Raw genomic sequence first — 57,671 nt, 5'->3', positions numbered from 1 at the left:
ACAGCAAACCCGTGTGGAGCAAGGTTTGCCATATTATCAAAAGTTTATAAAACACTATCCTACTGTATCCCAGCTTGCTGATGCTTCGGAGGAGGAAGTTCTTAAAATGTGGCAAGGTTTGGGGTATTATTCCCGAGCGAGAAACCTTCATGCCACTGCAAAATATGTGGCTCGAGATTTAAATGGAAAATTTCCGGATACATATAAGGAATTAAAGAAATTAAAAGGGGTTGGTGATTATACGGCTAGTGCGATTGCTTCATTTTGCTTTGACAGACCTGAACCTGTAGTTGATGGTAATGTTTACAGGGTGCTATCTCGATACTTTGGTGTAGAAACTCCTATCAATAGTACGACTGGAATTAAGTATTTCAAGAGTCTTGCTGTCGAACTAATCGACAGATCCAGGCCTGCAGAATACAATCAGGGTGTTATGGAGTTTGGGGCCTTGCAGTGCAAACCGCAATCGCCAAGCTGCGGTGATTGTCCATTGAATGACGGGTGCGTAGCTCTGGAAAAAGACTTGATCAGTTCGCTCCCGGTTAAGCTAAAAAAAACAAAAGTTAAGGATCGGTTTTTTAATTATTTGATATTTCAATCAGGAGGAGAGACCCTAATTCAACAAAGAAAGGGGAAAGGTATTTGGCAAAATCTATATGAATTTCCTTTAATAGAGAGTGACGGAGAGCTTAGTATTGAAGAAATTGAAAATCATCCATTGTTTAAAGAGCGTTTGCAGGGGCGGGATTTTGAACTGAGCTTGTATAATAGAGAAACCATTACGCATAAATTATCGCATCAACATATATATACTAAATTTTGGGTTGTACATTTGCAGTCTTCAATTGAAAATGGAATTTCCTATCACGAATTAGAAGAATATCCAATGCCGGTTTTAATTGCCAACTTTGTGAAGGAATATAGTTTTTAGTTGTGGTAATTTTTTAATAATTTTGAGTTTAACACAAAAGTAACTATGAGCGGAACACTGAACAAAGTAATGTTGATTGGACATTTGGGAGATGAGGTTAAAATGACTTATTTCGATGGAGGAAATTGTATAGGTCGTTTTCCGTTAGCAACAAACGAATCATATACTAACAGGCAAACCGGTGAGCGTGTAACCTCTACCGAGTGGCATAATATAGTGGTAAGAAATAAGGCAGCTGAAATCTGCGAAAAATACCTTACCAAAGGGGATAAAATTTATGTTGAAGGAAGAATTAAGAACCGTCAATGGCAGGGTGAAGATGGACAAACCCGTTATACAACGGAGATACAAGTAACTGATTTCACATTTTTATCTGCCAAGAAAGAAGAAGGAGGAATGCAGCAATCATCTGCATCTCAACCGCAACAAAGGCAAGATCACAAACCTCAGTCTAATCCGGTTGCTCAAGAACCAGAACCAGACGACGACTTGCCATTTTAATTGTTTAACTAAACTGTACACATTTGGATCCTGAGCCCTCGAGTTTTTTATCAATTTTAATGGTTGTAGATACTGTAGCAACCACCAAGGTCATAGTTTTAGCTCTATTGTTAGCGTGTTCTGCACTTATATCGGGTGCAGAGGTAGCTTTTTTTACTATTAATGAGAACGATCTCGATGATGATAATGGTAAAAACAGTAAAGATAAATTGGTATTGAAGCTATTAGAAACTCCCAAAAAGCTTTTCAACACGATTCTGGTATTTAATAATCTGATCAATATTTCTTTTGTGCTCCTATTCAGTGCAACCGCAAATTATTTCTTTGGCACTTTATCTTCATATTCATTAGGATTTATTGAAGTGAAGTTTGTTGTTGAAGTAATTGTAGCGGCTTTCCTGATATTGATGTTTGGAGAAATTTTGCCTAAAATATATGTGACTAAAAATCAATTGCGGTTTGCGCGTTTCATGGCGCCTTCTCTGAATGTTTTAAGTAAGATACTTTCGCCTGTAAGTGTACCGATGCGTAATGCAAACAATTACTTTCAGGAGAAATGGGGTAAACAGAAATCTAATATTAGTGTAGATCAGCTATCCCAGGCATTAGAGTTGACCTCAGAAGGTGATACCACCTCAGAGGAGCAAAAAATCCTTCAAGGTATCGTTACTTTTGGAAATACAGAAACCAGGCAGGTTATGACACCCAGGATTGATGTGTTTGCGCTCAGTGAGGATACTAAATTTTCGGAAGTGTTTAAAGAGATCGTTAAAAATGGATATTCAAGAATTCCGGTATATAATGATCATATGGATAATATTACCGGTGTTCTGTATGTTAAAGATTTATTGCCTCATATAGATAAAAAATCTTTTAATTGGGTTTCTTTAAAGCGTGAAGCGTATTTTGTTCCGGAAAATAAAAAGCTGGATGATTTATTATTGGAATTTCAGGAGATGAAAAGTCATCTTGCAGTTGTAGTTGATGAATATGGAGGGACCTCCGGGCTAATTACTTTGGAAGATATTATTGAAGAAATTGTCGGAGATATTTCTGATGAGTTTGATGATGAGGATCTGATTTATTCGAAACTTGATGATAAGAATTTTGTTTTTGAAGGAAAGACGACCCTGAAAGATTTCTATCGGGTTATTCAGCTTGAAAATGAATCTATATTTGAAGAGAATAAGGGAGAGTCTGAAACGATAGCTGGGTTTATTTTGGAGATTGCCGGTAGTTTTCCTAAAAAAGGAGAGCGCATAAATTATGAGAACTATACGTTTGTTGTAGAGGCATTGGATAAGAAACGTATCAAGCAAATCAAACTAACTATTACCTGATGAGAGAGATCAGAGGTCTTTTAATTATATTTTTATTGTTGAATGTTATCGCTTGTAAAGAAGATACGCTTCCAAAGCCTCAGGCTGTATTAAGATTGGAGTATCCTCAACCTCATTATGTTGATTTTCATTCGGATGATTGTCCGTTTAGTATGCAGCTTAATGGCATAGCTTCGTTGGTTCCGAAGGGTCAATGTGTTTATGATGTTAACTATGATTCTATGAAGGCTACTGTGTTTCTTACTTACAAAAGCGTTAACAATGACATTGAGAAGTTATTGAAAGATGCTGAGAAGTTAACCTATGAACACGTAGTAAAAGCGGATGCAATAGCTCCTAAGACTTTTGTGAATGAAGAGGATGGCGTTTATGGGATGTTCTTTAAAATTAGTGGTAATGCGGCTTCGCAATCACAATTTTATATTACGGATAGTATCAATCATTTTATAACAGGTTCGCTTTATTTTCATGCGAAGCCTAATTATGATTCAGTTTTACCCGCAGCAGATTATTTAGAAAATGACATTCGGAAAATGATGGAATCCATCAAGTGGAAGAAATAAAAAAGGCTACTCTAGTGTAGCCTTTTTTTTATTGATTACCAAGAAGGTCTTCGGCGTTCTTTATGCTTGAATTAATTTTTTCTTTCAGATCATTAACTTTAATGTCTTCTTGTTCAAGTAATTGAATTTTTTTATCGAGACTATCTTTAGCAATAGTACCGCCAAACTGATCACCAAAATTTTTCATCCACGACATCATCATGTCATGAGATTCTTCAAGTTCTTGCTTTGCTTTCTCATAACTTTTTCCCATTTCGGTCGTGTCAATTTTACTGTCTAATTCTGTGATAAGGGTATTAATTTTACCCATTTTTGGCATCACTTCATCATGAACTTTAAGCACTTCTTTTTTGAGAGAATCAAAAACCTCTTGTTTTGAGTTGTCATTTCCACAAGAAATCATGAGGAGTAATGCAAATAAACTGAATGCCGTTTTAATTGTTTTCATAGTTGTGCTTTTTAATGAGTTGTTTATTAAATAATTAATTCCTTGAAAAAACGCTTATAAGTAAAACTTATTGAGCAATTACAAAAATAGTAATTAGGTGTATGGATAACTGTGATTTTAATGCGAATTTTGCGCCTTAACTTTTAAGTATGGGTGTACAAGGTAAAAAATGGATGTACCTTTTAGTGCTCACCTTAATTTGGGGAAGCTCTTTTATTCTTATTAAGAAAGGACTAGTGGGTTTGTCGGCTATTCAGGTAGGTGCTTTAAGAATTGTATTCACGGCTTTCTTTTTGTTTTCCGTTGGTTTCAAAAGAATGGGTGAAATTAAAAAGCAGCATTGGAAATGGATTGCTTTGTCTGGATTTTTGAGTTCTTTTTTTCCTCCTTTCTTCTTTGCAATGGCCCAGACTCAAGTGGATAGTGGTGTAGCTTCTGTGTTGAATTCACTTACCCCGTTAAACACCTTGTTGGCTGGAACACTCTTTTTTGGAATTACGACTTCACGAAAACAAGCCTATGGTGTTGTAATTGGTTTTGTCGGAACTTTGATATTAATTTTGAAAGGAGCAGAATTCAATCCGGATCAAAATTACTGGTACAGTATTTTAATTATATTATCTACATTAGGTTATGCATTAAATGTAAATATTATAAAAAAGCATCTTACTGATATCAGTGCTTTAGCGGTTACGACGGGTAACTTTGTTTTTATTGTTTTACCAGCATTCATCATTTTATGGGCGACAGGTTTTTTTGAAACTGTCATGGCATCAAAAGAGATGCAACTTTCTGTGTTGTACGTTACAATACTTTCTTTGTTTGGAACTGCATTTGCGAAAGTTCTTTTCAATAAATTGATACAAATAGCAAGTCCTGTATTTGCTTCTTCGGTTACTTATACAATGCCTTTATTGGCTATATTATGGGGCGTGCTGGATGGTGAGAGTTTTAGTTTTCTGCAGTTGATGGGGGGGTGTATTATTTTGGTTGGAGTGTATTTGGCAAATAATCGAAAGAAATGATATGACGGAGAATTATGTATGAAGAAGCCCTTTGCTGCGTTAACTTTTTCTGTAGCTATTTAGATAGGTAGATAGATTCTGATATTTTGAACGTATTAAAAAAGGGAGCTTATTGCGCTCCCTTTCGATTTGTTAATAAGAATAAATCATTAATTAAAATCGGCATCAGAAACGCCTTCGTTGATTTTTATTTCTTTTACTTCAAAGTCCATTTTTTGTGGTCCAAAAGTTTGGGACATTGTATAAGGGAATTTAATACCATCAACTTCTTTGTAGTTGTTGTAATAAATGGATGATGAAAAATCTTGTCCGTTTTGTTTGGTAGAAATTAGATCCTTAACCTTTAATCCGCTTTCAATACTGTAGAAGCTCGTTAGCTTATCAGAGACTTTTAATGCGTAAGCATCTTGCCCATCTACATTTTCAATACCGTTAAGTGATATATCACTATTGTTTATGTATTTTAATTCAGGGAAGGTGGTAGCGGTTAATTTAGATGATTTCAGATCTTCTTCTGACATTTCTTTTCTTTGTCCCTGAACTACCGTATATCCTTTATCTCCGTTTACAACTTGCTTATTTAGTGAATTCCCCATCATCTTGATGTCTACAGCCATTTGATTGTTTGGAGTTGTTTTAACTTCCATGTTTATTGACATACCCTGCATTTCAGCTTCGGCAGTTTTATATATGGATTTTACCATTTTGAGTTTATCAACGCCTCCGATAGCCTTAAGATATTTTTCTACGACATTGTTAGCGGTTAGTCCTTCCGGAACCGTTTTTTTAAATTCCGGCTTTTCTACCTCCTTAGCGAACTTGTCATAGTATTTGATCACTGTCGATTTGCCATTCAATTTTGTGTTTTCAAGTCCATCGATAACATCACTGCCTTTTCCTACGATAACAATTCTGGCATTGTCATACAAGAAGTATTTGTTGGCTGCGTTTTTAACGTCTGCCACGGTAACAGCATTAATTTTTTGAAGATATGTTTCGTAGAAATCTTCAGGAAGATTTTGAGTTTTAATATTTAATGCATAGCGGGCTACCGTACTTGGGTTTTCTAGCGCCATTACAAAATTTCCAAGGTATTTAGCTTTGGCGTTTTGAAGTGTTTCTTCTTTTACGTCTTCAGTTCTGATACGATTGATCTCTTTCATGAATTCGACCACAGAGCTGTCTGTCACCGCATTTCTTACCTTTGCTGAGGCCTGGAATAAACCGGCTCCATACTTATCCGTGTTAACCGATGATCTTGCTCCATAAGTGAAACCGTGTTCTTCTCTAAGGTTCATGTTAAGGTAGCTTCCAAAACTTCCCCCCAGGATATGATTGGCCATTAAGGTGTTAAAATAGTCAGGGTCCGACATTTTTAAATCTATATTATTAACCACTTTGATTTCTGATTGTACGGCATTAGGCATGTCGACAAAATTAATCTGCGTGTATTGTAGATTGTTAGGAGCGGAGTAGGACACTTGTGGTGCCTTGGCCTTATTCCATATTGAGAAGTTCTTTTTTACTAATTTTTTAGTTTGCTTACTATCAACATCTCCAACAATAACCAGGTAGGCTTTTTCGGGAGCAAAATACTGACTGTAAAAATTTTTAATATCATTAAGAGTGACATTATTTACGGTTTCTTCCGTAATGAATTCTCCATAAGGATGTTCTTTACCATAAGCCAGGGCATTTTTAACTCTGTTTGAAATGGCAGCAACATCTTTTTCCTGTGATTTTAACCCTGTAAGAAGTTGTTCTCTTTGTTTTTCGAACTCTTCTTGTGGGAATACAGGATTCAATGCTCCGTCAGCCATTAGTCCCAGAATCTCCTCGAAATATTTGGAAAGACAGCTTGCCGACGCTCCATTTGATCCATAATTAATACTGGCACCGAGATAATCGATTCGTTCGTTAAAGGCATCTTTGCTCATGTTTTTTGTTCCACTTCCTAAAACGGAGCCGGTTAGACTTGAAACACCTGCTTTGTTGCCTTCATAGATAGGTGCATTGTCGATACTTAGACTCACAGATACTCTAGGGAGTTTATGGTTTTCAACGATCATAACAGTTAAGCCATTGTTCAGTTGAAAAGTTTCCGGCTGTCCTAAATTAATTTTTGGGGTTGGCCCGGGTTCAGGTTGTTTCGATCTATCGATTTGCGCTTGTGTTAATAGAGCACAGAATAGAAAAGCTATAATGGATACTATTTTTATTTTCATTGTTTTTTGTTTGATGGTGTTATTTAGCAGATTCAGGTAAATACTCTAACTTCAGGCGTTGGTTCTTGTTAAGGTATTTTTTGGCGACATTTCTGATGTCTTCTCTGGTAATTGATCTGTAGATTTCGATTTCTGTATTGATCAGGTTCGTGTCGTCGTATAACATATAGTTTCGCGCTAAAGAATTTGCGATTCCCTGAATGCTCGAATTGGAGTTAACAAAATCATTTTCTAATTTATTTTGAAGCTTTTGATAATCCTTTTGTGAGATTAGTTCTGTTTGAAGTTTGGTGATTTCTTCATCAATTTCAGTTTCTAAAAGGCTCAATGGTTTGTCGCCTAATGGAAGTGCAAAGATGTTATACATGCTATAATCTTCTTGTGCTCTGTTGAAGGCGAATACCTGTAGGGCAGATTTATTTTCGTCTACCATTTTTTTATACAGCTTAGAGGTTTTACCATCGCTTAAATAGGTTGATATCATATTTAGAACGTATGCATCTTTTTCTGTCATGGCAGGAGTTCGATAGCATAGTGCTAAAGCGGGAATCTGGATATTCGAGTCGTATTCGGTGACTTTAATTTCTTGAGTAATAGGCTGCTCTTTAGGGAAATTCCTGATGATTGGCTCTCCTTTTGGGACCGCACCAAAATAATCTTTAATGAGTTGCTTGGTTTCATCGATATCAATGTCTCCGGCTACTACCAGAACAGCGTTGTTAGGCACATAGTATTTGTTGTTAAAGGCAATAAACTCATCAAGGCTGGCGGCATCTAAATGTTCCATAGAACCTATTACTGACCAACGATATGGGTGGTTTTTGAATAAGTGTGGTTGTACTGCGGTACCATAAATAAGTCCTCCGTAAGGGGAATTATCAACGCGTTGTCTTTTTTCCTCTTTTACGACTTCGTTTTGAGTGTCGACACCAATTTGGTTAATAACAGGGTGTAGCATTCGTTCAGATTCCATCCAAAGGCCTAATTTCAGGTTGTTTGAAGGGAAGGTTTCGTAATAATAGGTTCTGTCTGTAGTAGTGTTTGCATTATTGCTGCCTCCGTTTGAACTAACGATATTAAACCATTCGCCACGTTCAATGTTTTTGGTTCCTTCGAATAATAAATGTTCAAAGAAGTGCGCGAATCCTGTTCTTTCAGGGTTTTCGTCTTTTGAACCTACATGGTACATAACGGAAGTCGTGACTACCGGAGCGCTATTGTCCTGATGTAAAATTACATGTAGACCGTTTTCGAGGTCGTACTCTTCAAAAGCAACTTCCTGGGCTATACCGTTTGTTACAGTAAAAAATAAAGAAGTTACCGCTAAAATTGTTCTCTTCATTACTATAGATGATTTGATTAATGTGTATGTTAATTAGTGTTCTTAAGCACATTAATGTTACAAAAGTTTTTTCTTACAACAAATATAGTTTTTGTATAATGCAGGTAGAAATAAATCAGCTCTTATAACAAAAGTTTAAACTAATAGCTTAATAATTTTTCGTAAATTAATGGTGAAAATCAAAAAGTTATGAAAAAAATGGGATCATTTAAAATAAATTTCAGGTATGGTGCTATAATAGCGATTGTTTTGATAGCATATTTTTTAATTGTTCGTCTTTTTGGATTACATGAAAATCCATGGTTGAGAGTATTGAATGGTGTCATCGTGGCCTATGGAATATATGCAGCGATACGATTCAGACGTCTCACAGAAGGTGAAAAGTTTAATTATTATTCAGGATTTCGCACAGGAATATTCACCGGATTTATTGCCACACTTCTTTTTGTTGGCTTCATGGCTTTGTATATGTTTCATATTGACCCTGAGTTCCCAAAAGCTATTATGAAGGGTTGGATTGAGGAATACTATCAGGGTCCGGGTATTTTAGTTTTTGTTTTAATCGTTGAGGGTTTTGCCTCTACGGTTGTATTGACTCTGGCTTTCATGCAGAAATTCAAACCAAGTTGGAACACAAAAAAATCCCCTCAAAACACATAAAAACATTTGTTGTTTAGATATTTAGCGGTATATTTGCACTCATTTTGTGTAAAAAATAAATTTTAAACGAATCGCTATGTATGCAATTGTAGAGATAGCAGGGCAGCAATTTAAAGTTGCGAAAGACCAAAAAGTATTCGTTCACCGTTTAGGATCTGAGGAAGGTTCAAAAGTTTCTTTTGACAATGTACTTCTTTTAGATGACAACGGTAACGTTACAATTGGCGCCCCGGCTATAGACGGAGCCGCAGTAGAGGCAAAAGTCGTTAAGCACCTTAAAGGAGATAAGGTGATAGTTTTCAAAAAGAAAAGACGTAAAGGTTACAGAGTGAAAAATGGTCACAGACAAGCTCTTACTGAAATCGTAATTGAAAACATTGTGGCTTCTGGTTCAACGAAAAAAGCAGCAGCTAAAAAAGAAGCTCCAAAGAAAGAAGCTAAATCAGCTAACGAGTCTGAAGATTTAAGCAAAAAGACTGTAGTTGAATTAAAAGAAATGGCAAAAAGTAAAGGTATTGAAGGCTATTCTTCTATGAAGAAAGCTGAACTAATAGCTGCTTTAAGTTAATTTTAAAACCTTAAAATCTTAAAGAAATGGCACATAAAAAAGGTGTAGGTAGTTCTAAGAACGGTAGAGAGTCAGAATCGAAACGCTTAGGTGTTAAGATTTTTGGAGGGCAAGCTGCTATAGCTGGAAACATTATTGTTCGTCAGCGTGGTACTGCTCACAACCCAGGTAAGAATGTTTACATGGGGAAAGACCACACATTACATGCTGCTACAGACGGTATTGTAAAATTTGAAAAGAAAAGAAACAATAAGTCATACGTTTCAATTGAACCTTTCGAGGCATAAGAATTGATTTATTTTTCAAACTTACAGAGCCCTTACTGAATTTCAGTAAGGGTTTTTTGTTTGCTGTTTTATTACTTTTTTATAACCGCTGCTTAACACCTTGGATATAGTGTGGTACTATATTGATTGGTTTAATTGAATCAAGCTTGTTTGCAGATGATTAAGGAGCGTATAGTTTTTTTGATGCTTTTGATGTTTGGCCTTCAGATGCATTACAGTCAGGATCTACCTGAAAAAAATAAATTGAATCCAGTTGGCACTTCTTTTCTCGGGTTTAAAAATCGCCTGAAGGATGCGATTCGAAAACAAGACACTTCAAACATTATTTATAATCATATTTTACTGGCAGATTTTTATCGTGATCTGGGAGTGACAAATGAAGCGGTTCATCATTATAATGAAGCATTACTTTTTCATTCAAAAGTATCAGATTCCACTCATGTGATCATTCTCAATAATTTGGGGAGTATTAATTTGGAGGCAGATCAATATGCCATTGCCAAAAGTTATTTGCAAAAGAGTTTGCGTTTATCGAGAACTATTGACTTTCAAAAAGGGGAGGCTGTAGCATATGCATCTTTGGGAGCGGTTTATGAAAAGGAAGGTGAATATGACCAGGGCTTAAAATGTCAAAATAAAAGTTTACGATTGTTTAGTGCTTTGGGTGATTATGAAGGGCTTGCTGTGGTGTATGAGAATATAGGGAGTATATATGAAGATCTTCAGCAATACGATAAGGCTTATACCTATTTTAAAAGCGCGTATGAATATTTTTATCGCGTGAATGATGACAGAAAAATTAGTATTCTCAACAACCTGGGTGATGTAAACAGGAAGAAGGGTGATTTTGAAAAGGCGTTTTTCTACACCAATAAAGCCAAATATGAAGCTGAACGAACGAATAATGTTCATCAGTTATCTAGTGCTTTAAAGGACCTTTCTAAAACCTCTAAACTTACCGGAGATCATCTAAAGGCATTCGACTATTTAAATGCATCTATTTATAAATATAAGGAGGAGCAGAAGTTGAGGAGGATACAACAAATGAATACGCTGCAAATTGTGTATGGGGTGAAAGAAAGAGAGGCTAAGATTGCTTTGCTAACCAAGCAAAATGAGTTAAACAGAGCCAATCAGAGAACAGTGGTATTTGTGATCTTTTTAGTGATAATCATATTCGCAATTGTCTTTTTTAATTATCGGAAAAAGAAAGATCAACGGTTCAAAATAGAGCAATATAAGCAGCAATTATTGAAGGCTGATCTGGATAAGAAGATAGCCGAAGAGGAAAGTCTTCAGCGAGAGATACAAATAAAGACTTCTTCGCTTTCCAAATACAGTTTGCACCTTGCGCATAAGAATAAAGTTTTATCGGATGTTTCAAGCACCTTGATAAAGCTAAAAGACAGAGAACGAATGTTTATAAAGCCTAAACTTGAAGGATTAATAGCTGAGATAAAGGCTGATATTGAGGATGAACAGGGTTGGGTAGATTTTATTAAATATTTCGAACAAATTCACCCTGATTTTTTTAAGAAGATCCATAAAGTAACTTCGGGGAACTTAAGTACAGCGGAAATGAGGTTATGTATGTTGTTGAGACTTAGCCTTACGTCAAAAGAAATAGCATCTGTTTTAAGAATTACTCCTGATAGTATTCGAATTGCACGTTATCGCTTAAGGAAAAAACTTCTTTTGGAAAAAGGGAGTAATCTTCAAAATTTTATGCTGGATTTATAAGCATTCCCTGCCTTTTGTAAATCGAAAGTTAAGGAGATGTTTCGGAACCTTAAATGTTGCTTTTTAGTTAAGGGTATAATGTAGTGATCTTTACATTTTGTTATCCTGATATTTAAATCCAAAGGTGTTGTAAATCATAGTTTTGAAATGAAAACCAAACCATAAAAACAATGAAATTAATCAACGCTAAAAGACTGTTAATTGTTACGTTTATTTTAGGCCTCTTTACGAGTCATATTATTGCTCAGGAGGGTGCTGTACAAGGAGTTATTGTAGATAATTATGGAATTTATGTTCCGGGTGCCTCAATTGAAATTACTTCCTTAAAAAAGGGAACTGTATCTAATCAAAATGGTAAATTCACTATCGTCAACGTGCCAGAAGGTTCACACACTATACTTATTAAATATTTAGGATTTTCAGATAAGTCAGTTGAAGTGAAGGTGGATTCAAAGCAGACAACTTCTATAGTGGTTGAACTATCCCCATCGGATGTAGTATTAGATGATGTGGAAGTTGTGGGTAATTTTTTAGGAGGTCAGGCAAGGGCTTTAAATACGCAAAAAAACAATCCTAATATTACCAATGTGGTCTCTACGGAGCAAATCGGTAAATTCCCTGATGCGAATGTGGGTGATGCATTAAAGCGTATACCTGGGATCACCATGCAGGTGGATCAGGGGGAAGCAAGAAATATTATTATACGAGGATTGGCTCCCCAGTTGAATTCAGTTACGCTTAACGGAAGCAGAATTCCTTCTGCCGAGGGAGATAACAGAAATGTGCAAATGGACTTAATTCCATCGGATATGATTCAAACCATCGAGGTAAATAAGGCTGTAACACCAGATATGGATGCTGATGCTTTAGGGGGATCGGTCAATCTTGTTACACGTTCTACACCGCAGGATTTCAGACTTTCTGTTACTGCCGGTTCAGGAGTCAATACTATTTCGGATAAAGCCATTTACAACGGGTCTTTCATATTGGGGGATCGTTCAGCAAATAAAAAGTTTGGTTGGATGATTTCTGCCTCCATGAATGATAATGATTTTGGTTCGGATAATGTCGAGGCAGAATGGACTGATGAATTCGAGTATAATACCGGTAATCAGGATGCAGATGGAGAGGATATTCTAGCGGAGATGGAAGTGAATCCATATGCCAATGTTTTTGAAATCAGAAAATATTTGGTTCAACGTATCAGGCGAAGTTTTGCTGCTAATGTTGATTATGAGTTTGATGATAATAATTATGTGTTTCTTAAAACAATGTACAATTGGAGGGATGACCGTGAGAACAGATATCGCCAGGAAAGTGAGATTTTGGATGGAGATGATATATCGCAAGGGGACTTTATAATAAATAATGGGAATCTGGTTCGTTTTCCTGTGGAATCAAAACGACAAACGAAAGGAGGTATAGATAATAAGCGATCTAAAAACAGAAGGCTTGAAGATCAAAGAATGCAAAATTACAGTTTGGGAGGAGAGCATTTGTTTGGAAGTCTTCAGGTAGATTGGCTTACCTCCTACGCAAAAGCGTCAGAAGAGCGTCCTGACGAGCGTTATCTGGAATACGAAGGTGAGTATAGTATTAATAATGAAATCAACAGCAGAGAGCCTTATTACAGTCCTGTTGATGATGCCGACCTTGCATTAAATAATTTTGAATTTGGCGAGCTGACGGAAGAACATCAATATACTGATGAAAAGGACTTTAATTTTTTTGCAAATTTTACCCTTCCGGCCGATTTGTTTAATAATGGGGATGGGAATATCAAATTTGGAGTGAAAAGCCGTTACAAGAAAAAAGAGCGAGACAATAATTTTTATGAGTATGAACCTTTAAGCGGGCTTCAAACTTTGGCCGACGTACGTACTCAGGATTACTCAGATACTGATTTTACTGCAGGGGATAAATACCAGGTAGGAATATTTGCTTCTTCGGAGTATTTGGGGAATTTAAATTTAAATAACTCAAGTAGTTTTGAAAGGGAGGATGTGCCTGATGAGTATTTGACCGCGAATTATAATGTTGATGAGACAGTTTATGCCGGGTATATAATGGTGGATCAGAAACTAACGAATAAATTAAGTTTACTTGCCGGAGTAAGGTTAGAAAATACTAAGGTTGAAAGTGTTGGTAACGAATTGACATTGAATGACGATGGGGATTTTGAAGGTTCTATGGAAGTAAAAGGGGAGAGTTCATATCAAAACATAATGCCCGGACTTCATTTTAAATATAATTTAAACGAGAAAACCATATTGCGTTTAGCCTGGACAAATACACTTGCAAGACCGAACTATGAAGACTTGGTACCTTCAAGTGAGATTAACCAGGAAGATGAGGAGATTATAGTTGGAAATGCAGATTTAGATCCAACAACCTCCATGAATTTTGATTTTATGGCTGAGTATTATTTTCAGAATGTTGGTATTTTATCCGGAGGGGTGTTTTATAAGGATATAGATCAGTTTATCTATACTTTCACCTATGAGGATGCAGCAACCGGGTTTGATGTTTTTACCCCATTGAATGGTGATAATGCTTATGTATATGGAGCGGAAGTCTCTTTACAGCGCCAGTTGGATTTCTTGCCGGGTTTTGCTAAGAATTTTGGAGTTTATTTAAATTATACCTATTTGAACTCTAATGCTAATGGTATAAGAAATGAGGATGGAGATGAACGTGGAGATTTGGAATTGCCGGGAGCTACTCCAAACATGTTTAACGGATCTTTGTCATATTCAGGGAAACGCTTTACGGCACGACTTTCTGCTAACTACTCGGATGCATATCTGGATGAATTAGGGGGGAATGGTTTTGAGGATCGTTATTACGACGATCAGTTTTTCCTTGATTTTAATGCTGCTTATGCTATTAATAAGAATTTAAGAGTGTATGCGGATATTACGAATATAACCAATCAACCGTTAAGATATTACCAAGGCGTTCGAAATAGAACAATGCAAATGGAATATTACAGAAGTAGAATTAACTTAGGGTTGAAATACGACTTATTTTAAATACGACTTACAATAATGATTAAAAGAATAACAAGCATAATTGGTCTGTTGGGTATTTTAGTGGTAGTTGGATGTGAGGAAAAATTACCACCTGTAGCCCCGGACGTTATAACGGAAAAAGTAAATTATGATACGGATGATCCTGCTATATGGATTAATCCGGCGAACCCTTCAGAAAGTGTTGTCTTTGGTACCGATAAAGACACGGATGGAGCCATTTATGCTTTTGATTTGGAGGGGAAGGTGATTGAGGATATGGTAATCAGGGGTATTCGATATCCAAATAATGTTGATGTTGCTTATAACTTTAGAGTTAATGACTCATCAATGGTTGACATCATTGCTTTTACAGAGCGGGAGCGAGGTATGTTAAGATTGTTTTCTGTTCCCAATATGAAACCTTTAGACCGAGGCGGCTATCCGGTTTTTGAAGATGAGGAAAATCCTGAATTTCGACGACCAATGGGGATTAGCCTGTATAAAAATCCTGAAAATGGATTAACATATGCTATCGTAAGCAGGAAGAATGGGCCTAAGGAGAATTATCTATATCAATATCTTCTTTATGCGGATAGTTTGGGTGTTCATGCTAAGTTGGAGCGAAAATTTGGAGATTTTAGCGGGGTTAAGGAGATAGAAGCTATAGCGGTAGATGATGAAAACGGCTATGTGTATTATTCTGATGAGGGGGTTGCTATTCGCAAGTACCATGCTGATCCGGAAATGGGTACTACAGAATTGGCTTCATTTGGCGGGGAATATTTCAAAGATGATATTGAGGGCATTGCCATAGCTAAGCATGAGGATGGGGGCGGATATATAATCGTTTCTGATCAACAGAAGGGGCAATTCAATATTTTTTCAAGAAAGGAGAACAGGTTCGTTAAAGCTATTAATTTGAGCACTACAGAGACCGATGGTTGTGACGTGGTGACATATCCTTTGAATAAGGTTTTTTCCAAAGGCTTGTTTGTTGCCATGAATGATGATGGTACTTTTTACTTTTATAATTACGATAAATTACAATTGGAATAGGTGGCGGACCTCCGGTATAATCTTTCGAAAAGCATCTCTCTGTCCTGGGAGATGCTTTATTTTCTTAATCTTCTAATTTCTAGACAGTAAAAAAAGTTGGTTACTTTTTTTAAAGCACAATAGTCTGTAATAGTATGTAAAATTTTTCATATATTTAATACCGTATAACCATTATTTAAATCATCAGATATGAAAAAATTAGCTTTATGTTCAGTGCTATCACTGTCGTTACTTTGTACAAGTTGTTTAGGTTCTTTTAGTGCTTTTAATAATTTAAAGGACTGGAACCAGGGGGTGAGTGAGAATAAGTTTCTTAATAACCTTATTTTTTGGGGATTAAACATAATACCTGTATATGGATTGTTTTTCCTTGGTGATGCCATCATCTTTAACGTGATTGAATTTTGGTCAGGATCTAATCCAATCGCGATGAATGATGGTGAGGTTGAAACTCAGATTGTAGAAAAGGATGGGAATACCATTGAAATGACAGCAATGAAAAACAGAATGTTTATCAAGGTTGTAGATGGTCCGAAAAAAGGAGAAAAGTTAGAGTTGTTCTACAAGCCGGATGAAAAGTCTTGGAACGCTATTAAGCCTAGTGGTGAAATGATCAAGTTGTCTTCTTTTGAGCAAGGGTTCTATTACGTGTATTTACCGAACGGAGAAAAAGTACAATTAGACGCTAACACATCTCAGGAAGAGGGGTTAGTAATGATTAACAAAGCAGTTTCTCAGCATTATGGAGAAGGTATGGTGGCTGAGTATTAAGAGAAGTATATTATTCCAAGTAAAAAACTCCTGTGTGATAACATACAGGAGTTTTTTATTTTACGGTATTACGCAATAGATATTTTTGGTGATTTTTTCTTTAATTTTTTTCCTTGAGAAGCCTTTATAGTCAAATTGGCTTTTTCCCTTTTAATAGCTATGAAAGAGTCAAAATCATTAACTTCCATGAGTCCGAGATCGTCTTTTTTCATAAAATCAAACTGAAGGAAGTAGCCTACCAGGTCAAACTTACTTATCTTATCTTTTTTGCCCTTATTTATATGTAATGTAATGTAATCGGGTTTTCCAATGCGTACATTTTCTTTTAAATCAAATAAAGAAGGATCTTCACCTAGATATTCAGGTACGTAATCTTCTTCAGTTAGAATAAGGATACTTGTCCCGGAAGCTTTCATTCTGGCGGTTCTTCCGTTTCTGTGAATAAAAGAGTCTTCTTTATAAGGGATTTGATAGTGAATTACATAATCTAAATCAGGAATATCAATACCTCGAGCGGCGATATCAGTTGCGACAAGTATTTGAACGCTACCGTTTCTAAATTTGGTTAATTCAAATTCGCGTTGTTTTTGTTCGAGACCACCATGAAACAGTGCATAGATAATACCTCTATTGTCCAGTTGTTCGCTAATTCGATCACAAGCATCTCTATGGTTTGAGAATACGATAGCATTTTGTCCTTTTTTTAAATTGTTCAAAACTGCGATAAGTCCCTCTAGTTTTTCATCTTTCGGAACTATAATTTTTTGAATGGAAAGAGAGGCTTTTTCCTTCTCTTCAAATTCAATGGTATAAGGGTTGTCAAAATCCAGATAGTCTGGTAATTCAATAGTCTTGGTTGCCGAAACAAGGATTTTATGCTGAACGTTATCTAATTGCTTTGTGATGAATTTCAATTCGTTAGTAAAGCCAAATTCTAACGATTTATCAAATTCATCAAAAACTAATTGGGTAATACTGCTTGTATCAAAAGTAGCTCGTTCAATATGGTCTTTTATTCTTCCCGGTGTTCCCACAAGTATGGAAGGAGGAACAGAGAAGTTCTTTCTTTCAATACTAAAAGGATGACCGCCATAACAAGAATTTACCTTTAAATCGAGTTTCATTTGCTTGAGAACACTCTCAATTTGTAAAACCAATTCTCTTGTAGGGGCAATGATAAGGGCTTGAACCTCATTTTTTTGCTTTAACTTAGAGAGTGCGCTTAGTAAATAAGCTAAAGTTTTACCACTTCCGGTAGGAGCAAGAAGTATGACATTATTATTTTTGTGAGTTGCAACCTGGGTTGCTTTTTGCATCTTATTAAGAGACTCAAATCCTAAGGTTTTAAGTATCGAGGATTGATTTATTTTAATGGATTTCATTTTACAAAGGTAATTGAACTATATTTAGTTAATAAAAAATACGAATTAAGAAATTGAAAGAAACGCAGACTAACAATCCACTACACGGAAAGACTTTAGAAATGATTCTTAATGAGTTGGTAGATTACTACGGTTGGGAGCATTTAGGCACAAAGGTTACTATAAATTGTTTTACTAATGATCCCAGTATTAAATCGAGTTTAAAGTTCCTTAGAAGAACACCGTGGGCAAGGAGCAAAGTAGAAAAAGTGTATTTGGAAATGCAGGATAAAAAATCTGGTTTTTAGAATTTAATAGTACAATATTAATAAAATAAGGCTGCCTTAATTTAAAGACAGCCTTTTGTATTTATAAGATAAATTTAATACCTGTAGTATTCAGGTTTAAAGGGTCCTTCAACCTCTACACCAATATATTTAGCTTGTTCTTCGTTTAAGGTCTCTAGTTCTACCCCAATTTTTTCTAAATGAAGTCTTGCTACTTTTTCATCTAAATGTTTTGGTAGCATATAAACTTCATTACCATATTTATCACTATTCTTCCAAAGTTCGATTTGAGCCAAAGTCTGGTTTGTAAATGAATTACTCATCACAAAGCTTGGATGTCCGGTTGCACAACCTAAGTTTACCAATCGACCTTCTGCTAAAAGAATGATATCATTACCATTGATAGTGTACTTATCTACTTGTGGCTTGATATTAACGAATGATTCTCCGTGGTTTTCCTTTAACCAGGCAACATCAATTTCATTATCAAAATGCCCAATATTACAAACGATGGTTTTGTCTTTCATTTTTTCAAAATGACGTCCAACCACAATATCCTTATTACCTGTAGTGGTAATAACAATGTCGGCTTTATTTATGACATTGTCCAGACGTTTAACTTCGAAACCATCCATGGCAGCTTGTAAGGCACATATCGGGTCAATTTCTGTAACGGTTACGATGGCTCCAGTTCCTTTGAAGGAAGCAGCAGTTCCTTTTCCTACATCACCATATCCGCAAACCACCACTCTTTTACCTGCCAGCATGATGTCGGTTGCACGACGAATCGCATCAACTGCACTTTCTCTACATCCGTATTTGTTGTCAAATTTAGATTTGGTAACAGAGTCATTTATGTTAATTGCAGGCATTGGCAAGGTGCCATTTTTCATACGTTCATATAAGCGATGAACTCCAGTAGTAGTTTCTTCTGACAATCCTTTAACGGCATTCGCTAATTCCGGATATTGGTCTAAAACCATATTGGTTAAATCACCACCATCATCAAGGATCATATTTAGCGGTTTTCTCTCTTCACCGAAGAAAAGAGTTTGTTCTATACACCAGTCAAATTCTTCTTCGTTCATACCTTTCCATGCATAAACAGGAATACCAGCAGCGGCAATTGCAGCAGCAGCATGATCTTGTGTAGAGAATATATTACATGAACTCCAGGTTACTTCAGCACCAAGAGCTACCAATGTTTCAATTAAAACAGCAGTTTGAACGGTCATGTGCAAACAACCTGCAATTCGAGCACCTTTAAGGGGTTGCTCGTCTTTATATTCTTCACGGAGTGACATCAATCCTGGCATTTCAGCCTCTGCTAATTCAATCTCTTTTCTACCCCAATCCGCCAAAGAAATGTCTTTTACTTTGTATGGTACGTATGGAATTGTTTTAGTACTCATATTACTTTTATATTTTTACGTCTTTAAATGTGTTTAAATACATTAATTTGTGCCTGCAAAGGTACATAATAACTTTTAGATTTAATGCCTCTTTACAAAACTATAACAACCCCGGAGAACTCTAAAGTGCTGATTTGGAAGATAGAAGAGTCTTACAGTGAACTGCAAGAGGGAATTGAGCTTACATCGAATTGTAAAGCCAGAGTTGCTTCGATGAAATCTGAGATTCATCAACGAGGATTTTTAAGTGTAAGGCAATTGTTAAAAGCGGCTGGTTATAAGGCGTCAGACTTGTATTATAATAGTAGTGGAAAACCACATTTAAAGGATGGTAAAGAAATATCAATTACCCATTCATTTATATTTTCCGCAATCATAATCAGTGATAAGATTATTGGTATTGATATTGAAAAACAGCGAGATAAAATTGGCATTATCGCGCACAAGTTCGTTGATTATGAGTTTGGTTTTCTAAACAGGGAAGACATTAAAAGGCTTACGGTAGTTTGGTGTGTGAAAGAAAGCTTATATAAAGCATTCGCTACGGATGGTATGAGTTTTAAACAGCACACTAAAGTCATTCCGTTTAACTTAAATGAAGCGCAGACGGTGGGATGGATATTTTATCATGGACAGATAGAGCGCTACAAAATAAAATTTTTAGAATTTGAGGGGTTTACCTGCGCCTATGCAATTAAATCTTAGAAATAAATACTTAAGCTATGCAGATATCGGTTGAACTAACTTTAACTCCATTACAGGATGACTTTGAACCAGCAATTATTGAATTTATAAAAAAGTTAAGAGCTTCGGGTCTTAAGGTTTTGGAAAATCCTTTAAGCACCCAAATTTATGGTGATTATGATCAAGTGATGGGGGTGCTTACCAATGAAATCAAGGAAGTTTTTGAGCTCATTGAAAAGGGCTTGTTGTATATGAAAATTGTAAAATCAGACCGAAGTGATTATGAACCATTTTTTTGATTGGTTTTTTGCTCAATATGATGGGGTTCCCCTGCATATAGTGTTTCTGGAGATCATTGCGGTAGTGTTTGGCTTTTTGAGTGTATGGTATTCTAAAAGAGAAAATATATTAGTTTACCCAACAGGAATAATCAGTACGGCAATATTCGTTTATATTTTGTGGGTATATAGTCTTTTGGGAGATATGATGATAAATGCTTATTACTTTTGTATGAGTATTTATGGATGGTATTTTTGGACGAGGAAGGTTGATGCGACCCATTTTGTACCTGTAACCAAAACTACTTCAAGGGAGAAGAGATGGAGTTTATTGCTATTTGTAGGGACTATTGTTTTTGTTTTCCTGGTTTATTGGTATTTTGATAAATGGAATAGTTGGACAGCCTACGTGGATACGGTAACCACCGCCATATTTTTTGTTGGGATGTGGTTAATGGCAAAAAAGAAATTAGAAAACTGGGTGTACTGGATTATTGGAGATGTGATATCCGTTCCATTGTATTTGTATAAGGGATTGGTCTTTACTTCTTTTCAATATCTTCTATTCACCATAATAGCCATATACGGTTATAAAGCATGGAAGAAAAACTTAAACAAAAGTCCGGAAACCTTATTAAGGTAGTATTGTTAGGGCCCGAATCTACGGGTAAAACAACTTTGGCCAGAAGCCTTGCGACGTATTATAATACTGAGTGTGTTCCTGAATACATGCGTGAATATCTTCAAAGAAAGTGGGATTTGGAAATGAAGGTATGTGAACCTGAAGATATGCCACCAATTGCCGTCGGGCAAATGGAGCAGGAAAATAGTTTAGCAGAAAAGGCAAATGAACTTTTAATATGCGATACGAACTTACTTGAACTTAAGGTGTATTCTGAGGCATACTACAACGAGTATTGTGACGAACAGATAGAAAAGTATGCTATTCAAAATTTTTACGATTTATATTTGCTAACTTACGTGGACGTGCCCTGGGTTCAGGACGATCTGAGGGATAAACCTCTGGAGCGAGACCCTATGTTTTTGAGATTTAAGAACGCACTTGATAAATTTAATAAACCCTATCGCATAATAAAAGGCAGTAGGGATCAAAGGTTTAAAAGCGCCATTCAACACATTGATAAACTCATAAAGTAATATGAAATTATTTAGTACATCAGACGAAAAACAAATAGCTGATCATGGAATTTCTTTAGAAAAAATAGAAAATCAATTGGAGACCTTTAAAGAGGGGATTCCTTTTGTCAATATGATCTCAAGTGCTGTAATTGGAAACGGAATCAGAAGATGTACAAATCAGGAAAAGGAAGATTATATTTCAACATTTGAGGCGAGAAAAGAGGGGTTCAAATTGCTTAAATTTGTGCCGGCTTCAGGAGCAGCAACACGCATGTTTAAGGAGTTATTCAAGTTTCTCAAGGAATTTCATCCGCACGAGGAATCGATAAATGCTTATGTAAACAGAACAAATGCTTCTATGGTGAGTACGTTCTTTATCGGGATGGAAAAGTTTCCTTTTTACGATGAAGTTATGCATAGCTTAAAGATGAAACATGCTGATTACAATTTGCTGTCGGATGATATTCAAAAATATTATTTCGTTAAGGAAATGCTTTTGGAGAACGGCTTAAACTATGGAGGGTATCCAAAAGGACTTTTGCCATTTCATAAGTATACAGCCGAAACCATGACGGCTTTTGAAGAACATTTATATGAAGCAGCTTTATATGCAACATCGAATGGTGAGGCCTACCTGCATTTTACCATTTCTGAAGATCATGCCAATAAGTTTGATAAGGAGTTCGATCGAATCGAAAAAAAGGTGGAGAAAGAAACGGGAGTTTCTTTTATAATATCCTTTTCGTATCAAAAGAAATCCACTGATACTATTGCTGTTGATATGCAGGACAAGCCATTCAGGGAATCTGATAATACACTGTTGTTCAGGCCAGCCGGGCATGGAGCATTAATTGAAAATTTGAACGAACAGGAGGGTGATGTCCTTTTTGTTAAAAACATTGACAATGTTGTTGTAGCTCGCTTACGCAGTGAAATTGCCGCGTATAAAAAAATGCTGGCAGGGATGCTCTTTGATATACAGGAGACGGCATTTTCATACAGAAGAGCTTTAGATAAAGAAAGTGTCGATGAAGTGTTGATTAATGAGATCAAGGATTTTATTGCGAAAGAACTAAATGTAGTTGTAAAACCAGATTTCTATAAATACAAAGAGGTTTATCAGGTGGCATATTTAAAAGAAAAACTGGATAGGCCTATTAGAATTTGTGGAATGGTAAAAAATGAAGGCGAACCTGGAGGAGGGCCTTTTTGGATTAAAGATGAGGATGGAAATGTTTCTTTACAAATTATTGAATCTGCCCAAATGGATATGTCGAACAGTAAGCAAAGAGGTATTTTAAAAACGGCGACACACTTTAATCCTGTTGATTTAGTTTGTGGAGTGAAGAACTATGTTGGGGAAAAATATGATCTTTCTAAATTTACGAACCCCAGACAAGGCTTTATTACAGAAAAGACTAAAAATGGAAAGGCTTTAAAGGCAATGGAACTGCCCGGTTTATGGAATGGAGGAATGGCAAATTGGAATACTGTGTTTGTTGAGGTCCCTTTAATCACCTTCAATCCGGTTAAAACGGTAAACGATCTTTTAAAGCCCCCACATCAGGTAAGTAAATAAGTGTGTAAAACTTATACAGTGTTACAGTTTAATTACACATAATTACACAATTTAATTCATTAGTATAAAACCCATAAAAACCTGTAGATCAGGTTTTTATGGGTTTTTTCTTGGGGTTTGATTATTTGGAACAACTTTTTCATTATAGTTATCAAATTCAAAAAATTCAATAATTATAAAAATTAAAAAATCATGAAAAAAGTCGTTCTAACAATCGCAATAATCTTAGGTGGTCTAACTGCACAAGCATTTACTCCGGCAGCTAATCAAAGCAAAATTATTAAGATTGCGCAGGAAGAGTATAAAGAAATCGAAGTTTCTAAATTACCGACTGCGGTAACTGATGCTGTTCAAAAAGATTTTGCAGGTGCCAAGATTTCAAAAGCTTATGTAAATGAAAAAGGGGAGTATAAATTAGAGATTAGCAAGGATGGTGCTGAAAAAACTTTGTACGCTGACAAAGATGGAAACTGGATTAAAAAACAGTAATGATCTCTAAATTCCCCCAATCTTACATTTATTAAATAATTTAAACAGAAAGATCAATGATGAAAAAGTTAGCAGTCGTTACAGCAATTACCGTTGGAAGCTTTTCAACTTTTGCGGCCACTCCAGTAATATTTCACGATGGAGTAATGGAGGATGTTATAAGAGCACAGGAAGAGTTTACTGAAATTGAGGTTTCAAAACTACCTGCTGCAATCACTAAGGCATTGGGTAAAGATTACCCTGGCGCTAGCATTGATAAAGCATACGTAAATGAAAACGAAGAGTACAAGTTAGACGTGAGTCATAATGATGACGACCTCATTTTGTATGCCAATAAAACCGGTAATTGGATTGAAAAGGATTAATTTTAGGTTTATCTATCCATTTTTAGGACAGGGGGTGCTTTTAAAGCATCCCCTGTTCTTTTTTTAAATTTATTAACATCTTTTTTGATCCGCCTGGACGTAAGTATATTGAAATCGGATGTAGGACAGCGCAAAAAAGGCCATTAATTTATGGCTGAAAAATCTTATGATATCAATACTATTAGTTGAAGATGACGTTAGCTTTTCAGTGATGCTTGAACGTTTTTTGAAAAAGAAAAATTATCAGGTTCAAATTGCTCATTCACTGGAGAAGGCTTATGGTATGTTGAAAAGTGCAAAATTTGATTTGATATTTACGGATCTGAGGTTGCCAGATGGAAATGGGTTAGAGCTACTGGAAAAGGTCAGAGAGGACATTCCTTCTTTACCAATTATCATGATGACAGGATATGCTGAGGTACCTTCTGCAGTTAAAGCAATGAAACTAGGTGCCTTTGATTATATATCAAAACCCTTTAACCAGGAAGAGGTGCTTAATGTTATTAATAATGCCGTTAATAGTGGAGGGCAGTCTTTTGCACACCCTAAGGTGAAAAACAAACCGGATGAGGAAATTGTAGAAAAGTCTTCATTTGTTGAAGGTGTTAGTGCTGCCTCAAAAAAGTTGAATGAATTTGTAAGCCTGGTAGCACCTACAGATATGTCGGTGTTAATTACCGGAGAAAGCGGTACCGGTAAAGAGGTAGTAGCCAAATCGATTCATAATTATAGTCATCGAAAGAATGAGCCGTTTATAGCAGTTGATTGTGGTGCAATTCCAAAAGAAATCGCTGCCAGTGAATTTTTCGGACATGTAAAGGGTTCTTTTACAGGAGCGGTAACTGATAAATCTGGTCATTTTGAAGCGGCTAATGGAGGAACACTTTTTTTAGATGAGGTGGGCAATCTCTCGTATGAAAATCAAGTACAGCTTCTAAGGGCCTTACAAGAACGAAAAATAAAGCCGATAGGAAGTAATAAAGAAATAGAGGTTGATATTCGCTTAATAACTGCAACCAATGAAGATCTACAGGAAGCCGTTGACCGCGGTGATTTTAGGGAGGATTTATATCATCGATTGAATGAATTTTCAATTAGTGTACCCAGGTTATCTGATCGTACCGAAGATTTACCAATATTTGCCGACTTCTTTCTTGAGCGTTCGAATGAACAACTGAATAAAAAGATTATTGGTTTTACCGATGAAACCATAGAAATGTTTCAAGATTACCGATGGCCGGGTAATTTAAGGGAGTTTTCGAATGTAATAAAGAGAGCCGTTTTGTTAACACAAAATGACTTTATTACTCCTGAAGTATTACCGTCGGTATTTACTCAAATAGAACCAAAGGAAGTTAGATTTTCTACCAAGGAACACGAAAAAGAATTGATTATTAGAGCCTTAAAGGAAGCCTCGAACAATAAAACTCAGGCCGCAAAATTATTAAAAATCACTCGAAAGACTTTATACAATAAACTCAAGGAGTATGATATCCATTAATGAATTTGTTTAATTCTTTGGTTACCTTATGAATATGATCTTTTAAGGATTTCAATGTTTCCTGTATCGTATTCGAATTAAAACTATCCATGTTTTCTATTAATTCTAACTCATGAACGACCCCGTTTGCATCGAGTTGTTTAAACATTGTAAGCATTTTGTGGCTTGTAGCTTTAAGTCCTTGAATATTGCGGTTCAGATAATCTGTATTTAATTCCTCTAAATTCTTTTTGGTGTCTTTTAAAAAAATCTTCAAGACTTCTTTTAGAGCCAGGTCGTCATTTACAAATGACCTTAAGCTTTTAAGGTTTACTATTTTCGTATTGTAGTTAGGTTCGTCCTTGTATATATAAGTGTGATTATCCTTCAAGTCTCTGCTGAATAGAGTGGTTATTTGTTGTAGGAGTTTTTCGGGTGTAAATGGTTTAAAAATCACTTCTGAAAAGCCATTTGAAGTGTAGAAGGATTGGTCTATATCTTTACGACCTGTAATGGCAATAATAGGTTGACCCTTGTATGCTTTTACGTCATTTTTTAAAATCTCAACAAATCTGAATCCATTCATTTTTGGGAGTTGAATATCGGTAATAATCAAGTCGAACTCTTGATGATTAATAATATTAATGGCCTCGTCACCATCTTTACAGGTGTAGACTTCGCATTGATTTGACACAAGGGTTTCGGTGATAAGCTTACGTAATGTTTCATCATCATCAATCACTACAGCCTTCAGTTTAATATTTGGAAATGGAGTAGTTTGGTCGAATTCTTTTTTAGGTTCGGTAACCTGCTGTTTTTTAGTAAATTTGACAGGGACACTTAATTTAAAACAGCTTCCTTTACCCGTTTCGCTCGTAAACACTAAATCTCCATTCAATAAATGAGCTAACTTTTTTGAAATAGTTAAGCCTAGGCCATACCCATCCTTCTTTTTATTAATATCATCATCAACCTGGGTAAATTCACTAAAGATTAAATGTTGCTTTTCTTTTTTAATACCTACCCCGGTATCTTGTACTTCTATGGTGAGTCTTGAATCTCCATCAGCAAGATCTTTTGAGGTGTATGCTTTTATGGTTATTGAGCCTTCGTCAGTAAATTTATAAGCATTTCCAATGAGGTTGTTAAGGATTTGCTTAATACGATAGGGGTCGCTAATGATATTTCTTTTGAGTGATTGGTCAATATCCAAAATGAGGGATATATCTTTTTTTGGGTATTGTTGTTGAATATTTTGGGAGCTTTCTACAATAGTTGATTTCAAATTAAAGGAAACCAGGTCTAAGGTTATTTTTCCGGTTTCCAGTTTCGAGTAATCAAGTAAATCTTCTACCAAATGATTCATATAGGTAGATGCATTTTTGATTTTATTAATATAGTGCAATCCTTTTTCTTTATTTCCCAGGGACTTTTGTAATAATTCCCCATATCCAACAATCGTACTTAAAGGGGATCTGAGATCGTGACTAACCATATTGACTAATTGTTCCCTGGTGTTTGCAAGCAATTGTGCCTTTCTGGTAGTCTTTTCAAGTTGTTTTCTATAGCGTTGACTTTTCCAGAAGTCATTAAGTATTAAAACGGAGAATATTATAATGAGGGCAATGCCTATGACTGCTGCAAAAGTTATGATTTTTTTACTTCGATTGAGTGCCACTTTTCTTTGTTGACTAATTTCACTGGCATATAGAAGGACCTCATTTTCTATGGTGGATAATATTTTTCTAATTTGTTGAGAGATCAATAAGTCGTTGGCTATTAGTTCATTCTCTTTTCGGATTATAGATGCTTGTTGTTTGGATGAACTAGTTTGCAGTTCTTGAAGTGCTTGGGTCGAGGCTCTGAATATGGAGTCAAGTGTTTTTTCATTGATCTCATTATTCGAATCTCGAGGCGTATTTTCATTTAGGTAAGTAATGTAATTAATGAGCGCACTTCTGGTTCTGGAATCCAGACTTTCTGGTTCACTTACAAAGTCTTTTAAGGTTAATCTTCCAAGTGAAGACTCCATTGTTCTCAGCTTATCGATGGTTCTTAAAATAATTGTTTCGGTGGTATCCTGAAGTTTTAATGTTTTTAAGCTTTGGATATTGCTTTCTTTTTTTTCAATGAGCAGGGAAATACTATCGAGCAGGTGGTATTGTTCTTCGGTACTCAATAATCCTTTCAAGGTGTCGATTTCAATCAATAAACTATCGTTCATGGATTTGTATTCGTCAAAAGGAACCCAGGACTTTGATTGAATAGCTGCTCTGGCCAAGCCTTCATTTTCATACATTAAGCTTAGTACCTTTCCAACATGCAAAATTTTATTTTGATCAGAAATATTGTCTTTTTGTAATTGGGTATAAGATTCAATTTCAGCAAAAACGAAATGACCAACTACAATAGAGAGTATTCCGAGTACTATGTAGCTAATGAGTACCTTAAGCGTAATTTTACCTTTAGAAAAATCCATTTTCAAAATTAATCAACTGCTAAGTAAATATGAATAAATATGTTTCTAAAAAGGTTCGGGGAGTTATATAAATTAACTTGGAAATAAGTTAAAAAGTATGTTGGAATAGAAAATTGGCTGTTTTAAGCAATTTTAAGTTTAAGATCCTCCACGATTTCCTCGATGTGTTTATTTAAGATGAAGACAATGTTTTTCAAAATAGTTTCTTCATATGTTTTTGTGGTTTCGAGTTGTGAGAGTATAGGAATTACCTGATAAGCCTCTATTTGTTTAAACATACCCAGCATTTTGTGACTGATCTCGTTAATGCCTTCAATATTCTTCTCTTTGACATACTTCGCTAAAAGTTCGGCATTTTTATGCGAATCTTCAATGAAGAGGGATAATATATTCTTTAAAGAATCATCATTGGAGATATAGCGTTCTAATGTTTGGATGCTATAGGTTTCACTGGTGGAGTTTAAAGATACAGGTTTAATAGCGGCCGTTCTTTTAACCTTATGAACCGGAAATAATCCTTTTACGGTTTTTAGTAATGCTTCCGGGGTAAAGGGTTTAAAAATAACTTCTGAAAATCCTTTTGAAAGATAATGTTCCTTGTCGAAATCTTTTCTTCCTGTTAATGCAATTACCGGTTCTCCATTATAGCCATCAATTCTGTTTAAGGTTTCCATAATATCAAAACCGCTCATATGAGGTATTTGGATGTCAGTTGTAATAAAGTCAAACGATGAATTGTTTATGGCCTTTAAGGCTTCGTCTCCACTCTTAAAACTCTTAACTTTTATTCCTGCAGTATTAAAAATTTCTTCAATCAGGATTCTTAGAGGATTGTCGTCTTCAATAACAATGGCTTTAAGGTTACTTTTTTGAGTTTTGGAGATTGGTTTATTTGCCTCGTTATTTATAAAAATGGATTCAGGCACCTTCTTTTCCGATAGGCTTACAGGAATTTTAACGGTAAAGATGCTTCCAAAATTTTCCTGACTTTCAAAAGAAAGTTCCCCTTGTAGAATTTCTACTAGTTTTTTGGTGATTGTAAGTCCGAGACCAAACCCATTTTGAGTTACTTCATCTTGTTCTTCAATTTGCGTAAACTCATTGAATATTAAATCATGCTTTTCTTTTTTAATACCAACTCCTGAGTCTTTAACTGTTATTATTATTTCATTTAAATCGTTTATATGGGCATTGATTTTCACAAAACCTTCTTCGGTATATTTAAAAGCATTGCTGATAAGATTATTTAGTATTTGACGAATCCGATGTGAATCGCTGATGATATTTTGGTTTAAGGCATTATCTATGTTAATACCAAGTTGAATGGGTTTGTGAGAATGCTGTTGCTTAACGCTTTGACTAACTTCATTTATTAAAAGCGAAAGGTTAAAATCATTGTTTTTGGGTTTTATTTTCCCCGCTTCAAGTTTAGAGTAGTCTAACAGGTCTTCAACGAGCCTTATCATATAGCTTGAGGCATTTTTTATTTTATCAATATAAGAATCGCGTTTGGTTTTGGTTGTGCTGGTCTGTAAGAGATCACTGTACCCTAAAATGTTGCTTAGAGGGGATCTTAAATCGTGACTTACCATCTTAATGAGGTGTTCTCTACTTTTAAGCAATGTATTAGTATAACTGCTTGATAATTCAAGTTCTTTTTTAAACTTCTGGATTTTCAGAAAATCATTTAGGATGATTATTATAAACAGTATAATCATAATAACGCCTATTATGGAAGCAGACACAAGCCTGTTCTGACTTTTTTTAATAGCGGTTTTTCTGGAAGAGCTTACATTGGTATATTCCTGAATGGTGTCTCTCTCTATTTTTGATAAGATTTCTTGAATTTGTCGGGAGATCAATAGATCTTTTGCCAGTAATTTATTTTTTTCGATTGATGCCGAAGATAGCTGATCACCTGAATTTAGTTTGAGCTTTTTTAAAATGTTGGTTGAAGCATTTAAAATTGCATTAATCGATTGCTTGTTGAGGTTTTCGCTTTGTGATGTTAGTTGATTCAAAGTAGCGATGTATTCTTCCAGGGCTTTGCGTGTTTCGGGGTGTAAAGCATTTGGGTTCGAAACAAAATCCTTTAAGGAGTAATCTTCCAGAGAGGATTTCATTTGGCTCAATTGTAGAATGGCATCATCAACAGATTCGTATGTTTCATTGTTGGTTTTTAATGTCTTAATAGCTGAGATGTTTTCTTCTTTCTGTGCGATTAAATGTTTTACACTATCCAAAAGTTTAATTTGTTGTTCGGAGGAGTATACAACTTTTAAGGAATCGATTTCAGTAAACAGTTCGTCGTTATTAAGGAGGTATTGTTTATAGGAGCTTTGAGCGTTCGACTGAATGGTATATTTCGAAACACTTTCGTTTTTATACATTAAGCTTATAATGTTTCCTATTTTAAAAATTTTATTTTGATCTGCAGTATTGTTTTCTGTGAGCTTCAGATACTTTTGAAATTCTGCATAAAAAATCACCCCAACAGTGAATGAAAGAAGGCACAGTAAAATATAACTTATGAATGCTTTTTGAGGAATTTTACTTATTAGTAGATTCATCGTGCCATACGTGATAGGTTAACTTCAATAAATCTGAAAAACAGGGCGGTCTTTCAACTTAAGTTTTTAACTTTGCAACATCTCGTAAGGGGGTGCTTATATCTTCTATACAATTAAAAGAAGACAAGCTGAGATCATACCCATTGAACCTAGAACAGGTAATGCTGTTTAGGAACAAGATGCTACAATAAGGCTCATTAGTGATGTATTAGTTTCTTAAAAGTAGCATAGAAATTTATTTTTTGCAAGAAAAATGTAATCAAATCGTTTTTAAACCTCAGAATAATCCCCTTTTATTCGTAAAATACTATGAATGAAACAGTTATTTAGTTGTGTTGTATTGCTTTTTTTATGTGCCTTATCAACATTTGCTCAAACCAATAAAGTAAAGGATTCGACTTTACAAGAAGATGAAACCATTTCATTGGATGAAGTTTTGGTTTCAGCTATTCGAGTAACATCAAAGACTCCGGTTACTTTTTCCAATATGAGTAAAAAAGACATAAAGAAACGAAACCTTGGACAGGATATTCCTGTTTTAATGAATTACCTGCCTTCTGTGGTTACGACGACAGACGCTGGTGCAGGGGTGGGTTATACTGGTATTCGCGTGCGAGGAAGTGATGCTACCAGAGTTAATGTTACTATTAACGGGATTCCTTATAATGATGCCGAATCTCAGGGAACTTTTTGGGTTAATATGCCTGATTTTGCTTCATCTGTTGAAAATCTTCAGTTGCAAAGGGGAGTTGGAACTTCAACCAATGGTGCTGGAGCTTTCGGAGCTAGTTTAAATCTTTTGACAGATGCTATTTCTGAGGAGAGTTATGGAGAAATTTCAAGCTCTGTTGGGAGTTTTAACACACAAAAACATAATATTAAGTTTAGTACAGGGAAGTTGAATGATCATGTTGAGATTTCCGGGCGATTGTCTTTAATTGAGTCTGATGGCTACATTGACAGAGCTTCATCTGATCTTAAATCTTATTTTCTGCAGGGAGCTTATGTTGACGAGAGCACCCTTATTAAAGCTTTGGTTTTTGGAGGGCATGAGATCACTTATCAGGCGTGGAATGGAATTGATAGTGAAATGTTGGAATCGGACCGACGTTTCAATACTGCCGGGATGTATACAGATGAAGATGGGAATGTTCAGTTCTACGATAATGAGGTGGATGATTATAAGCAGGATCATGCGCAATTGCATTGGAACGAAAAGTGGAATAGTAATTGGAATACTAATTTCGCATTACATTATACATATGGTAGAGGATATTTTGAGCAGTATAGGGAAGATGAATCTTTTGAGGATTATAATCTGGAGCCAATCACCACGGCTGATGGAGAAATAAGTTCTACAGACCTGATAAGACGAAGATGGTTAGATAATGATTTCTATGGAACTACATTCTCTGCAAATTATCAGGATGATAATTTCGATCTTATCTTAGGAGGGGCATGGAATAAATATGAAGGTGATCATTTTGGAGAGGTTATATGGGCAAGATATGCTTCCAATAGTGAAATCCGCGATCGCTATTATGACGATAATTCTGTAAAAACGGATTTTAATATTTATGGGAAAGCCAGTTTTATGTTGACTAATAAGTTGAGTCTGTTTGGTGACTTGCAATATAGGAGGGTTACGTATAAAGCGAATGGCGAGGATACCGGGTTGGTAGATGATGAATTTGACTTTTTCAACCCTAAAGCGGGGATCACTTATAATGTGAATAATCAAAATAGTATATATTTTTCATACGCTAGAGCTAACAGAGAGCCCAATAGAAATGACTATGAGAATGGAAGTCCGAAACCGGAAAAACTGAATGATTTTGAACTGGGATGGAGGTATGGATCCAAAGCTGTTAAGTGGAATCTGAACGCTTATTATATGCGTTACAAAGATCAATTGGTGTTAACCGGGGAGCTAAATGATGTGGGTGCTCCACTAAGAGAAAATATTGGTGATAGTTACCGATTAGGGGTTGAGGCTGATGCAACCATTGTTTTTAACAGTAAGTTTATTGTACGCCCAAATGTATCCTTGAGCACAAATAAAAATATAGATTTTTATTTTGAAAGAGATGGAAGTTTAAGAGATTTAGGTAATACTACCATAGCCTACTCTCCAAGCTTTGTAGGGTCTAATATTTTTACATATCTTCCGGTTAATAACCTCCAGTTTTCATTGTTGTCTAAATATGTATCTGAGCAATATATGGGGAATATTGATTCAGATGGCTCAAAGCTTTCAAGTTATTTTGTGAATGATTTTAATGTTCAATATGAAATTCAGACAAACACCTTCATTGATTCCATAATTCTTACAGGTTTGGTGAATAATATTTTTGATAAAAAATACGTTTCAAACGGATATTTCTATACATATGATGATAACTGGACAGACCCTAATCAGGTAACTACCATTGAAGGGGCAGGTTATTATCCTCAAGCCGGTATAAACTTTCTGATAGGAGCTACGTTTATGTTTTAGGGTTAGAAATATGAACGTAGTAGAAAGTTTCAAAAGACCCTGTGTACAATTACATGGGGTCTTTTTCTTTTAACTCATTCTCATGTATGGTTTTTATCATGGTATGGAATGAAGCGGCCTGACTTTGCTCTTTGGAGCGATTTTTTTCATTTTTATATTCATCCATGAACTTTTTTGCTGGTGACCAAACAGTTTGAAGCATTCCCTGGTAATGTTCCTTCATTTTTTCAGTTGCATTTTTCCTGAAGAAATAAGTCATTTCTACCTGGGTTTTGGTGATTTCCGGTTTTCGCCAAGGACATGTTAGTACATCAAATCCTTTCATGGCGAAGAGGGTAGCGGTCGGTAAGGCATTTTCGTAATGCCAGTCACATATTACAACGGACTTGTTGATTAAATCAATTGCCCTGGCTGTATTGTTCATGCTGGCTTCCCACATCCCGATTCCTGTTGTCTTACCATCGATAAGGCGGTCTCCCCATATCCATAACCTAATGTTCTTTTGCGAAAGATGGTTTGAAATCTTATTAACCTCATTTGCAAATAACTCGGCTGGGTCTCTTCCATTACAGCGTTCACAGTTTTGATGAGCGAGATAAAATACTTCATCCATTCCAGCATGAAATGAAGTTGCCTCAAACACATCAACGATTTCATCAACTAAATCGAACACAACCTCATGTACTTTCGGGTGCAGGGGACAATAACTTTTACAATAAAGTCCGTCATCGTTGGGCCATTCATATTTTTTTGGAATAACAACATCAGGGGTTTCATCAAATTCCGGATAAACCTCTAAAAGTTTATTTGTTTTTTCCGCCCATGATTGATGACCTAACAAGTTAATCTGCGGGATGAGATCAATATTGTGTTTTTTGCAAACACCAAGAATATCTTTTATTTCTTTTTTGGTTAAGGGACTGTTCCCTCTTAGTTCGGGCCTCGAGACATAGGTATAATTAAAATCGATACGCAGTACCAGTGTGTTAATTCCGTCAGGCCCTAACTCGTCGTCTATAAATTGAACAAATTCATTCACGTATTCTTTGCTCGGAGCCGCAATACATAGCCCTTTTACGGGTAATTTCTCCTGTGCTACCAACAGGAGGGAATTAAAGAAGGTCAGGATGCAAATGGTAATAATCTTTGTTGATTTCAAAATAAGAAGTAATTGGTTATCACTTAAAAGTAATAACAATCAGTTAGATAACAAAGTTTATTGGGTATATTGGTATTAGTTAAAAATTGTTACAACGTTGTCATTTGCAGTGGTTCTGTAGATCAAGAGTTCATGGATTTTTTTATCGGCGGGAATTTCTGAGAGCATGGTTCCGTTAACCAGGCTATACTCATAATCTTCGCACGAGCACTTGCACATGTTTCCATTAATAATAGTCATTGTAGAACAACTGCTGGGAGTATGGTTGGGGCAACTTGCCTCCCATGCCAGAAATTGACCAAAACCTGCATTGTATACGAAAACCCCTTTTAAGCCAACACCTTCATTACCTATGTAAATTGCACTTCCAGGGTTTGCTAAACTTCCATATAATGGAAGGTTGAGGTTGATTTCAAAAGAGAAATTGGTTTCCGGCAGGTATGGATTTCGGGTGCTTGAATCATTGCTGCACGCAAGAAATATAAAGGAGCATATGTACGTAATAATTTTTTTCATTTTCAAAATTTTTAGCAAAATACAACAAAAACAAACTTCAATAAAATTTTGTATATTTGTCTAAATCCTCTTTGGAATGAAGGGGATTTTTTCTATTTATAAACGATGAAGTTATGAGTAACGTATCTTATTATACAGCAGAAGGATTAAAAAAATTAAAAGAAGAGTTGGATCACTTGAAGAGTGTCGAACGTCCAAAAGCATCTCAGGCGATTGCAGAAGCCAGGGATAAAGGAGATTTGTCCGAAAATGCAGAATATGATGCCGCGAAGGAAGCACAGGGTCTTTTAGAAATGCGTATCTCAAAATTAGAAGAAACGGTTGCCAACGCCAGGCTTATTGATGAAAGTCAGCTTGACACTTCAAAAGTACTGGTGCTCTCGACCGTAAAAATAAAAAATCAGGCAAATGGCATGGAAGTTAAGTATACTTTGGTGGCAGAAAGTGAAGCTGATTTAAAGAGTGGTAAAATATCGGTTAATTCACCAATTGGGAAGGGACTGTTAGGTAAAAAAGTAGGAGATGTAGCTGAAGTTAATGTGCCAAACGGAACTCTCAAATTTGAAATTTTAGAAATCACCAGATAAATAGTAGGATATCTGAATTAAAGGAATCCTTTCTGTTCAGGAAAGGATTTTTTATTTTTATAGGATCACAAAAGCAGAAAAAATGGCAAGTATATTTACAAAAATAATCAATGGAGAAATTCCTTGTTATAAGGTAGCTGAAAATGAAAATTTTCTGGCGTTTCTGGATATAAATCCCAATGCCAAGGGCCATACCCTATGTATTCCAAAAAAGGAAGTGGATAAGATCTTTGATTTGGATGAAGAGACCTATATGGAGCTTATGGCTTTTTCAAGAAAAGTAGCAAAAGCTATAGAGAAGACTGTTGTATGTAAACGTGTCGGAATCTCCGTTATAGGTTTAGAGGTGCCGCATGTTCATGTGCACTTAATTCCTCTCAATGAAATGAAGGACGCTACCTTTCAACATAAAGTTAGTTTAGATCAGGAAGAATTCGTACAAATTGCTGAAAAGATAAACGCAGCCTTAACAGAATAAAGTAAATTCAATACCACAAAAGCAGTGCTGCTATAACTGATAGTAATAGTGTTGCTATTAGTATAATACCTAATTTTGTTAGCTTAAAAGCTGATTTGGGCGATAAGGTTTTATAATAGAAATCGTATACTCGTTCAATATCCTCGGTCCATTTAACCGGGTATATCTGTTGTTTACATTTTTGGCAGAAAATTGAATGATTTATTTTTTTAGTTAGCTTTTCAAAAAAACCATTTTTAATCTGTTCCTGATAAAAGGTTAGTACCATTGCTTCCTGGGCATAACACTCAGGACAGTTATTCGCTAAAGTAAAATCTTCAATTTTAAGTTTATTGGGCTTCATGAGTTAATTTATTAATCTTCTTTCTTTAAAATAATTTGAATAGTTGTTCCTTTATCGATTTCAGAGTTAAGAACTTTTACTTTCCCTTTGTGATAATCTTCAATGATTCTTTTAACCAGGGAAAGGCCTAATCCCCAGCCTCTTTTTTTGGTAGTAAATCCAGGTTCGAAAATCTTATTATATAGTTGTTTTGGTATGCCTTTCCCTGAATCGGATATAAGAATACTGACATAGTTTTTATCGTCAGTTACCTCTATGATTAGCAATCCTCGTCCTTTCATTGCATCTATCGCATTTTTAACCAGGTTTTCAATTGTCCAGCTAAAGAGTTGTAAGTTGATTAAGGCATAAATTTTTTGGTCAGGCGCTTTAAATTTAAATTCGATTAGGTCAGAACTTCTCGCTTTAAGATATTCGTAGCTTTTTCTTGTTGCATCAACAATATCATGTCTTTCTAAGTCCGGGATAGATCCTATTTTAGAAAACCTCTCAGTAATGGTATGTAATCTGCTTATGTCTTTTTCAATTTCACTAATAATGGTATTGTCTACATTTTCGGATTTTAAGAACTCTGTCCATCCAAGCAAGGAAGATAAAGGAGTTCCGATCTGGTGAGCTGTTTCTTTAGCCATGCCGGCCCATAGTTTGTTTTGTTCCGACATTTTATTGGTTTTGTAATAAAAATAAACAACGGTACCGAATAGTAAAAAGATGAGTAAAAGAGCAATTGGATAATATTTTAATTTTCTTAAGAGGTCAGAGTTCCCATAATAGAGGGTTCCCATAAACTTATCTTTATAGGAAATTCTAATCGAAATGTTTTCTTGTTCAAATTCTCGGATTTTTCGTTTCAGGTATAAGGTGTCTTTTGATTTTTCAGAGTCGAGATTTCTCGGTTCCATTTTACCATCTGCCCTTAGGTAAATCATGGGAGTGGAATTGTTATTTTTAAGCACCTCCAGTGTAAGATTCCCAAGGTCTTTATTGAGATCGACCGTTTGAATAAATTCAGCGTATGCTGCAGCCCACACTCTCATTTTGGCCTCTTCTTCTTCCTTAAATCGCTGAAAGAATATGTATGTATTCCATAGAATCAACGATGTAATGATAAACGAAGCTGCAATCAATATCCATCGCGTTGTGCTTTTCTGATCGCTATAATCCATATACGTAAAAAAATCTTTACAACATAAATATAAAGGAAAACCATTAAATTTATTGTTTTGACATATTAAACATTTTTCAGGCTCTTGCAGATTGGTTATTTTTGCTCAAAACTATACACATGCTAACAATTAATCCTAAAGAAATTCCTACGGCTCAATTACATGGTTACATGTTGGGGGCTGTTGCGCCCAGGCCAATAGCCTTCGCCAGCACTATTGATGAGGAGGGAAGGCCAAATTTGTCTCCATTTAGTTTCTTTAACGTATTTAGTTCTAACCCTCCGGTTATGATTGTTTCTCCCAATAGACGTGTACGAAACAATACGACAAAACATACTTATGAAAATGCAAAGGCGACCAAAGAGATGGTAATCAATGTGGTTAATTACGACATTGTTCAACAAATGTCTCTGGCAAGTACGGAATATCCCGAAGGTGTAAATGAGTTTGAGAAAGCCGGGTTAACAATGCTTAAATCTGAAGAGGTAAAACCATTCAGGGTTGCGGAATCTCCAGTACAGTTTGAGTGTAAAGTTCGTGAAATCATCGAATTGGGGGATGAGGGCGGCTCTGGAAATCTTATTTTGTGTGAGGTTGTTAAGGTTCATGTGAATGAAGATATCTTGACCTCAGATGGCAAGATTGACCAGTATAAAATTGATCTTGTTAGCCGATTGGGAGGAAATTGGTATGGCAGAAGTCGGGAAGGGCTTTTTGAAGTACCAAAACCATTATCTACTATGGGAATTGGGGTAGATCAGTTGCCTGATCATATTCGCCTGAGCAAGGTCTTGACTGGAAATGACCTGGGGAAATTAGGAAATATAGAAGCATTGCCAACAGCAAATGAAATTGAAGATTTTATTAATTCAGAGATTAAATTAAATGGTACTTTAGAGGAAATAACCGAGGATGAGCTTCATAGGTTGTCTCAGAAATTTTTAAATAATAATGATGTGCTTTCTGCCTGGAAAGTTTTACTTGCAAAAAAATAGAAATAATGGAAATACAAGGAAGAATTAAAATGATTGAAGAAACTAAGACCTATGGAAGTAATGGTTTTAGAAAAAGAGAGTTGGTGGTAACAACGGAAGAGCAATATCCACAACATATTTTAGTGGAGTTTGTTCAGGATAAAACCGATTTGTTAAACAACTTTAATGAAGGACAATTGGTGAAAGTGAGTATTAACCTAAGGGGTAGAGAATGGGTAAACCCACAAGGTGAAACTAAATATTTTAATTCTATTCAGGGTTGGAGAATAGAAAACTTACAACAAGAACAGCAGGCGCCCGATCTTCCACCTGTTCCTCCAGCAGATGCTTTTGAGCCGACAAACGATTTTAAAGAAGAGAATTTTGATGACCTGCCATTTTAGTAGGTCGCATAATAAAATTTAAAGAGGGGCGGTTGTCCCTCTTTTTTGTTTATATGGTTTTCAGTAATTTGATCAAAATATTTTTCACCATATGAACTTCACCGCTTTTATCGAAAACATATTTAGAAAATATGTGCCCTCTCCATTTACGATTGCTGTATTGCTGACCTTGTTAACTATATTGTTAGCTTTTATCTCTATACCGGAGCATGATGCTGATGGATTTATACAGGTTTTGAGATTCTGGGAAGCAGGTGTTTGGAATAATAGTTTGCTGGTTTTTGGGTATCAAATGATGCTTATTCTGGTTCTCGGGCATATTTTGGTTTTAAGTAAACCCATGAGTAGGCTTATTTCTCTGTTGGTGGAGCGTGTTAAGGATACTGGCAGTGCTGTTGTTTTGGTGAGTATTAGTACCATGCTGGTGTCATTTTTTAATTGGGGACTTGGTCTTATTTTTGGAGCTATCATAGCCAGAAAGGTCGGGGAATATGCTCAGAAAGAAAACATTCCAATTAATTACCCTTTGGTTGGGGCTGCGGGATATGTAGGTCTGATGATATGGCATGGAGGTTTAAGTGGATCTGCACCCTTAAAAGTCGCCGAAGAAGGGCATCTAAAAGATATAATGAGCGGTGCTGAACCTGAATTACTAAATCAGTTACCTACTCAGATAGGCACCTACGAAACGATTTTCAGTTGGTGGAACTTAATGCTCTTTGGAGTGTTACTTATGGTAATCCCCATTGTATTAAAATACCTGGCTATAAAAACAAAACCTAAAAAGACTTATTTAAAAACATATAAATTAGGAACAACAGAAAAGTTAAAGGGAAATGGAGCAGACCAACTTGAATTCTCCCCTTGGGTTGCATTATTGTTTGGGATTATCATATTGCTGGCATTTATTGCACGGTATTGGCAATCATTATCTCAATTTAACATTACCCCTAACATGCTTAATTTTTTTATGTTGGGATTAGGGATTTTGCTTCATGGTAATTTTCATAGTTTTCTAAAAGCTTTGAATGAAGCCATTAAAGATACCTCGGGAATATTAATTCAGTTTCCCTTGTATTTTGGAATCATGGGACTAATGAGTGAAAGTGGGATGATAACTCAAATTTCAGATTTCTTTGTGTCTGTAGCGAATGACTTAACTTTACCTGTTTTAACATTCGTTAGTGGCGGACTGGTTAATATTTTTGTGCCAAGTGGAGGCGGTCAATGGGCCGTTCAGGGGCCTGTTGTTTTAGAATCAGCATTAAAATTGGGGGTGCCACTTCCGAAAGCTATAATGGCCCTTGCCTATGGGGATCAGATAACAAATATGTTACAGCCTTTTTGGGCTTTGCCTTTATTGGCTATTACAAAATTAAAGGCTAAGGAAATTTTGCCTTATACTCTTATTTTGATGTTGGTAGGATCTGTAGTTTATTTGACAGGACTTTTATTGCTATAAAAAATCCCGTTAAAGAATAACGGGATTAAATGTTGTGGTTTTAGGTTTACCTTTACATCAAACTCAAAAAGCAATGATGAAAATAATATTAACAGAATGTAAAGGTATGAACAAAAGTGAGTAATTTTTTCTATAAAAGCAATACAAAAATCATTTTTTTCCTGTTTTTCAATCAACTACTAAATTTATTTATTTGAAGGATGTTTTTTTTAAGTGATAAAATAGAATTTCCGGCCCTGGAGTTAGCTTCTTCAGATGGGCTTTTGGCAGTTGGTGGAGATCTTTCTCCTGAAAGGTTGATTTATGCTTATCAGCATGGTATTTTTCCGTGGTTTGATGAAGGCTCAATGATATTATGGTGGAGTCCGGATCCGAGAATGGTGTTATATCCTGATCGATTGAGACTGTCTAAAAGTATGAGACAAATCTTGAGAAGCGGAAAGTTTAGAGTTACTTACAACCAGAATTTTGAAGAAGTGGTGCGTAATTGTTCAACAATTAAGCGTAAAGGAGAGGACGGTACCTGGATTACTAATGAGATGATTACTGCCTATAAGAAGTTGCATGATTTGGGTTATGCCAAATCTGTGGAGGTTTGGAATGGTAATCACCTTGTTGGAGGTTTGTATGGTGTGGATTTGGGTCATGTGTTTTGTGGCGAGAGTATGTTCTCTAAGGAAAGTAATGCATCTAAAGTTGCGTTTATTTCTTTAGTTAAAGATCTTATGCATAAAAATTATCAATTGATAGATTGTCAGGTGTATACCGATCATCTTGCCAGCCTGGGTGCCGAAGAGATACCCAGAGATGAATTTTTAAAAGTTTTAAATAAAAGGGTTAAGGGATAACTTCCTTATATCTGAAGCAACTAATCTCGTGATCATTTACCATCCCGGTCGCCTGCATGTGGGCATAAATTACTGTAGAACCTACAAATTTTAAACCACGTTTTTTCAGGTCTTTACTGATTTGATCTGATAGTTCTGTATTGGCTGGGGCTTTTTTGTAATTTGTTAATTGGTTTTGAATCGGTTTTCCATTAACATATCTCCATATATAATTACTAAAGCTTCCAAACTCATTTTGAATTTGTATAAATGCCTGAGCATTGGTTACCGTAGCTCTTACTTTTAGTTTGTTTCTTATAATTCCTTCGTTTTCCAGTAGTTCTTGTATTTTCGTTTCGGAGTAGCTGGCTATTTTTTTATAATCAAATTCGTCGAATGCTTTTCTGAAATTTTCTCGTTTTCTTAAAACTGTAATCCAGCTAAGTCCTGCCTGAAAAGTTTCAAGAGTAAGGAATTCAAAAAGTGTTTCGTCGTCATAAACAGGAACTCCCCATTCTTCATCGTGATATGCTTCATATAATTGATCTCCTTCGCACCATCCACAACGTTTTTTTTCTTTCATGTTTTCTTTTTTAAGAACCCTTAAAAGTACTATTTTTTTATGACCAAGGCAGGTGTAAGTTTTCAAATAATGAAACGTCCAAGGTACTTCATGGCTTAAAAATAAAAGCTGATAATTGTTAGCTTTTTTTAGTCAGGGATGTGTTTATTTTGCAGATGTATGGAAGTATTGGTTAATAAAACAATTGAGCGTAGCTTGGAGCAAGCTATCTCATACGGGAAATATAGGGAGTTGGTTGAGTTCCTTGCTTTGGAAGGAAAGTCAAGTGCTCCGGAACAAAGTGAATCGATGACTGAATTTACGGTGTTGAATGACCGGCGAATGAAAAGATGGGATAAAACCATGAGTCTTACTAAAGAGGTATTGGCAACGGTTAAGGAGTTGAACAGGTCGGTTCGGTGGTTGGTTCTTACTGAGAGTTGGTGTGGTGATGCAGCACATGCCTTACCGGTAATGAATAAGATTGCAGAACAATCTGATAAAATACAATTGGAAATTGTTTTCAGGGATCAGCATGAGGATCTTATGAATATGTTTTTAACCAATGGAGGTAAATCGATTCCGAAACTTATTGCGATTGACATAGATAGTCAAGAAATTATTGGCACCTGGGGGCCTCGACCTGCGACAGCCACCCAAATGGTCGAGGATTATAAAGAAAAATACGGTAAGCTAACTCCTGAATTAAAGCAGAACCTTCAGGTATGGTATAATAAAGATAAGGGACAATCAATAGCAAATGAGTTATTGGAGTTACTCCCCCTGGAATTGGTAGGTGATGGTTCCTAACTGATCTGGTTTTTGCAAGTCTTTATTAAATTTTGCCTGAAGTGCATAGTTAATGGCATTGTCAATAAGGCAGCCATTTGAGGTGGTTGAGCTGGATTTGTTATATGTAGCTTCAACCACATTACCATAAGAATCCACTTTGATATTTATAACTACCTTACCAAAGGAGTCACATGTATAAACGGGATTAGGGATGATTCTTTTTGATCGACCGATCAAAGAGTATGAAATGGTAGTTTTACGCTTAATATTAACATCCTTGTCTTCGGAAGATTTTTTGTTGAGTTCAGCCATTTTTTGGCGTTGCTCTTTTAGTTTTTCTTTATACTTGGCAGTAGCACTGTTTAAAGATAAATCATTGAGTTCATCAGGGCTGTCTTCTCCTTTTGCTTCTTGTTGTTCTTGTTGAAGTTCTTCTAGCGTTTTGAACTCTTCAAGTTCATCGTTGAAACGACTTTTTACTTCTTTTTCAGCTTCATTATAGGCTTCGTGGGTTTCCAGTTCAGCAAGATCAGGTTTAAGTTCTTCTTTGAATTCCTCAGGAATCTCTTCCTCGTACACCATTTCATAGCGTATCTCGTCCTCCTGTTTCCCTTGTAATCGAATATTGAAAAGGGTCAATACGAATAGGGCCAAAATGAAGAACGAAATCATTAATGATAATTGTTTGTTGTTGGGGCTCATGATTACAATTTCTTCTCCCTAAATATAAAAGAAAAATAGAAATATCCTCTATAAACTTTCTGCAAATGCTTCGGGCGTTATTGCTTTATCTACGTTGAAATCCCCTATTTTGGTTCTTCTCAATTCAGATAAATGAGCACCGCTGTTGAGAGCTTTGCCAAAATCATGCGCTAACGATCGGATGTAGGTACCTTTACTACAAACCACTCTAAAATGTATTTCAGGCATTTCTATCTTTGTGATTTCAAATTCTGAAATTTTGATAACACGAGGATTAACTTTTACTTCTTTGCCTTCCCTCGCAAATTCGTAAAGTCGTTTGCCATCTTTTTTTAAGGCTGAAAAGACAGGTGGAATCTGTTCGATTTCTCCAATAAATTTATTGGTTGTATCAAGGATAAGTTCCGAAGTAATATGTTCTGTAGGGTAGGTTTGGTCTATAGTTGTTTCCAGGTCGTACGAAGGTGTCGTTGCGCCGACTGTAAATGTTCCGGTGTATTCTTTTATTTGTCCCTGGAGTTCAGGGATTTTTTTAGTGTATTTACCAACACATATAACCAGCAATCCTGTGGCCAACGGATCAAGAGTTCCGGCATGACCAATCTTAATTTTTTTGATCTTGAATTTTTTGAGGATTGCCCATTTCATTTTATTTACCGCTTGAAAAGAGCTCCAATTCAATGGTTTGTCAATCAACAGTATTTTTCCTTCCTTCAATTCTTCTAATGCGTACATGTTAACTGTAATAAAAAGAATAAACAATAGCAATTGTGCCAACGATCAGGCAATAAATAGCAAAGTAAGTCAGTTTGCTGCTTTTTACCAATTTTATCATCCAGGTACAGGCTAATAGCCCGGATATAAATGCTGCTATGAAACCTATAGCCAACGGGGTGAATTGCTGTGATTCAAAGGTGATGTTGCCTGAGGCAACTTCTTTACAGATGCTTCCAAAAATTAAAGGAACCACCATTAGAAATGAGAAACGCGCGGCTTTAGTTTTATCAATTCCCAGTAAGACTGAGCTTGAAATTGTTGCCCCGCTCCGTGAAATTCCCGGAAGCATCGCAACCGCTTGAGATATTCCAATAATAAAGGCGTTTCCATAAGTTACATTTTTGGAAGTGTCTTTAGCACGATCTGCCAGAAATAGTAAAAGGGCAGTTATCATAAGCATAAAACCAACTAACTGAATGTTTTCACCAAATAACTGTTCTAGCTGTTCCTCGAAGAAAAGACCTATAAAAACAGCCGGAATCATAGAGACTATAATCTTTAGAGAGAAAATGGTTTCTTTATTCCATTTAAACTGAAACAGGCCTTTAAGAATGTAACGCACATCTTTTCTAAAAACTACTATGGTACTCAACGCAGTTGCAAAATGTAAGACGACTGTAAAAATTAAACTTTCCTGGGGAATGGAATCATCCCCTAAAATAAACTTCCCAAGTTCTAAATGTCCGCTGGAAGAAACGGGTAAAAATTCGGTTAATCCCTGGATTATTCCAAGAATTATGGCATCAATTATATCCATTTAATCTGGTGTGGCTATTTGGTGTTTTTGTTTTCCTTGTTCGGGTTTAACAGAATTCCATAAGCTTCAATGGCAAAACCAATTAATACCAGAGTTGGTGCAAGCCTGATTCTTCGGAAACTAAAAATTTCAGGATTAAAAACATTTGGATCCTCACTGCCACCTCCGCTCATCAGGATAAACCCAAGGGCAATAACAGCCAGACCGATAAACATTACGATGTAATTCTTCTTTTGAAAAACGAAATCGTGATTAAATTTATGATGTTCTTTTTGTTGATTCTTTTTCATAATGTGATTTTAATAGTACAGATCGTCTGTTCTAAGGTTCAGGAACCGTTGAGTTGCAATAAAGGTACTTATTGTGGTAATTACAATACTGATGATAAAAATACCTATAAATAATACTACCAGCCAAACCGGATCATCCAGGATATCGAGTTGGGGTAAACGGCCATCAGCATAATAGAGTACTCCTGACATGGCCAAAATTGAAACGGTTGCACCTACCATGCCAAGTTTAACATTTCGCCAAATAAATGGTTTTCGAATAAAAGCTTTCGTAGCCCCAACCATTTGCATGGTTTTAATAATAAATCGGTTGGAGTATACCGATAAGCGTATGGAGCTGTTTATTAAGAGGACGGCTATAAGCGTGAAAACACCACTGGCTATCAAGATCCATAAACTAATTCGCTTTATATTATCATTAAGAAGTGAGATTAACGGTTGGTCGTATGCTACTTCGTCAACATAATTTTTCTCTGTAAGACCTGCGGCAATATTTTGAAGGCTGTCAGGATGAACATAGGCTGCTTTCAAATGGACATCAATTGAATTTTGTAATGGATTGTACCCTAGAAAATCCATAAAGTTCTCGCCAATTTCCTTGCTGTGTTTTTCAGCTGCCTCGTCTTTTGAAACGAATACAGCAGATTTTGTGTAGTCTGCCATGGCTAAACTTTGCTGAAGCTGCTTGATTTCAACATCTTTAGCCTGATCTTTTAAAAAAACAGTAACCGCAACCTGCTCTTTAAAATGATCCGCCAGTTTTTTAGTGTTTAAAATCAAGATCCCCAACATTCCCAGTAAAAATAATACTAAAGCTATACTTAGCACTACAGAAAAGTAGGATGAAATTAATTTTCGTTTTTGGTAACGTTCAAAAGAATTGCTCATTATTAATACGATTGCTGGTGTAAAAGTAATAATACCATTTATAATTTGAAATTGCTGTACAAAAAATGAATTATTTTTTGTGTAAAGTGCAAGGAGAAAAGAGCCTTTAGCGTGTGTTTCTCATTCGACTTGACTTTTGACCGTGATATAAAAGGTAACATTTTAAATAGATTATTATTAGTTTAATGTGTATTGTAGTAATTTTATCATTAATAATAATAACTCAAAGTCATGCGGATTGTTGTATACGGGATAGGTGGAGTTGGCGGATATTTTGGGGGGAAATTGGCGAAAACCAGTCATAAGGTAAGTTTTATTGCGAGAGGAAGACATCTGGAGGCTATTCAGAGAAATGGGCTTCAGGTAAAAAGTATTTATGGAGACTTTGTCGCTGCGCCTAATACTGTTACCAGTGATGTTCATTCTTTGCATGCTGCAGATCTGATTATCGTGTGTACTAAATCGTGGCAGGTAAATGATGTGGCCAGAGATATTAAGCCTTTGGTTTCGGAACATACGATGGTGCTTCCATTACAAAATGGGGCAGACAATGTGGATAAATTAATTAATGTCCTTGGAAAGGACAACGTTATCGGAGGGTTATGTCGAATTATTAGTTTCGTGGAATCTCCTGGTGTCATACATCATAAAGCATTTCATCCACAGGTGATGTTTGGAGAATTGAATAATGAAAAGTCAGAGCGAATTCAGCTTCTTAAAAAAGTTTTTGATGAAGCTGGTTTTGACAATTTGATTGCTGATGATATTCAAGCCGCCATATGGAAAAAGTTTTTGTTCATATGTACGATTAGTGGAATTGGGGCATTGACCAGAGCGGAAATGGGAGTGATGCGTGAAAATTCGTTTGTAATGGAGGTGATGCGTAAGACAGCGGATGAAATTTTGAAATTAGCTCAAGCCAAGGGAGTTCATTTAACTCAAAAAGATGTAGAAGCTGTTTTTGAAGGAATAGCGAATCAGGATCCTCATACCACTGCGTCTATGCAGCGGGATATCATGGAAGGAAAGCCATCCGAGCTAGAGGATTTTAATGGTTACGTGGTTAGAGAGGCAAAGAAATACGGGATTGAAGTGCCGGTGAATGAATTTATATATCATTTATTACTTCCCCAAGAGAAGAGAGCGAGGGCAAAATTTAAATAGTGCCTAAAATTACATTCATTTCTTTCAAGGCGTGTTCGTAGCCCATGGTGAATGCTTTGTCGATCATTTTTGTGTCCAAAACACTAATTTTATCTATGTTTTCAGGCAGGAAAACATAATTACAGCTTTTGAATTTATTGTAATAATTCGCATCTAATCCTATATGATATACCCGTTGAATTAATTTTAAGGTGGTATTAACTTCTGATTTTTCTACTTTTCGGATAGGGTTGACAAAACTTCCTAAAATGACCTCACAATCTTTTCGCAAAGGAGCTATTGGAAAATTATTCAGGATACCTCCGTCAGAGTATAAATCACCATTGATTTCGATTGGAGAGAAATAAGGGGGTAATGCCGAAGAGGCGATTAGGGGCCTGATAAGTTCTCCGGAATTGAAGAACTCGGCTCGGCCTGTGGTAATATTTGTTGCGGTAACCGTAAGAGGTATTTCCAATTCTTCAAAGTTAATTGCTTTGAAGTATTTTTTAAAAATATGATGGTATTTGGCACTGTCCATAATCCCTGGTTTGTTCATAGCGAATAGTGAAAACTTGAAAACAGGTGTTTCCTTGAAAAAAGAAATCATTTCTTCATGGTCATAGCCAGAGGCGTATAAAGCCGCAACCAAAGCGCCGCCACTTGTGCCAGACATCGCAGCAGGTTCAATTCCGTGTTCTTTCAGTGCTTTTAGAAATCCGACATGTGCCAAGGCTTTAACCCCTCCGCCAGAGAGTACAATTCCAATTTTCTTTTCAGACATGCAGCGTTAATTTTGAGTAAAAGTAAGAATTTTTAGCGTTTTTGAATGTGTTTGTTGCTGATGTTTAATCGGTTAAAGAAGTATTCATTTCTTTTTCAGAGTCATGCATTAATCGTATTTTTGCCCACCGAATTATAATAATTGTTTGTTAGATCAAACCAAAGGTCAGAGTTTTAAAAAAGATGAAGCCGACTTACTGAAATAGTCTTACCAATTATAAGGTTGTTTTAGTTAATGAGGTTGCATGTGACTGTTGAAAAGCAATAAAAAGAAACACATGAAATACAATTTCAACGAAATTGAAGCCAAGTGGCAGAAGTATTGGAGAGAAAACAAAACATTTAAGGCTGAAAATAACAGCGATAAGCCAAAATATTATGTGCTTGATATGTTTCCTTACCCGTCAGGGGCGGGACTGCATGTGGGGCATCCGCTTGGTTATATAGCTAGTGATATTTACTCGCGATTTAAACGTCATCAAGGGTTTAATGTATTACATCCAATGGGGTATGATTCATTTGGATTACCTGCTGAACAGTATGCGATCCAAACTGGTCAGCATCCTGCAATTACTACCGAGGCGAACATCACAAGATATAGAGAGCAGCTCGATAAAATTGGTTTTTCTTTTGATTGGAGCCGAGAGGTGCGTACCTCTAATCCTGATTATTATAAATGGACCCAATGGATTTTTATTCAGTTGTTTAATTCCTGGTATAATGTTGATGCTGATCGTGCGGAGGATATTGCAGGGTTGATTTCTGTTTTTGAAGTAGCGGGGAATGCACAAGTAAACGCTGTATGTGATGATGATGTAGCGGTTTTTACAGCTGCAGAGTGGAACGAATATACCTGGGAGGAAAAGCAGTTAATTCTGCTAAAATACAGGCTTACATATTTGGCAGAAACAGAGGTGAACTGGTGTCCGGCCTTAGGTACTGTTTTGGCCAATGATGAAATTGTTAATGGAGTTTCAGAGCGAGGAGGTCATCCGGTCGTGCGTAAAAAGATGATGCAGTGGAGTATGCGTATAACAGCCTATGCTCAAAGACTACTGGATGGTTTAGACAGGCTTGATTGGCCACAACCTTTAAAAGAATCTCAAACTAATTGGATTGGTCGTTCGAAAGGGGCGTCAGTGAAGTTTAAGATTGATGGTCATGATGAGTTTATTGAGGTGTTTACTACACGTCCTGATACCATATTTGGGGTTACTTTTATGACTTTAGCACCAGAATTGGATTTGGTAAAGACAATAACAACAGCCGAACAGGAGGAAGCGGTTGAGTCGTATATTGAGGCTACAGCTAAACGAAGCGAACGTGACCGTATGGCTGATGTGAAAACTATTTCCGGAGCTTTTACCGGAGCTTATGCAATTCATCCGTTTACTGAAGAAAAAATCCCGATTTGGATTGGGGATTACGTACTGGCTAGTTATGGTACAGGAGCTGTAATGGCGGTTCCTTGTGGCGACCAACGTGACCATGATTTTGCAAATCATTTTAATATTCCAATAAAAAATATTTTTGAAGGTGTTGATATCACCGAAGAGGCATTTGCTGATAAAGACAATACTAAAATTGCCAATTCAGATTTTATTACCGGATTAGGTTTTAAGGAAGCGACCCAGCTGGTAATTGAAAGACTGGAGGCTATGGGACAGGGTGAAGGGAAAATTAATTATCGCCTGAGAGATGCAGTTTTTAGTCGTCAACGTTATTGGGGTGAGCCATTTCCTGTATATTATAAAAAGGGTATGCCGCAGATGATCGAAGCGGAACATCTGCCAATTCGTTTGCCGGAAGTAGAGAAGTATTTGCCAACTGAAACAGGAGAGCCGCCATTAGGTAATGCCAATGTATGGGCTTGGGATACGGATAAGAATGAAGTGGTGAGTAATGACCTTATCGATAACGAGACCGTATTTCCATTAGAGCTTAATACCATGCCTGGCTGGGCCGGATCTTCATGGTATTTTAATCGCTATATGGATGCAACTAATGAAAATGAATTTGCGTCTCAGGAGGCTTTAAATTATTGGAAAGATGTCGATTTGTATATAGGCGGTAGTGAGCATGCTACCGGACATTTGTTGTACAGTCGTTTTTGGCAGAAATTCTTATTTGACAGAGAGTTATTGCCTGTTGATGAATATGCGAAAAAGCTGATTAACCAGGGAATGATCCTGGGAACCAGTGCTTTTGTTTACAGGGTAGAAGGAGAAAATAAATTTGTTTCCAAAGGTTTAAAGAATAATTATAAAGTGCAGGCAATACATGCGGATGTTTCTTTTGTAAATGCATCAGATGAGTTGGATGTTGAAGCCTTTAAGAACTGGCGTCCTGAATTTAAAGATGCAGAGTTTGTTTATGAAGAGGACAAGTATCTGGTTGGACGAGAAGTTGAAAAGATGTCGAAGTCTAAGTACAATGTGGTTAATCCTGATGATATTTGTGAAGAATACGGAGCAGATACTTTGCGATTGTATGAAATGTTCTTAGGACCATTAGAACAGGCAAAACCATGGAATACTGCCGGAATTACCGGTGTTGCAGGATTCTTGAAAAAGTTATGGCGTTTGTATTTTGACGATAACGGATTGGTGGTTACCGATAATGAGCCGAGTAAAGAATCTTTAAAAACGTTGCATAAGACTATTAAGAAGGCTACAGAAGATGTTGCTAATTTTTCATTCAATACTTCAGTATCCGGTTTTATGATTGCTGTTAACGAGTTGACCGCTCATAAATGTCACGAGCGAGCCATTTTGGAACCTTTGGCTATTTTGATTTCGCCATATGCTCCTCATATTGCGGAGGAATTATGGGCAAGCCTCGGTCATGCAGAATCGATAAGTATGGCAAAATGGCCTGAGTTTGATGAGAAGCATTTGGTAGAAAGTAGTAAGGAGTATCCTGTGTCTTTTAATGGTAAAATGCGTTTCAAAAAAGAATTGCCATTAGACCTTACTAAGGAAGAAATAGAAAAGGTAATTATGGCGGATGAGCGAACTCAAAAACAATTGAATGGAAGAACTCCGAAAAAGGTGATTGTAGTTCCCGGAAAGATTATTAATATCGTCGGTTAAGACGCTAAAGAGTATTCATGTATAGGGGTCAACGGTATAAATATTGACATTTATACCGTTGACCCTTGTTTTTTAGGGGGAGTATTATCTTAAAATCAGTATTTTATCGAATAATTTGATGTTTTTTGAGCAGCACCTATGTTTTATGAGTAATTGTAACGAAATTTAAGTTGATAAAAAGCTACATCATGAAAATAGGAGTTCCAAAAGAGATTAAAAACAATGAAAATAGAGTGGGGATGACTCCGGCGGGGGTGTTTGAACTCACAAAAAACGGGCATACGGTGTATGTAGAATCAACCGCTGGCGAAGGCAGCGGTTTTTTTAATGCTGATTACGAAAGTGCAGGTGCTACCATTTTGAATTCGATCAGGGAAGTTTATCTGTTAAGTGATATGATTGTGAAGGTAAAGGAACCGGTGGAAGAAGAATATGAGTTGGTTCGCGATAACCAGGTGCTGTTTACGTATTTTCATTTTGCTTCCAGTGAAAAATTGACCAAAGCGATGTTGAAAAGTAAAGCTGTTTGTATTGCCTATGAAACTGTTGAGGACGATAATGGAACGCTACCCCTTTTAACTCCGATGTCCGAGGTGGCTGGTAGAATGGCGGTGCAGCAGGGAGCAAAATATTTGGAAAAACCCATTAAGGGAAGAGGAGTGCTATTAGGAGGTGTACCGGGTGTTCCTCCTGGTAAAGTTTTAATTCTTGGGGCTGGAGTTGTTGGAATACAGGCTGCAAAGATGGCTGCCGGATTAGGAGCTCATGTTACGATATTGGATGTTAATATGAAGCGTTTGCGGTATGTTAATGATGTAATGCCTAATCATGTGGTAACGGAATTTTCTAATGAGTATAATATCAGAAAGCATATAAAAACTCATGACCTTATTGTTGGAGGAGTATTGCTCAAAGGAGCCAAAGCACCAAAATTGATAACCCGTGACATGATAACTGAGATGCGCCCCGGAACGGTTATTGTTGATGTTGCAGTAGATCAGGGAGGTTGCGTGGAAACTTCAAAGCCCACTACCCATGAGGCGCCCACCTTTATTATTGATGATGTGGTACATTACTGTGTGGCTAATATGCCTGGAGCAGTTCCTTATACTTCAACCCTGGCTCTGACTAATGTTACCTTGCCATATATCCTGCAATTAGCCAATAAAGGTTGGGAAAGAGCGTGTGATGAAGATCCCTTTCTCGCAAAGGGAGTTAATGTAGTTCATGGTAAGGTTGTGTATGATGAAATTGCAAACGCCTTTGGCTGGAATGTCAGTATAGCTTGATTCAAATAACATCAGGAATCTGCACCTTTCTGTTTATACTTCTTTTATTTTAGGGTTGTAGGGTGAGTTTACTGTTTTGGGTATCTAGACGATTTCATCTGAATTTAAGCTTTTTTGTTTTCTTTACCTACCCTGAAAAAACCAAAAAGTGATAGGGAGCTGACAAAACTTCATATTGTTAAAACCTCCCTAATTTGGCGAGGTTTTTGTTTTCTTCGTTGTATATTTATCAAAGTAAATTTTTAAAATATGTTAGGATATTATATTCTTATAGGTGGAATTGCTCTTATAAGTATGTTGGTTAGTTCTAAGCTTAAAAGTAAGTTTAAGCATTATTCTCAGGTTTATCTGAGAAATGGAATGAGTGGTAAGGAGATTGCCGAAAAAATGTTAGCTGATAATGGTATTTACGACGTAAAGGTGATTTCAACACCAGGTATGTTGACTGACCATTACAATCCCAAAAATAAAACAGTTAATCTTAGTGAGGCTGTTTATAGCCAGCGTAATGCTGCATCTGCTGCCGTTGCGGCACACGAATGCGGTCACGCGGTTCAGCATGCCAATGCATATGAATGGTTGGAAATGCGTTCTAAATTAGTACCTGTTGTGAGTATTACTTCAGGAATGTCTCAGTGGTTAGTCTTTGGAGGGTTGATTTTAGGAGCCGCTTCCGGTGCTGGATTTGGCTATTGGATAGCCGTAGCCGGACTTGTTTTTATGGGAATGGCCACGTTGTTTAGTTTTGTAACACTACCTGTAGAATACGATGCCAGTAACAGAGCTCTTGCCTGGTTGCAGAATAAAAATATGGTGAGTCAGCAAGAGTATAAGGCTGCTGAGGATTCATTAAAGTGGGCCGCAAGAACTTATGTTGTAGCAGCTATAGGTGCATTAGCCAACCTGGTTTATTGGGCCTTACAGGTTTTTGGAGGAAGAGATTAAATTTTTAGTGTTAATAAATAGGAAGAGCGTCCGGTATATCCGGACGTTTTTTTGTTAACTCAATTCAACTTATCTCGTCATATAATTTTGAGTGGGAGTAAGGATATTTTTTTAAATACTAATTTGTCTGTCAATTTGCTGAGCTAAAGAAATAAAGGTTTCTGTTCTGGAAACACCTTCTATGCTTTGTATTTCATGATTTAAAAGATTCATCAAGTGTTCGTTGTCTTTACATATAATTTTAGCAAGGATACTCCAGTTTCCGGTTGTATAGTGACATTCGAGTACTTCAGGTATTTTACGTAGTTGTTTTACAGCCTCTGGATTTCGCATGGCTTTATCTAAATAGATTCCGATAAAGGCTACTGTTGTATAGCCTAAAACTTTGGGATTTATTATGAATTTGGAGCCCGCAATAAGTCCGCTTTGTTCCAGTTTTCTAAGCCGCTGATGGATTGCTGCTCCTGAAATTCCAATTTTTCGGGCAATTTCGAGTATCGGTTTACGGGCATCTTCCATGAGATAACGAAGAATCTCTTTGTCAATACCGTCAATTTCTATTTTATTGTCGTTTACTTTCATTTTATTGGTTCTAATCTGAAAGTAAAGGTACAAAATAGGTTGTAAAATGAAACAACCTCCCGCTTAACCCTTAAACAAAGTGGGAGGTGTGTTATATTGGTAGTGAGGTTGGTTAGCCTGCTACATTGTTTGGATTATACCCCTGGTAAGGTAATTGATGTTCCTTAAAAACGATATTATACTGTTCTAATTCCTTCAACACGGGGAGGTAAATATCCTTTTGCAAGGGCATTTGAACTCCTGGCTTAGTATATTTTTTATTGAGGATTTGTAATGTTGCTATTCCTAAAGGTAATCCAACTGTTTTTGACATTGCTGTATACGTTTTATCGTCACCTATAACCACAAGGTTAGCATCTATTTGATGTTTTACACCATTGAGTTCATAACCGAATTTGTGATACATCGCGATCATGTCTTTGTCATTCTCTGAAAGTGACCAGCTGTCTTGTAAAATCTTTTGTAGAATTTGAGCAGGTGTAGCTTTAATGAGATTTACTTTTTTATCAGGATTAAAAATGTCTAATTCAACCAGTTTATCCCACATAATATCATCCTGGTCTATCTTTAAATAATGTCTTAGTTTTAGTTCTACAGAGTCAGAAGGCGAATAGGGTAAAAATGCATTTACAAAGTCGCGGTAGCTCATGTTTTCGGAATCTTCGATAACGTAGCTATCATCTGTCATTCCTAGTTGAACAAACATGTTCCATGCTTTGGAGAATCCAACTCTCCTTAAGGTTCCTCTATATAAAGTCAGGATATTGTCGAGTCCATAAGCTGACCTGTATTTAAGGGAGTCCCGGTTGGCATAACCTTCGAAATTACCATATCCTTCTATGTTTAAGAATTCTGTTCTTCTGAATAATTTGTGATAGGGGATATATTTATAGGATCCTTCCTGAATAAATTTTGCGGCTCCTCCTTGTCCGGCTAAAACTACGTTTCTGGGATTCCAGGTGAATTTATAGTTCCATAGATTGTTATCGCTTTCCGGAGCAACAAGTCCCCCGGTAAAAGATTCGAATAAAATCATTTTACCTTCCTGATCTCTTACTTCATTAATGATTTTCATTGCGCTCATATGGTCAATTCCGGGGTCGAGTCCGATTTCATTCATAAAGACAAGACCTTTATTCTTAACTTCTTCATCCAAGGACATCATCTCATCACTGATATAAGAGGCAGTAATAAGATTCTTTTGGAGACTAAGACAAGTTTTGGCTATTTCTATGTGGAATCGTGCAGGAACCATGGAAATGACAATAGCCGCATTCTCGATGGCCTTATGCCTGGCTGTTTCATCAAATAAATCCAGTTCCAAAAGTTCAACATTAGTAGCATCCTTAATCAAGATTTTGGCATTTTCCAGATTTTTATCAGCAATGGTTAGCCTTAGATTTTCCTGTTGAGACTTTTCCAGAAAATATTTAACTAAATATGAAATTGATTTTCCCGCTCCAATGATTAAAATGTTTCTCATTCTATCGTAAGTTGTGTATTTTTGAAATTTATAACACGAATGTAGCAATTTGTTATATTTATAAAAAACTTCTTATATAAAGTTATGAACAAAACAATTTTAGGTGTTGCTGCCCTTTTAGGAATGTTGGCAGTGATTTTGGGTGCTTTTGGAGCTCATGGGCTAAAAAAGCTTATCGATGCAGATGCTATCGGTACATTTGAAACGGGTGTTAAATACCAGATGTATCATGCATTACTTTTATTATTTGTTGGTGGAAGTAGTTATCTCAGTAATGGAGCCAAAATGACTATTTTTTACCTGGTTTTGATAGGTGTAGTTCTATTCTCAGGTTCAATTTATGGATTAGCCACTAACAATTTATCATCATTTGACTTTAAGAAAATAGGATTTGTCACTCCAATTGGTGGTTTACTTCTGATAATCGCATGGGGAATGTTAATATTTAACGTTTTATCTATAAAAACCAAATAAATATCACAACTCAAACGTTGTAGTAGGTATATTTTCATATTTTTGCGTCATAAGAACTCTTAAAACAAACTAACAAAAAAAGAAGTTATTATGGCTACAAATTCCTTGGTAACGAATCACATTTCGTTAAAGAAGTACGGAATACATAATGCCAATGTGTATTATCAACTTTCACCGGATGAGCTGCACAGTATTACTATCGAAAAAAATATGGGTAAGGAAGCTTCATCTGGAGCTTTAGCCATAAATACCGGAGAGTTTACTGGACGTTCGCCTAAAGACCGATTCATTGTAAAAGACGAAATTACTAGCGACAAGGTCTGGTGGGGAGATATCAATATTCCTTTTGACCCTGATAAATTTGATAAACTATACGATAAGGTAGTTGCTTATCTTTCAGAGAAAGAGGTTTATGTTAGGGATAGTTATGTGTGCGCTGATGAAAACTACAGGCAAAACATTCGAGTTGTAAATGAATACCCGTGGAGTAATTTATTTGCTTACAATATGTTTTTACGTCCTGAAGAGGAGGAGTTGGAAGGTTTTAAAGAAGACTGGTTGATTGTAAATGCTCCTGGTTTTATGGCAGATCCTGAAACTGATGGCACCCGACAACATAACTTTGCTATTTTAAACTTTTCTAAAAAAATAGCTTTAATAGGAGGAACCGGTTATACAGGAGAAATCAAAAAGGGGATTTTTTCTGCATTAAACTTTTTATTGCCTGTATATCACGATACCTTGCCAATGCACTGTAGTGCGAATGTTGGTAAGGAGGGAGATACTTCAATATTTTTTGGGTTATCAGGTACGGGAAAGACGACCTTATCAGCCGATCCGAATAGAAAGCTTATCGGGGATGATGAACATGGTTGGACTCCTGAAGATACCATTTTTAACTTTGAGGGGGGATGCTATGCAAAAGCTATTAATCTTTCTGCAGATAGTGAGCCTGAAATTTTCGGTGCTATAAAAAAAGGTGCTATTCTCGAAAATGTTATTATGAATGAAAATGGTAAAGTTGATTTTACCAATGTGAGTATAACACAAAACACAAGGGTCAGTTATCCTATATACCATATTCAAAACATTCAGCAACCTTCTATAGGGAAGCATCCGAAGAATATTTTCTTTTTAACTGCTGATGCATTTGGTGTATTGCCTCCAATTTCTAAACTAACACCAGGTCAGGCAGCATATCATTTTATTTCCGGATATACTGCTAAAGTTGCAGGTACAGAAGCTGGTGTTAATGAACCGGTACCAAGTTTTTCGGCTTGTTTTGGTGCGCCATTTATGCCATTACACCCGACGGTTTATGCTGAGATGTTAAGCAAAAAGATGAAGGAATCAGGTGTGAATGTCTGGCTTATCAATACGGGTTGGACTGGTGGTCCTTACGGGGTTGGAAAACGAATGGCGCTTAAGCATACCAGAGCCATGATTACTGCCGCTATGAATGGAGATTTGCCGGAGGAAATATCTTATGATGATTATCACATCCATTCCGTTTTTGGACTGGCACAGCCAAGATCTTGTCCTAATGTGCCAACTGAGGTACTAAGTTCCAGAAGGACCTGGAATAATGACGAAGGTTATTATAAAAAGGCTCAGGAATTAGCCGATGCGTTCAAAGCGAACTTTAAAAAATTCGAATCATATGCAAATGATGAAATAAAAGCTGGAGGACCTCTAGTTTAATTTGTTTTATAATTAATTGATGCAAAAAAAGGGTAACCGTCGGTTACCCTTTTTTATTTTATTTGATACGTCCTCCTTTTAAGAAGTCCTGCCATTCATGAAGTCTTTGCCATTTTCCTTCATAAGCCAGTCGGGCTTGTTCAGGCCACGTAATCGGACTATGTATTTTATAAGCTTCGCCACCATCATCTAAGATGTCCTGACATTTATGAACGCTCGTTTCAGAAAGTTCTTTCCATGTGGCTATGCCGTGGTCTTTGAATAGTTGTTCTATTTTAGGTCCAATACCTTCAACGATCTTTAGATCATTTTCTTTGACTGCTTTGCCAAAAATAGATTTTGCCAATGTAGCATCGAACGGAATGATATTTAGGGTATTTTGATCTTTTGAATTTAACTTTTTATT

General features: G+C 36.2%; 56 protein-coding genes (2 of these 56 only partly in view). 35 read left to right on the top strand and 21 right to left on the bottom strand.

The features are described 5' to 3' along the window. The 4 genes in view from mutY to gldD are tightly spaced (at most 45 nt apart) and all read left to right on the top strand, a layout consistent with a single transcriptional unit that may run on beyond the window. Nucleotides 1–931, top strand: partial view of an A/G-specific adenine glycosylase gene (gene mutY, locus P278_RS12540; RefSeq protein ID WP_038267370.1) — the 3' portion only. Its footprint begins 104 nt before the window's first position; 931 of the gene's 1,035 nt are visible here — the last part of the coding sequence; its start codon lies beyond the left edge, outside the window; it ends in the stop codon at nucleotides 929–931. Nucleotides 932–976: 45 nt separating this feature from the next. Continuing rightward, nucleotides 977–1,432 (top strand): single-stranded DNA-binding protein, encoded by a 456-nt coding sequence (locus P278_RS12535; protein WP_038267368.1) that lies wholly within the window; start codon nucleotides 977–979, stop codon nucleotides 1,430–1,432. 23 nt (nucleotides 1,433–1,455) lie between these two features. After that, nucleotides 1,456–2,772: a gliding motility-associated protein GldE gene (gene gldE / locus P278_RS12530; RefSeq protein WP_038267365.1), complete on the top strand. Its 1,317-nt coding sequence runs from the start codon at nucleotides 1,456–1,458 to the stop codon at nucleotides 2,770–2,772. Beyond that, complete coding sequence (gldD, locus tag P278_RS12525) at nucleotides 2,772–3,335, top strand: gliding motility lipoprotein GldD (protein WP_152973936.1); 564 nt, start codon at nucleotides 2,772–2,774, stop codon at nucleotides 3,333–3,335. Before gldE ends, gldD begins: the two co-directional genes overlap by 1 nt. Before the next feature lie 28 nt (nucleotides 3,336–3,363). On the opposite strand, the gene P278_RS12520 is transcribed toward gldD, so the two are convergent. Further along, on the bottom strand, nucleotides 3,364–3,783 hold the full coding sequence (locus P278_RS12520; RefSeq protein WP_038267360.1) for a hypothetical protein: 420 nt from the start codon (nucleotides 3,781–3,783) through the stop codon (nucleotides 3,364–3,366). Between the two features lie 149 nt (nucleotides 3,784–3,932). Here P278_RS12520 and P278_RS12515 point away from each other — a divergent pair, with 149 nt between their 5' ends. Beyond that, on the top strand, nucleotides 3,933–4,808 hold the full coding sequence (locus P278_RS12515; RefSeq protein ID WP_038267357.1) for a DMT family transporter: 876 nt from the start codon (nucleotides 3,933–3,935) through the stop codon (nucleotides 4,806–4,808). 149 nt (nucleotides 4,809–4,957) lie between these two features. On the opposite strand, the gene P278_RS12510 is transcribed toward P278_RS12515, so the two are convergent. Both P278_RS12510 and P278_RS12505 read right to left on the bottom strand, forming a co-directional pair. Continuing rightward, nucleotides 4,958–7,033 (bottom strand): M16 family metallopeptidase, encoded by a 2,076-nt coding sequence (locus P278_RS12510; RefSeq protein ID WP_038267354.1) that lies wholly within the window; start codon nucleotides 7,031–7,033, stop codon nucleotides 4,958–4,960. A gap of 19 nt (nucleotides 7,034–7,052) precedes the next feature. Next, on the bottom strand, nucleotides 7,053–8,375 hold the full coding sequence (locus P278_RS12505) for a M16 family metallopeptidase (protein WP_038267351.1): 1,323 nt from the start codon (nucleotides 8,373–8,375) through the stop codon (nucleotides 7,053–7,055). A gap of 189 nt (nucleotides 8,376–8,564) precedes the next feature. Here P278_RS12505 and P278_RS12500 point away from each other — a divergent pair, with 189 nt between their 5' ends. From P278_RS12500 to P278_RS12470, 7 genes are all read left to right on the top strand, one after another. After that, complete coding sequence (locus tag P278_RS12500) at nucleotides 8,565–9,035, top strand: DUF4199 domain-containing protein (RefSeq protein ID WP_235444286.1); 471 nt, start codon at nucleotides 8,565–8,567, stop codon at nucleotides 9,033–9,035. 76 nt (nucleotides 9,036–9,111) lie between these two features. Continuing rightward, on the top strand, nucleotides 9,112–9,603 hold the full coding sequence (gene rplU, locus P278_RS12495) for a 50S ribosomal protein L21 (protein ID WP_038267349.1): 492 nt from the start codon (nucleotides 9,112–9,114) through the stop codon (nucleotides 9,601–9,603). A gap of 26 nt (nucleotides 9,604–9,629) precedes the next feature. Continuing rightward, nucleotides 9,630–9,890 carry a 50S ribosomal protein L27 gene (gene rpmA, locus P278_RS12490; protein WP_038267346.1) on the top strand — a complete coding sequence of 87 codons (261 nt, stop codon included), beginning with the start codon at nucleotides 9,630–9,632 and terminating at the stop codon, nucleotides 9,888–9,890. A gap of 156 nt (nucleotides 9,891–10,046) precedes the next feature. Next, nucleotides 10,047–11,630, top strand: coding sequence for a tetratricopeptide repeat protein (locus P278_RS12485; RefSeq protein WP_055725821.1), 1,584 nt, complete (start codon nucleotides 10,047–10,049; stop codon nucleotides 11,628–11,630). 170 nt (nucleotides 11,631–11,800) lie between these two features. After that, a complete protein-coding gene (locus P278_RS12480) occupies nucleotides 11,801–14,662 on the top strand; it encodes a TonB-dependent receptor (protein WP_082436152.1) in 2,862 nt (953 codons plus the stop codon). Between the two features lie 15 nt (nucleotides 14,663–14,677). Next, complete coding sequence (locus P278_RS12475; RefSeq protein WP_038267338.1) at nucleotides 14,678–15,697, top strand: phytase; 1,020 nt, start codon at nucleotides 14,678–14,680, stop codon at nucleotides 15,695–15,697. 189 nt (nucleotides 15,698–15,886) lie between these two features. Beyond that, entirely contained in the window at nucleotides 15,887–16,468 is a 582-nt protein-coding gene (locus P278_RS12470) for a DUF3332 domain-containing protein (protein WP_038267335.1), read from the top strand. Between the two features lie 68 nt (nucleotides 16,469–16,536). Here P278_RS12470 and P278_RS12465 read toward each other — a convergent pair whose 3' ends face one another. Beyond that, nucleotides 16,537–17,850 (bottom strand): DEAD/DEAH box helicase, encoded by a 1,314-nt coding sequence (locus tag P278_RS12465; RefSeq protein ID WP_038267332.1) that lies wholly within the window; start codon nucleotides 17,848–17,850, stop codon nucleotides 16,537–16,539. 53 nt (nucleotides 17,851–17,903) lie between these two features. On the opposite strand from P278_RS12465, the gene P278_RS12460 reads away from it, so the two are divergent. Further along, nucleotides 17,904–18,137, top strand: a complete 234-nt coding sequence (locus P278_RS12460) for a VF530 family protein (RefSeq protein ID WP_152973935.1) — start codon at nucleotides 17,904–17,906, stop codon at nucleotides 18,135–18,137. A 74-nt stretch (nucleotides 18,138–18,211) separates the two neighbouring features. On the opposite strand, the gene ahcY is transcribed toward P278_RS12460, so the two are convergent. Continuing rightward, nucleotides 18,212–19,528: an adenosylhomocysteinase gene (ahcY, locus tag P278_RS12455; protein ID WP_038267327.1), complete on the bottom strand. Its 1,317-nt coding sequence runs from the start codon at nucleotides 19,526–19,528 to the stop codon at nucleotides 18,212–18,214. An 84-nt stretch (nucleotides 19,529–19,612) separates the two neighbouring features. On the opposite strand from ahcY, the gene P278_RS12450 reads away from it, so the two are divergent. The 8 genes from P278_RS12450 (at nucleotide 19,613) to P278_RS12415 (ending at nucleotide 25,564) form a co-directional block, all read left to right on the top strand. Further along, the gene (locus P278_RS12450; protein ID WP_038267324.1) at nucleotides 19,613–20,233 is read left to right on the top strand and encodes a 4'-phosphopantetheinyl transferase family protein; all 621 of its coding nucleotides are present in this window, start codon (nucleotides 19,613–19,615) and stop codon (nucleotides 20,231–20,233) included. Nucleotides 20,234–20,250: 17 nt separating this feature from the next. After that, entirely contained in the window at nucleotides 20,251–20,511 is a 261-nt protein-coding gene (locus P278_RS12445) for a thiamine-binding protein (protein ID WP_038267321.1), read from the top strand. Then, the gene (gene pnuC / locus P278_RS12440) at nucleotides 20,495–21,133 is read left to right on the top strand and encodes a nicotinamide riboside transporter PnuC (RefSeq protein ID WP_038267319.1); all 639 of its coding nucleotides are present in this window, start codon (nucleotides 20,495–20,497) and stop codon (nucleotides 21,131–21,133) included. The genes P278_RS12445 and pnuC overlap by 17 nt, the downstream gene beginning before the upstream one ends. After that, on the top strand, nucleotides 21,088–21,648 hold the full coding sequence (locus tag P278_RS12435; RefSeq protein ID WP_038267316.1) for an AAA family ATPase: 561 nt from the start codon (nucleotides 21,088–21,090) through the stop codon (nucleotides 21,646–21,648). Before pnuC ends, P278_RS12435 begins: the two co-directional genes overlap by 46 nt. 1 nt (nucleotide 21,649) lies before the next feature. Continuing rightward, complete coding sequence (locus P278_RS12430) at nucleotides 21,650–23,209, top strand: DUF4301 family protein (protein ID WP_038267315.1); 1,560 nt, start codon at nucleotides 21,650–21,652, stop codon at nucleotides 23,207–23,209. 192 nt (nucleotides 23,210–23,401) lie between these two features. After that, nucleotides 23,402–23,698, top strand: a complete 297-nt coding sequence (locus P278_RS12425) for a hypothetical protein (protein ID WP_038267310.1) — start codon at nucleotides 23,402–23,404, stop codon at nucleotides 23,696–23,698. Nucleotides 23,699–23,754: 56 nt separating this feature from the next. After that, entirely contained in the window at nucleotides 23,755–24,063 is a 309-nt protein-coding gene (locus tag P278_RS12420; protein WP_235444285.1) for a hypothetical protein, read from the top strand. 166 nt (nucleotides 24,064–24,229) lie between these two features. After that, a complete protein-coding gene (locus P278_RS12415; RefSeq protein WP_152973934.1) occupies nucleotides 24,230–25,564 on the top strand; it encodes a sigma-54-dependent transcriptional regulator in 1,335 nt (444 codons plus the stop codon). On the opposite strand, the gene P278_RS12410 is transcribed toward P278_RS12415, so the two are convergent. Together P278_RS12410 and P278_RS12405 are read right to left on the bottom strand one after the other, a co-directional pair. Next, nucleotides 25,542–28,022 (bottom strand): hybrid sensor histidine kinase/response regulator, encoded by a 2,481-nt coding sequence (locus P278_RS12410; protein ID WP_051413548.1) that lies wholly within the window; start codon nucleotides 28,020–28,022, stop codon nucleotides 25,542–25,544. The genes P278_RS12415 and P278_RS12410 overlap by 23 nt on opposite strands. Nucleotides 28,023–28,144: 122 nt before the next feature. Further along, nucleotides 28,145–30,592, bottom strand: coding sequence for an ATP-binding response regulator (locus P278_RS12405; RefSeq protein ID WP_038267304.1), 2,448 nt, complete (start codon nucleotides 30,590–30,592; stop codon nucleotides 28,145–28,147). Nucleotides 30,593–30,905: 313 nt separating this feature from the next. On the opposite strand from P278_RS12405, the gene P278_RS12400 reads away from it, so the two are divergent. After that, complete coding sequence (locus tag P278_RS12400; protein ID WP_038267301.1) at nucleotides 30,906–33,089, top strand: TonB-dependent receptor; 2,184 nt, start codon at nucleotides 30,906–30,908, stop codon at nucleotides 33,087–33,089. 49 nt (nucleotides 33,090–33,138) lie between these two features. On the opposite strand, the gene P278_RS12395 is transcribed toward P278_RS12400, so the two are convergent. Together P278_RS12395 and P278_RS12390 are read right to left on the bottom strand one after the other, a co-directional pair. Then, on the bottom strand, nucleotides 33,139–34,248 hold the full coding sequence (locus P278_RS12395) for a family 20 glycosylhydrolase (RefSeq protein WP_051413574.1): 1,110 nt from the start codon (nucleotides 34,246–34,248) through the stop codon (nucleotides 33,139–33,141). A 75-nt stretch (nucleotides 34,249–34,323) separates the two neighbouring features. Beyond that, nucleotides 34,324–34,764, bottom strand: a complete 441-nt coding sequence (locus P278_RS12390) for a hypothetical protein (RefSeq protein ID WP_038267299.1) — start codon at nucleotides 34,762–34,764, stop codon at nucleotides 34,324–34,326. Nucleotides 34,765–34,877: 113 nt separating this feature from the next. On the opposite strand from P278_RS12390, the gene greA reads away from it, so the two are divergent. Both greA and P278_RS12380 read left to right on the top strand, forming a co-directional pair. Continuing rightward, nucleotides 34,878–35,351, top strand: coding sequence for a transcription elongation factor GreA (gene greA / locus P278_RS12385; RefSeq protein WP_038267296.1), 474 nt, complete (start codon nucleotides 34,878–34,880; stop codon nucleotides 35,349–35,351). An 82-nt stretch (nucleotides 35,352–35,433) separates the two neighbouring features. Continuing rightward, nucleotides 35,434–35,829: an HIT family protein gene (locus tag P278_RS12380; protein ID WP_038267293.1), complete on the top strand. Its 396-nt coding sequence runs from the start codon at nucleotides 35,434–35,436 to the stop codon at nucleotides 35,827–35,829. A gap of 7 nt (nucleotides 35,830–35,836) precedes the next feature. Here P278_RS12380 and P278_RS12375 read toward each other — a convergent pair whose 3' ends face one another. Together P278_RS12375 and P278_RS12370 are read right to left on the bottom strand one after the other, a co-directional pair. Further along, nucleotides 35,837–36,172, bottom strand: coding sequence for a hypothetical protein (locus P278_RS12375; protein WP_038267289.1), 336 nt, complete (start codon nucleotides 36,170–36,172; stop codon nucleotides 35,837–35,839). A gap of 11 nt (nucleotides 36,173–36,183) precedes the next feature. Then, nucleotides 36,184–37,338 (bottom strand): sensor histidine kinase, encoded by a 1,155-nt coding sequence (locus P278_RS12370; protein ID WP_038267287.1) that lies wholly within the window; start codon nucleotides 37,336–37,338, stop codon nucleotides 36,184–36,186. Between the two features lie 119 nt (nucleotides 37,339–37,457). Between P278_RS12370 and P278_RS12365 the strand changes: the two genes are divergently transcribed. From P278_RS12365 to aat, 4 genes are all read left to right on the top strand, one after another. After that, a complete protein-coding gene (locus P278_RS12365; RefSeq protein ID WP_038267286.1) occupies nucleotides 37,458–38,333 on the top strand; it encodes a flavin reductase family protein in 876 nt (291 codons plus the stop codon). Nucleotides 38,334–38,338: 5 nt separating this feature from the next. Then, nucleotides 38,339–38,716 carry a DUF3127 domain-containing protein gene (locus tag P278_RS12360; protein ID WP_038267284.1) on the top strand — a complete coding sequence of 126 codons (378 nt, stop codon included), beginning with the start codon at nucleotides 38,339–38,341 and terminating at the stop codon, nucleotides 38,714–38,716. A gap of 91 nt (nucleotides 38,717–38,807) precedes the next feature. After that, on the top strand, nucleotides 38,808–40,178 hold the full coding sequence (locus tag P278_RS12355) for a short-chain fatty acid transporter (RefSeq protein ID WP_038267282.1): 1,371 nt from the start codon (nucleotides 38,808–38,810) through the stop codon (nucleotides 40,176–40,178). A gap of 200 nt (nucleotides 40,179–40,378) precedes the next feature. After that, a complete protein-coding gene (aat, locus tag P278_RS12345; protein WP_038267276.1) occupies nucleotides 40,379–41,026 on the top strand; it encodes a leucyl/phenylalanyl-tRNA--protein transferase in 648 nt (215 codons plus the stop codon). On the opposite strand, the gene P278_RS12340 is transcribed toward aat, so the two are convergent. Continuing rightward, nucleotides 41,016–41,588: a DNA-3-methyladenine glycosylase I gene (locus P278_RS12340; RefSeq protein WP_038267951.1), complete on the bottom strand. Its 573-nt coding sequence runs from the start codon at nucleotides 41,586–41,588 to the stop codon at nucleotides 41,016–41,018. The genes aat and P278_RS12340 overlap by 11 nt on opposite strands. A gap of 159 nt (nucleotides 41,589–41,747) precedes the next feature. On the opposite strand from P278_RS12340, the gene P278_RS12335 reads away from it, so the two are divergent. Continuing rightward, nucleotides 41,748–42,377, top strand: coding sequence for a thioredoxin family protein (locus P278_RS12335; protein WP_038267274.1), 630 nt, complete (start codon nucleotides 41,748–41,750; stop codon nucleotides 42,375–42,377). Here P278_RS12335 and P278_RS12330 read toward each other — a convergent pair. The 5 genes from P278_RS12330 to P278_RS12310 are packed head-to-tail and all read right to left on the bottom strand — an operon-like array spanning nucleotide 42,342 to nucleotide 45,773. Continuing rightward, nucleotides 42,342–43,061, bottom strand: a complete 720-nt coding sequence (locus tag P278_RS12330) for a hypothetical protein (protein ID WP_038267270.1) — start codon at nucleotides 43,059–43,061, stop codon at nucleotides 42,342–42,344. The genes P278_RS12335 and P278_RS12330 overlap by 36 nt on opposite strands. Before the next feature lie 48 nt (nucleotides 43,062–43,109). Further along, entirely contained in the window at nucleotides 43,110–43,796 is a 687-nt protein-coding gene (truB, locus tag P278_RS12325) for a tRNA pseudouridine(55) synthase TruB (protein ID WP_038267950.1), read from the bottom strand. Between the two features lies 1 nt (nucleotide 43,797). Beyond that, nucleotides 43,798–44,595, bottom strand: coding sequence for an undecaprenyl-diphosphate phosphatase (locus P278_RS12320; protein WP_038267268.1), 798 nt, complete (start codon nucleotides 44,593–44,595; stop codon nucleotides 43,798–43,800). Between the two features lie 14 nt (nucleotides 44,596–44,609). Continuing rightward, nucleotides 44,610–44,885: a DUF3098 domain-containing protein gene (locus P278_RS12315; RefSeq protein WP_038267266.1), complete on the bottom strand. Its 276-nt coding sequence runs from the start codon at nucleotides 44,883–44,885 to the stop codon at nucleotides 44,610–44,612. A 9-nt stretch (nucleotides 44,886–44,894) separates the two neighbouring features. Then, nucleotides 44,895–45,773, bottom strand: coding sequence for a cell division protein FtsX (locus tag P278_RS12310; protein WP_038267264.1), 879 nt, complete (start codon nucleotides 45,771–45,773; stop codon nucleotides 44,895–44,897). A 231-nt stretch (nucleotides 45,774–46,004) separates the two neighbouring features. On the opposite strand from P278_RS12310, the gene P278_RS12305 reads away from it, so the two are divergent. After that, nucleotides 46,005–46,937, top strand: coding sequence for a ketopantoate reductase family protein (locus P278_RS12305; protein WP_038267260.1), 933 nt, complete (start codon nucleotides 46,005–46,007; stop codon nucleotides 46,935–46,937). Here P278_RS12305 and P278_RS12300 read toward each other — a convergent pair. Further along, on the bottom strand, nucleotides 46,930–47,700 hold the full coding sequence (locus P278_RS12300; RefSeq protein WP_038267257.1) for a patatin-like phospholipase family protein: 771 nt from the start codon (nucleotides 47,698–47,700) through the stop codon (nucleotides 46,930–46,932). The genes P278_RS12305 and P278_RS12300 overlap by 8 nt on opposite strands. A gap of 277 nt (nucleotides 47,701–47,977) precedes the next feature. Here P278_RS12300 and leuS point away from each other — a divergent pair, with 277 nt between their 5' ends. From leuS to P278_RS12285, 3 genes are all read left to right on the top strand, one after another. Next, entirely contained in the window at nucleotides 47,978–50,791 is a 2,814-nt protein-coding gene (leuS, locus tag P278_RS12295; RefSeq protein WP_038267254.1) for a leucine--tRNA ligase, read from the top strand. Between the two features lie 188 nt (nucleotides 50,792–50,979). Next, complete coding sequence (gene ald / locus P278_RS12290; protein WP_038267251.1) at nucleotides 50,980–52,080, top strand: alanine dehydrogenase; 1,101 nt, start codon at nucleotides 50,980–50,982, stop codon at nucleotides 52,078–52,080. Between the two features lie 249 nt (nucleotides 52,081–52,329). Next, nucleotides 52,330–53,025 (top strand): zinc metallopeptidase, encoded by a 696-nt coding sequence (locus P278_RS12285; protein ID WP_038267248.1) that lies wholly within the window; start codon nucleotides 52,330–52,332, stop codon nucleotides 53,023–53,025. Between the two features lie 111 nt (nucleotides 53,026–53,136). Here P278_RS12285 and P278_RS12280 read toward each other — a convergent pair whose 3' ends face one another. Then, entirely contained in the window at nucleotides 53,137–53,607 is a 471-nt protein-coding gene (locus P278_RS12280; protein WP_038267246.1) for an Lrp/AsnC family transcriptional regulator, read from the bottom strand. Nucleotides 53,608–53,719: 112 nt separating this feature from the next. Beyond that, nucleotides 53,720–55,090: a saccharopine dehydrogenase family protein gene (locus P278_RS12275; RefSeq protein WP_038267244.1), complete on the bottom strand. Its 1,371-nt coding sequence runs from the start codon at nucleotides 55,088–55,090 to the stop codon at nucleotides 53,720–53,722. Nucleotides 55,091–55,174: 84 nt separating this feature from the next. Here P278_RS12275 and P278_RS12270 point away from each other — a divergent pair, with 84 nt between their 5' ends. Both P278_RS12270 and pckA read left to right on the top strand, forming a co-directional pair. Then, nucleotides 55,175–55,564, top strand: coding sequence for a DUF423 domain-containing protein (locus tag P278_RS12270; protein ID WP_038267241.1), 390 nt, complete (start codon nucleotides 55,175–55,177; stop codon nucleotides 55,562–55,564). Between the two features lie 90 nt (nucleotides 55,565–55,654). Then, entirely contained in the window at nucleotides 55,655–57,265 is a 1,611-nt protein-coding gene (gene pckA / locus P278_RS12265) for a phosphoenolpyruvate carboxykinase (ATP) (protein ID WP_038267239.1), read from the top strand. Between the two features lie 58 nt (nucleotides 57,266–57,323). Here the strand turns inward: pckA and P278_RS12260 are convergent, their stop codons facing one another. Beyond that, nucleotides 57,324–57,671: the 3' portion of a hypothetical protein gene (locus tag P278_RS12260; protein ID WP_038267236.1), read on the bottom strand. The gene runs 153 nt beyond the window's last position; only the last 348 of its 501 coding nucleotides appear in the window; its start codon lies beyond the right edge, outside the window; it ends in the stop codon at nucleotides 57,324–57,326.

Source organism: Zhouia amylolytica AD3 (assembly GCF_000511935.2).
Taxonomy (GTDB): domain Bacteria; phylum Bacteroidota; class Bacteroidia; order Flavobacteriales; family Flavobacteriaceae; genus Zhouia; species Zhouia amylolytica.
This window is presented reverse-complemented; position numbering and strand designations above follow the sequence as displayed.

Coding starts and splice junctions, on each gene's coding strand:
- P278_RS12535 (WP_038267368.1), top strand. CDS start 977: ATGAGCGGAACACTGAACAAAGTAATGTTGATTGGACATTTGGGAGAT.
- gldD (WP_152973936.1), top strand. CDS start 2,772: ATGAGAGAGATCAGAGGTCTTTTAATTATATTTTTATTGTTGAATGTT.
- P278_RS12520 (WP_038267360.1), bottom strand. CDS start 3,783: ATGAAAACAATTAAAACGGCATTCAGTTTATTTGCATTACTCCTCATG.
- P278_RS12515 (WP_038267357.1), top strand. CDS start 3,933: ATGGGTGTACAAGGTAAAAAATGGATGTACCTTTTAGTGCTCACCTTA.
- P278_RS12510 (WP_038267354.1), bottom strand. CDS start 7,033: ATGAAAATAAAAATAGTATCCATTATAGCTTTTCTATTCTGTGCTCTA.
- P278_RS12505 (WP_038267351.1), bottom strand. CDS start 8,375: ATGAAGAGAACAATTTTAGCGGTAACTTCTTTATTTTTTACTGTAACA.
- P278_RS12500 (WP_235444286.1), top strand. CDS start 8,565: ATGAAAAAAATGGGATCATTTAAAATAAATTTCAGGTATGGTGCTATA.
- rplU (WP_038267349.1), top strand. CDS start 9,112: ATGTATGCAATTGTAGAGATAGCAGGGCAGCAATTTAAAGTTGCGAAA.
- rpmA (WP_038267346.1), top strand. CDS start 9,630: ATGGCACATAAAAAAGGTGTAGGTAGTTCTAAGAACGGTAGAGAGTCA.
- P278_RS12485 (WP_055725821.1), top strand. CDS start 10,047: ATGATTAAGGAGCGTATAGTTTTTTTGATGCTTTTGATGTTTGGCCTT.
- P278_RS12480 (WP_082436152.1), top strand. CDS start 11,801: ATGAAATTAATCAACGCTAAAAGACTGTTAATTGTTACGTTTATTTTA.
- P278_RS12475 (WP_038267338.1), top strand. CDS start 14,678: ATGATTAAAAGAATAACAAGCATAATTGGTCTGTTGGGTATTTTAGTG.
- P278_RS12470 (WP_038267335.1), top strand. CDS start 15,887: ATGAAAAAATTAGCTTTATGTTCAGTGCTATCACTGTCGTTACTTTGT.
- P278_RS12465 (WP_038267332.1), bottom strand. CDS start 17,850: ATGAAATCCATTAAAATAAATCAATCCTCGATACTTAAAACCTTAGGA.
- ahcY (WP_038267327.1), bottom strand. CDS start 19,528: ATGAGTACTAAAACAATTCCATACGTACCATACAAAGTAAAAGACATT.
- P278_RS12450 (WP_038267324.1), top strand. CDS start 19,613: ATGCCTCTTTACAAAACTATAACAACCCCGGAGAACTCTAAAGTGCTG.
- P278_RS12445 (WP_038267321.1), top strand. CDS start 20,251: ATGCAGATATCGGTTGAACTAACTTTAACTCCATTACAGGATGACTTT.
- pnuC (WP_038267319.1), top strand. CDS start 20,495: ATGAACCATTTTTTTGATTGGTTTTTTGCTCAATATGATGGGGTTCCC.
- P278_RS12435 (WP_038267316.1), top strand. CDS start 21,088: ATGGAAGAAAAACTTAAACAAAAGTCCGGAAACCTTATTAAGGTAGTA.
- P278_RS12430 (WP_038267315.1), top strand. CDS start 21,650: ATGAAATTATTTAGTACATCAGACGAAAAACAAATAGCTGATCATGGA.
- P278_RS12425 (WP_038267310.1), top strand. CDS start 23,402: ATGAAAAAAGTCGTTCTAACAATCGCAATAATCTTAGGTGGTCTAACT.
- P278_RS12420 (WP_235444285.1), top strand. CDS start 23,755: ATGATGAAAAAGTTAGCAGTCGTTACAGCAATTACCGTTGGAAGCTTT.
- P278_RS12415 (WP_152973934.1), top strand. CDS start 24,230: ATGATATCAATACTATTAGTTGAAGATGACGTTAGCTTTTCAGTGATG.
- P278_RS12410 (WP_051413548.1), bottom strand. CDS start 28,022: ATGGATTTTTCTAAAGGTAAAATTACGCTTAAGGTACTCATTAGCTAC.
- P278_RS12405 (WP_038267304.1), bottom strand. CDS start 30,592: ATGAATCTACTAATAAGTAAAATTCCTCAAAAAGCATTCATAAGTTAT.
- P278_RS12400 (WP_038267301.1), top strand. CDS start 30,906: ATGAAACAGTTATTTAGTTGTGTTGTATTGCTTTTTTTATGTGCCTTA.
- P278_RS12390 (WP_038267299.1), bottom strand. CDS start 34,764: ATGAAAAAAATTATTACGTACATATGCTCCTTTATATTTCTTGCGTGC.
- greA (WP_038267296.1), top strand. CDS start 34,878: ATGAGTAACGTATCTTATTATACAGCAGAAGGATTAAAAAAATTAAAA.
- P278_RS12380 (WP_038267293.1), top strand. CDS start 35,434: ATGGCAAGTATATTTACAAAAATAATCAATGGAGAAATTCCTTGTTAT.
- P278_RS12375 (WP_038267289.1), bottom strand. CDS start 36,172: ATGAAGCCCAATAAACTTAAAATTGAAGATTTTACTTTAGCGAATAAC.
- P278_RS12370 (WP_038267287.1), bottom strand. CDS start 37,338: ATGGATTATAGCGATCAGAAAAGCACAACGCGATGGATATTGATTGCA.
- P278_RS12365 (WP_038267286.1), top strand. CDS start 37,458: ATGCTAACAATTAATCCTAAAGAAATTCCTACGGCTCAATTACATGGT.
- P278_RS12360 (WP_038267284.1), top strand. CDS start 38,339: ATGGAAATACAAGGAAGAATTAAAATGATTGAAGAAACTAAGACCTAT.
- P278_RS12355 (WP_038267282.1), top strand. CDS start 38,808: ATGAACTTCACCGCTTTTATCGAAAACATATTTAGAAAATATGTGCCC.
- aat (WP_038267276.1), top strand. CDS start 40,379: ATGTTTTTTTTAAGTGATAAAATAGAATTTCCGGCCCTGGAGTTAGCT.
- P278_RS12340 (WP_038267951.1), bottom strand. CDS start 41,588: ATGAAAGAAAAAAAACGTTGTGGATGGTGCGAAGGAGATCAATTATAT.
- P278_RS12335 (WP_038267274.1), top strand. CDS start 41,748: ATGGAAGTATTGGTTAATAAAACAATTGAGCGTAGCTTGGAGCAAGCT.
- P278_RS12330 (WP_038267270.1), bottom strand. CDS start 43,061: ATGAGCCCCAACAACAAACAATTATCATTAATGATTTCGTTCTTCATT.
- truB (WP_038267950.1), bottom strand. CDS start 43,796: ATGTACGCATTAGAAGAATTGAAGGAAGGAAAAATACTGTTGATTGAC.
- P278_RS12320 (WP_038267268.1), bottom strand. CDS start 44,595: ATGGATATAATTGATGCCATAATTCTTGGAATAATCCAGGGATTAACC.
- P278_RS12315 (WP_038267266.1), bottom strand. CDS start 44,885: ATGAAAAAGAATCAACAAAAAGAACATCATAAATTTAATCACGATTTC.
- P278_RS12310 (WP_038267264.1), bottom strand. CDS start 45,773: ATGAGCAATTCTTTTGAACGTTACCAAAAACGAAAATTAATTTCATCC.
- P278_RS12305 (WP_038267260.1), top strand. CDS start 46,005: ATGCGGATTGTTGTATACGGGATAGGTGGAGTTGGCGGATATTTTGGG.
- P278_RS12300 (WP_038267257.1), bottom strand. CDS start 47,700: ATGTCTGAAAAGAAAATTGGAATTGTACTCTCTGGCGGAGGGGTTAAA.
- leuS (WP_038267254.1), top strand. CDS start 47,978: ATGAAATACAATTTCAACGAAATTGAAGCCAAGTGGCAGAAGTATTGG.
- ald (WP_038267251.1), top strand. CDS start 50,980: ATGAAAATAGGAGTTCCAAAAGAGATTAAAAACAATGAAAATAGAGTG.
- P278_RS12285 (WP_038267248.1), top strand. CDS start 52,330: ATGTTAGGATATTATATTCTTATAGGTGGAATTGCTCTTATAAGTATG.
- P278_RS12280 (WP_038267246.1), bottom strand. CDS start 53,607: ATGAAAGTAAACGACAATAAAATAGAAATTGACGGTATTGACAAAGAG.
- P278_RS12275 (WP_038267244.1), bottom strand. CDS start 55,090: ATGAGAAACATTTTAATCATTGGAGCGGGAAAATCAATTTCATATTTA.
- P278_RS12270 (WP_038267241.1), top strand. CDS start 55,175: ATGAACAAAACAATTTTAGGTGTTGCTGCCCTTTTAGGAATGTTGGCA.
- pckA (WP_038267239.1), top strand. CDS start 55,655: ATGGCTACAAATTCCTTGGTAACGAATCACATTTCGTTAAAGAAGTAC.